The organism is Klebsiella sp. BDA134-6, assembly GCF_015601345.1.
Classification (GTDB): domain Bacteria; phylum Pseudomonadota; class Gammaproteobacteria; order Enterobacterales; family Enterobacteriaceae; genus Klebsiella; species Klebsiella grimontii.
Genome location: NZ_CP064784.1, coordinates 976800 through 1034470 on the forward strand (window position 1 = coordinate 976800; position 57671 = coordinate 1034470).

53 protein-coding genes (2 of these 53 cut by a window edge) are annotated in these 57671 nt (G+C 56.4%); 17 read left to right on the forward strand and 36 right to left on the reverse strand.

Going from position 1 to position 57671, the window contains the following annotated elements:
* Nucleotides 1-351 carry the 5' portion of a prepilin peptidase-dependent pilin gene (ppdD, locus tag IYV58_RS04525; protein WP_195729451.1) on the reverse strand. It extends 81 nt beyond the left edge of the window, so the window shows 351 of its 432 coding nt (coding positions 1-351); the start codon lies at nucleotides 349-351; its stop codon lies off the left edge, out of view.
* A gap of 183 nt (nucleotides 352-534) precedes the next feature.
* Nucleotides 535-1428: a carboxylating nicotinate-nucleotide diphosphorylase gene (gene nadC, locus IYV58_RS04530; RefSeq protein ID WP_004128984.1), complete on the reverse strand. Its 894-nt coding sequence runs from the start codon at nucleotides 1426-1428 to the stop codon at nucleotides 535-537.
* Between the two features lie 193 nt (nucleotides 1429-1621).
* On the opposite strand from nadC, the gene ampD reads away from it, so the two are divergent.
* Nucleotides 1622-2173 (forward strand): 1,6-anhydro-N-acetylmuramyl-L-alanine amidase AmpD, encoded by a 552-nt coding sequence (gene ampD / locus IYV58_RS04535; protein ID WP_004128986.1) that lies wholly within the window; start codon nucleotides 1622-1624, stop codon nucleotides 2171-2173.
* Between the two features lie 9 nt (nucleotides 2174-2182).
* Entirely contained in the window at nucleotides 2183-3037 is an 855-nt protein-coding gene (gene ampE, locus IYV58_RS04540; protein ID WP_049113902.1) for a beta-lactamase regulator AmpE, read from the forward strand.
* A gap of 31 nt (nucleotides 3038-3068) precedes the next feature.
* On the opposite strand, the gene IYV58_RS04545 is transcribed toward ampE, so the two are convergent.
* The 3 genes from IYV58_RS04545 to aroP all read right to left on the reverse strand — a co-directional run bounded on the left by IYV58_RS04545 (nucleotide 3069) and on the right by aroP (nucleotide 6972).
* Nucleotides 3069-4019: a glycoside hydrolase family 43 protein gene (locus IYV58_RS04545; protein WP_087828458.1), complete on the reverse strand. Its 951-nt coding sequence runs from the start codon at nucleotides 4017-4019 to the stop codon at nucleotides 3069-3071.
* Nucleotides 4019-5425, reverse strand: a complete 1407-nt coding sequence (locus IYV58_RS04550) for a glycoside-pentoside-hexuronide (GPH):cation symporter (protein WP_087828457.1) — start codon at nucleotides 5423-5425, stop codon at nucleotides 4019-4021. Before IYV58_RS04550 ends, IYV58_RS04545 begins: the two co-directional genes overlap by 1 nt.
* A gap of 176 nt (nucleotides 5426-5601) precedes the next feature.
* A complete protein-coding gene (gene aroP, locus IYV58_RS04555) occupies nucleotides 5602-6972 on the reverse strand; it encodes an aromatic amino acid transporter AroP (protein ID WP_087828456.1) in 1371 nt (456 codons plus the stop codon).
* Nucleotides 6973-7624: 652 nt separating this feature from the next.
* Here aroP and pdhR point away from each other — a divergent pair.
* The 5 genes from pdhR (at nucleotide 7625) to IYV58_RS04580 (ending at nucleotide 15295) form a co-directional block, all read left to right on the forward strand.
* Nucleotides 7625-8404, forward strand: a complete 780-nt coding sequence (gene pdhR / locus IYV58_RS04560) for a pyruvate dehydrogenase complex transcriptional repressor PdhR (RefSeq protein ID WP_004098632.1) — start codon at nucleotides 7625-7627, stop codon at nucleotides 8402-8404.
* A gap of 241 nt (nucleotides 8405-8645) precedes the next feature.
* The gene (gene aceE / locus IYV58_RS04565; RefSeq protein WP_004129009.1) at nucleotides 8646-11309 is read left to right on the forward strand and encodes a pyruvate dehydrogenase (acetyl-transferring), homodimeric type; all 2664 of its coding nucleotides are present in this window, start codon (nucleotides 8646-8648) and stop codon (nucleotides 11307-11309) included.
* Nucleotides 11310-11323: 14 nt separating this feature from the next.
* Nucleotides 11324-13216, forward strand: coding sequence for a pyruvate dehydrogenase complex dihydrolipoyllysine-residue acetyltransferase (gene aceF, locus IYV58_RS04570; protein ID WP_195729452.1), 1893 nt, complete (start codon nucleotides 11324-11326; stop codon nucleotides 13214-13216).
* 207 nt (nucleotides 13217-13423) lie between these two features.
* Nucleotides 13424-14848, forward strand: a complete 1425-nt coding sequence (gene lpdA / locus IYV58_RS04575; protein ID WP_004098637.1) for a dihydrolipoyl dehydrogenase — start codon at nucleotides 13424-13426, stop codon at nucleotides 14846-14848.
* A gap of 162 nt (nucleotides 14849-15010) precedes the next feature.
* The gene (locus IYV58_RS04580) at nucleotides 15011-15295 is read left to right on the forward strand and encodes a hypothetical protein (protein ID WP_195729453.1); all 285 of its coding nucleotides are present in this window, start codon (nucleotides 15011-15013) and stop codon (nucleotides 15293-15295) included.
* A gap of 50 nt (nucleotides 15296-15345) precedes the next feature.
* On the opposite strand, the gene IYV58_RS04585 is transcribed toward IYV58_RS04580, so the two are convergent.
* A complete protein-coding gene (locus tag IYV58_RS04585) occupies nucleotides 15346-16146 on the reverse strand; it encodes a DUF2950 family protein (RefSeq protein WP_004129015.1) in 801 nt (266 codons plus the stop codon).
* A 10-nt stretch (nucleotides 16147-16156) separates the two neighbouring features.
* Nucleotides 16157-17749, reverse strand: coding sequence for a DUF3300 domain-containing protein (locus tag IYV58_RS04590; protein WP_195729454.1), 1593 nt, complete (start codon nucleotides 17747-17749; stop codon nucleotides 16157-16159).
* 355 nt (nucleotides 17750-18104) lie between these two features.
* Between IYV58_RS04590 and acnB the strand changes: the two genes are divergently transcribed.
* Nucleotides 18105-20702, forward strand: a complete 2598-nt coding sequence (gene acnB, locus IYV58_RS04595; RefSeq protein WP_004129020.1) for a bifunctional aconitate hydratase 2/2-methylisocitrate dehydratase — start codon at nucleotides 18105-18107, stop codon at nucleotides 20700-20702.
* A gap of 175 nt (nucleotides 20703-20877) precedes the next feature.
* Entirely contained in the window at nucleotides 20878-21240 is a 363-nt protein-coding gene (gene yacL, locus IYV58_RS04600) for a protein YacL (RefSeq protein WP_004129024.1), read from the forward strand.
* 31 nt (nucleotides 21241-21271) lie between these two features.
* On the opposite strand, the gene speD is transcribed toward yacL, so the two are convergent.
* From speD to IYV58_RS04625, 5 genes are all read right to left on the reverse strand, one after another.
* Nucleotides 21272-22066 (reverse strand): adenosylmethionine decarboxylase, encoded by a 795-nt coding sequence (gene speD / locus IYV58_RS04605; protein WP_004108061.1) that lies wholly within the window; start codon nucleotides 22064-22066, stop codon nucleotides 21272-21274.
* A 14-nt stretch (nucleotides 22067-22080) separates the two neighbouring features.
* A complete protein-coding gene (gene speE, locus IYV58_RS04610; protein WP_004129027.1) occupies nucleotides 22081-22944 on the reverse strand; it encodes a polyamine aminopropyltransferase in 864 nt (287 codons plus the stop codon).
* A gap of 151 nt (nucleotides 22945-23095) precedes the next feature.
* The gene (locus tag IYV58_RS04615; protein ID WP_195729455.1) at nucleotides 23096-24805 is read right to left on the reverse strand and encodes an FKBP-type peptidyl-prolyl cis-trans isomerase N-terminal domain-containing protein; all 1710 of its coding nucleotides are present in this window, start codon (nucleotides 24803-24805) and stop codon (nucleotides 23096-23098) included.
* Nucleotides 24802-25221 (reverse strand): hypothetical protein, encoded by a 420-nt coding sequence (locus tag IYV58_RS04620; RefSeq protein WP_032742041.1) that lies wholly within the window; start codon nucleotides 25219-25221, stop codon nucleotides 24802-24804. Before IYV58_RS04620 ends, IYV58_RS04615 begins: the two co-directional genes overlap by 4 nt.
* Before the next feature lie 267 nt (nucleotides 25222-25488).
* Nucleotides 25489-25836: a YacC family pilotin-like protein gene (locus tag IYV58_RS04625; protein WP_004872121.1), complete on the reverse strand. Its 348-nt coding sequence runs from the start codon at nucleotides 25834-25836 to the stop codon at nucleotides 25489-25491.
* A 146-nt stretch (nucleotides 25837-25982) separates the two neighbouring features.
* Here IYV58_RS04625 and cueO point away from each other — a divergent pair, with 146 nt between their 5' ends.
* The gene (gene cueO / locus IYV58_RS04630) at nucleotides 25983-27566 is read left to right on the forward strand and encodes a multicopper oxidase CueO (RefSeq protein ID WP_004129032.1); all 1584 of its coding nucleotides are present in this window, start codon (nucleotides 25983-25985) and stop codon (nucleotides 27564-27566) included.
* Nucleotides 27567-27646: 80 nt separating this feature from the next.
* Here the strand turns inward: cueO and IYV58_RS04635 are convergent, their stop codons facing one another.
* Complete coding sequence (locus tag IYV58_RS04635; RefSeq protein WP_004129034.1) at nucleotides 27647-30037, reverse strand: glucose/quinate/shikimate family membrane-bound PQQ-dependent dehydrogenase; 2391 nt, start codon at nucleotides 30035-30037, stop codon at nucleotides 27647-27649.
* A gap of 203 nt (nucleotides 30038-30240) precedes the next feature.
* Here IYV58_RS04635 and hpt point away from each other — a divergent pair, with 203 nt between their 5' ends.
* Nucleotides 30241-30777: a hypoxanthine phosphoribosyltransferase gene (gene hpt / locus IYV58_RS04640; protein ID WP_014227950.1), complete on the forward strand. Its 537-nt coding sequence runs from the start codon at nucleotides 30241-30243 to the stop codon at nucleotides 30775-30777.
* Nucleotides 30778-30827: 50 nt separating this feature from the next.
* Here the strand turns inward: hpt and can are convergent, their stop codons facing one another.
* Nucleotides 30828-31490 (reverse strand): carbonate dehydratase, encoded by a 663-nt coding sequence (can, locus tag IYV58_RS04645; protein WP_004129036.1) that lies wholly within the window; start codon nucleotides 31488-31490, stop codon nucleotides 30828-30830.
* Between the two features lie 107 nt (nucleotides 31491-31597).
* Between can and IYV58_RS04650 the strand changes: the two genes are divergently transcribed.
* The 4 genes from IYV58_RS04650 (at nucleotide 31598) to IYV58_RS04665 (ending at nucleotide 35164) form a co-directional block, all read left to right on the forward strand.
* Nucleotides 31598-32524, forward strand: coding sequence for an ABC transporter ATP-binding protein (locus tag IYV58_RS04650; protein ID WP_004872112.1), 927 nt, complete (start codon nucleotides 31598-31600; stop codon nucleotides 32522-32524).
* Nucleotides 32521-33291, forward strand: coding sequence for an ABC transporter permease (locus tag IYV58_RS04655; RefSeq protein WP_004129040.1), 771 nt, complete (start codon nucleotides 32521-32523; stop codon nucleotides 33289-33291). The genes IYV58_RS04650 and IYV58_RS04655 overlap by 4 nt, the downstream gene beginning before the upstream one ends.
* Nucleotides 33292-33412: 121 nt before the next feature.
* Nucleotides 33413-33853: a PTS sugar transporter subunit IIA gene (locus IYV58_RS04660; protein WP_049114769.1), complete on the forward strand. Its 441-nt coding sequence runs from the start codon at nucleotides 33413-33415 to the stop codon at nucleotides 33851-33853.
* A gap of 57 nt (nucleotides 33854-33910) precedes the next feature.
* Complete coding sequence (locus tag IYV58_RS04665) at nucleotides 33911-35164, forward strand: polysaccharide deacetylase family protein (protein WP_004129044.1); 1254 nt, start codon at nucleotides 33911-33913, stop codon at nucleotides 35162-35164.
* Between the two features lies 1 nt (nucleotide 35165).
* Here the strand turns inward: IYV58_RS04665 and panD are convergent, their stop codons facing one another.
* The 9 genes from panD to thpR all read right to left on the reverse strand — a co-directional run bounded on the left by panD (nucleotide 35166) and on the right by thpR (nucleotide 42156).
* The gene (gene panD, locus IYV58_RS04670; RefSeq protein WP_087828451.1) at nucleotides 35166-35546 is read right to left on the reverse strand and encodes an aspartate 1-decarboxylase; all 381 of its coding nucleotides are present in this window, start codon (nucleotides 35544-35546) and stop codon (nucleotides 35166-35168) included.
* A gap of 93 nt (nucleotides 35547-35639) precedes the next feature.
* Entirely contained in the window at nucleotides 35640-36494 is an 855-nt protein-coding gene (gene panC, locus IYV58_RS04675; protein ID WP_087828450.1) for a pantoate--beta-alanine ligase, read from the reverse strand.
* 11 nt (nucleotides 36495-36505) lie between these two features.
* Nucleotides 36506-37297: a 3-methyl-2-oxobutanoate hydroxymethyltransferase gene (gene panB / locus IYV58_RS04680; RefSeq protein WP_004098680.1), complete on the reverse strand. Its 792-nt coding sequence runs from the start codon at nucleotides 37295-37297 to the stop codon at nucleotides 36506-36508.
* 118 nt (nucleotides 37298-37415) lie between these two features.
* Complete coding sequence (folK, locus tag IYV58_RS04685; RefSeq protein WP_004129049.1) at nucleotides 37416-37895, reverse strand: 2-amino-4-hydroxy-6-hydroxymethyldihydropteridine diphosphokinase; 480 nt, start codon at nucleotides 37893-37895, stop codon at nucleotides 37416-37418.
* A complete protein-coding gene (pcnB, locus tag IYV58_RS04690) occupies nucleotides 37892-39289 on the reverse strand; it encodes a polynucleotide adenylyltransferase PcnB (RefSeq protein ID WP_071830632.1) in 1398 nt (465 codons plus the stop codon). Before pcnB ends, folK begins: the two co-directional genes overlap by 4 nt.
* A gap of 51 nt (nucleotides 39290-39340) precedes the next feature.
* Complete coding sequence (gene gluQRS / locus IYV58_RS04695) at nucleotides 39341-40222, reverse strand: tRNA glutamyl-Q(34) synthetase GluQRS (RefSeq protein WP_195729456.1); 882 nt, start codon at nucleotides 40220-40222, stop codon at nucleotides 39341-39343.
* Nucleotides 40223-40283: 61 nt separating this feature from the next.
* Nucleotides 40284-40739: an RNA polymerase-binding protein DksA gene (gene dksA, locus IYV58_RS04700; protein WP_004098689.1), complete on the reverse strand. Its 456-nt coding sequence runs from the start codon at nucleotides 40737-40739 to the stop codon at nucleotides 40284-40286.
* Between the two features lie 164 nt (nucleotides 40740-40903).
* Complete coding sequence (gene sfsA, locus IYV58_RS04705; protein WP_004129055.1) at nucleotides 40904-41620, reverse strand: DNA/RNA nuclease SfsA; 717 nt, start codon at nucleotides 41618-41620, stop codon at nucleotides 40904-40906.
* Entirely contained in the window at nucleotides 41620-42156 is a 537-nt protein-coding gene (gene thpR / locus IYV58_RS04710) for an RNA 2',3'-cyclic phosphodiesterase (RefSeq protein ID WP_004129056.1), read from the reverse strand. The genes sfsA and thpR overlap by 1 nt, the downstream gene beginning before the upstream one ends.
* 72 nt (nucleotides 42157-42228) lie before the next feature.
* Between thpR and hrpB the strand changes: the two genes are divergently transcribed.
* On the forward strand, nucleotides 42229-44658 hold the full coding sequence (gene hrpB, locus IYV58_RS04715) for an ATP-dependent helicase HrpB (RefSeq protein WP_123828459.1): 2430 nt from the start codon (nucleotides 42229-42231) through the stop codon (nucleotides 44656-44658).
* 97 nt (nucleotides 44659-44755) lie between these two features.
* Here hrpB and IYV58_RS04720 read toward each other — a convergent pair whose 3' ends face one another.
* Genes IYV58_RS04720 through gspC form a run of 13 tightly spaced genes read right to left on the reverse strand, consistent with a single transcriptional unit; the run spans nucleotide 44756 to nucleotide 56377 of the window.
* A complete protein-coding gene (locus IYV58_RS04720; protein ID WP_004129059.1) occupies nucleotides 44756-45556 on the reverse strand; it encodes a prepilin peptidase in 801 nt (266 codons plus the stop codon).
* Nucleotides 45556-46314, reverse strand: a complete 759-nt coding sequence (locus IYV58_RS04725) for a type II secretion system protein N (protein WP_049114765.1) — start codon at nucleotides 46312-46314, stop codon at nucleotides 45556-45558. The genes IYV58_RS04720 and IYV58_RS04725 overlap by 1 nt, the downstream gene beginning before the upstream one ends.
* Entirely contained in the window at nucleotides 46304-46789 is a 486-nt protein-coding gene (gene gspM, locus IYV58_RS04730) for a type II secretion system protein GspM (RefSeq protein ID WP_049123297.1), read from the reverse strand. Before gspM ends, IYV58_RS04725 begins: the two co-directional genes overlap by 11 nt.
* On the reverse strand, nucleotides 46782-47978 hold the full coding sequence (gspL, locus tag IYV58_RS04735) for a type II secretion system protein GspL (RefSeq protein ID WP_087828444.1): 1197 nt from the start codon (nucleotides 47976-47978) through the stop codon (nucleotides 46782-46784). Before gspL ends, gspM begins: the two co-directional genes overlap by 8 nt.
* On the reverse strand, nucleotides 47971-48951 hold the full coding sequence (gene gspK / locus IYV58_RS04740) for a type II secretion system minor pseudopilin GspK (RefSeq protein WP_087828443.1): 981 nt from the start codon (nucleotides 48949-48951) through the stop codon (nucleotides 47971-47973). Before gspK ends, gspL begins: the two co-directional genes overlap by 8 nt.
* The gene (gspJ, locus tag IYV58_RS04745; RefSeq protein WP_049115513.1) at nucleotides 48948-49544 is read right to left on the reverse strand and encodes a type II secretion system minor pseudopilin GspJ; all 597 of its coding nucleotides are present in this window, start codon (nucleotides 49542-49544) and stop codon (nucleotides 48948-48950) included. The genes gspK and gspJ overlap by 4 nt, the downstream gene beginning before the upstream one ends.
* Nucleotides 49541-49906, reverse strand: coding sequence for a type II secretion system minor pseudopilin GspI (gspI, locus tag IYV58_RS04750; protein WP_049115511.1), 366 nt, complete (start codon nucleotides 49904-49906; stop codon nucleotides 49541-49543). Before gspI ends, gspJ begins: the two co-directional genes overlap by 4 nt.
* Nucleotides 49903-50415 (reverse strand): type II secretion system minor pseudopilin GspH, encoded by a 513-nt coding sequence (gene gspH / locus IYV58_RS04755; RefSeq protein WP_004129078.1) that lies wholly within the window; start codon nucleotides 50413-50415, stop codon nucleotides 49903-49905. The genes gspI and gspH overlap by 4 nt, the downstream gene beginning before the upstream one ends.
* On the reverse strand, nucleotides 50415-50837 hold the full coding sequence (gene gspG / locus IYV58_RS04760; protein ID WP_004098709.1) for a type II secretion system major pseudopilin GspG: 423 nt from the start codon (nucleotides 50835-50837) through the stop codon (nucleotides 50415-50417). The genes gspH and gspG overlap by 1 nt, the downstream gene beginning before the upstream one ends.
* Nucleotides 50838-50857: 20 nt before the next feature.
* Complete coding sequence (gene gspF, locus IYV58_RS04765; protein ID WP_004129079.1) at nucleotides 50858-52063, reverse strand: type II secretion system inner membrane protein GspF; 1206 nt, start codon at nucleotides 52061-52063, stop codon at nucleotides 50858-50860.
* A 1-nt stretch (nucleotide 52064) separates the two neighbouring features.
* Entirely contained in the window at nucleotides 52065-53558 is a 1494-nt protein-coding gene (gene gspE, locus IYV58_RS04770; protein WP_195729457.1) for a type II secretion system ATPase GspE, read from the reverse strand.
* A complete protein-coding gene (gene pulD / locus IYV58_RS04775) occupies nucleotides 53555-55537 on the reverse strand; it encodes a GspD family T2SS secretin variant PulD (RefSeq protein WP_087828440.1) in 1983 nt (660 codons plus the stop codon). Before pulD ends, gspE begins: the two co-directional genes overlap by 4 nt.
* Nucleotides 55538-56377 carry a type II secretion system protein GspC gene (gene gspC, locus IYV58_RS04780; RefSeq protein ID WP_195729692.1) on the reverse strand — a complete coding sequence of 280 codons (840 nt, stop codon included), beginning with the start codon at nucleotides 56375-56377 and terminating at the stop codon, nucleotides 55538-55540.
* Nucleotides 56378-56851: 474 nt separating this feature from the next.
* Between gspC and pulA the strand changes: the two genes are divergently transcribed.
* On the forward strand, nucleotides 56852-57671 hold the 5' portion of the coding sequence (gene pulA / locus IYV58_RS04785) for a pullulanase-type alpha-1,6-glucosidase (protein WP_195729458.1). 2453 nt of this gene lie beyond the right edge of the window; only the first 820 of its 3273 coding nucleotides appear in the window; it begins with the start codon at nucleotides 56852-56854; its stop codon lies off the right edge, out of view.

The following is a 57671-nucleotide window of genomic DNA, read 5'->3' on the forward strand; positions in this document are numbered from 1 at the left end:
GATACCGTTAGCGTTATCCCAGGACGGCGTCATGGTGACGCTCAGGCCATTGAGGCTTTCCTGGCCGGTGAGCGTGACAACGCCCGTCGCTACGGTCATAGCGGAGACGTAGCGGGTGGTTGCGGGGGAGGGGATCCCGTTGTTGCCGCCATCGCAGGGGGTTAATCCGCCGTGCTCCAGCGCGCATAGCTCAATGGCGGTACGGAAAGGGACGAAGGTTTGTAGCATGTCGGTAAGCGCCGCTTTTCGCAGGTAATTCTGATACGCCGGAATGCCGATTGCGCTGAGAATGGCGATGATCCCGATGACCACCATGAGTTCGATGAGGGTAAAACCACGTTGTTTGTCCATAAGTTGCTCCTTGTTATCTTCAGGAGCACTTTGCCGGGATTTTTTCAGCGATACGATCCGCAGATTTCGCCTAAGGAAGAAGGGTTCCAGGCTTTTTGGGCCGCTTGCATGGAGGGATTATTGGCATGCGAGTCAGTTCGCAAAAGTGAGCCCCGGCATAAAGTGAAAACCGGGGCAAGGCAATCAACGGAAACGCATAGAGAGGTCGAGGGCGCGCACGTGTTTCGTCAACGCGCCAACGGAGATGTAGTCGACGCCGGTTTCGGCAAATTCACGAATGGTATCGAATGTGACGTTGCCGGAGACTTCCAGCGCCGCCTGACCCTGGGTAAGTTTGACCGCTTCGCGCATCAGGTCGGTAGTGAAGTTGTCGAGCATAATGATGTCGGCGCCGGCTTTTAGCGCTTCGTCCAGTTCTTCAAGAGTTTCGACTTCCACTTCTACCGGCACATCAGGATGAAGCCAGAACGCTTTTTCAACCGCCTGCCGTACCGAGCCGGAAGCGATAATATGATTCTCTTTAATCAGAAAGGCATCGGAGAGGCCCAGACGATGGTTGGCCCCACCGCCGCATAAGACCGCGTACTTCAGCGCCGTGCGCAGACCCGGCAGCGTTTTGCGCGTATCGAGCAGCTGAGTTTTGGTACCCACCAGCAGATCAACGTAGCGGCGGACTTCACTCGCTACCCCGGACAACGTTTGCACGAAATTGAGTGCGGTGCGCTCGCCGGTGAGCAGAATACGCGAAGGGCCTTCCAGCTCGAACAACGGCTGGTTTGCTTTTACTGCATCGCCATCGGCAACATGCCAGGTGAAGTTAACGTCATCGCCCGCAAGCTGAATAAAGACTTCTTCTACCCAGCGTTTACCACAAAATACGCCATCTTCGCGGGTGATCACGACCGCATGCGAGTGCGCGTCCTGAGGCAATAATTGTGCGCTAATGTCGTTATTCGCATCCACTTCGCCGCCTAAATCTTCCCGCAGGGATTGAGCGACGGCATCGGTAATATCAAGATTAATACGCTCCAGCAGCGCGTCACGGCGGCGGTCGGGATTGTAGCGACGAGGCGTCATGATAAAGCTCCAGATAGATAAGATTCAGAAGTGGGAAACATGCTAACCTGAACAACGTTTTTGTACCACATCCGCTTCATTTTGCCGGCGGTTTCAGCTTTTGGCGTTAGTCCGCTGAGCGAGAGGGCGTATGATGCAGGGGATTCGTTGGGCGCGGTGCCGCCATGCATAAGCTAGTAAAAGGAGACTCAACATGCAGTTGAACGGGGGATGGCTGGTCGAGGCGCGTCGGGTACCTTCGCCGCATCAAGATAGCCGTCCGGATAATGAAACTCCCTCTTTGCTGGTGGTGCACAATATAAGCCTACCGCCCGGCGAATTTGGCGGCCCGTGGATTGATGCCCTGTTCAGCGGTACGCTCGATCCCCATGCCCATCCTTTCTTTGCCGAGATTGCCCATCTTCGCGTTTCGGCGCATTGTCTGATTCGCCGCGATGGCGAAATCGTGCAGTATGTGCCTTTCGACAAGCGCGCGTGGCACGCGGGTGTTTCAAGCTATCACGGGCGCGAGCGCTGCAACGATTTTTCGATAGGCATTGAGCTGGAAGGGACCGACGAGCTGGCTTATACCGACGCGCAGTATCAGCAGCTGGCAGCCGTTACCCGTCAGCTTATCCCGCTCTATCCGGCGATAGCTGACAATATCACCGGCCATAGCGATATTGCGCCAGTGCGTAAAACGGATCCCGGCCCGGCTTTTGACTGGGTAAAATTTCGCGCTCTGTTAACCCCGTCGTCAGAATAAGGAGATGCCATGACGTTGTTTACTACGCTGTTAGTCCTCATTGCCGAGCGCTTGTTTAAGCTGGGTGAGCACTGGCAGCTCGATCATCGGCTGGAAGTGCTGTTTCGCCGGTTAAAGCATTATTCCCTGCTGACAACCATACTGATGACGGTAGCGGCTGCGGCGGTTGTGTTTATTATTCAGCGCCTGCTGCAGGGGCAACTGTTTAACGTTCCGCTGCTGGTGTTCTGGATCCTGCTTGGCCTGCTGTGCATAGGCGCAGGTAAAGTCCGCTTGCACTATCACGCCTACCTGAAGGCCGCGGCGCGCGATGATAGCCGCGCCTGCGACGCCATGGCCAGCGAACTTACCCTGATCCACGGCGTACCGCCCGGCTGCGACCAGCGTGAGTATCTGAGCGAGCTGCAAAATGCGCTGCTGTGGATTAACTACCGCTATTATCTTGCTCCGCTGTTCTGGTTTGTGGTCGGCGGGCCGTGGGGGCCGTTAACCCTGATCGCCTACTGTACGCTGCGGGCCTGGCAAACGTGGCTGGCGCGTTATCAGACGCCGCGCCATCGCTTACAGTCGGGTATCGACGGCATTCTGCACGTGGTTGACTGGGTTCCGGTACGCCTGGTCGGCGTGGTGTACGCTTTGGTTGGACACGGGGAAAAAGCCTTACCGGCGTGGTTTGCCTCGCTGGGCGACCGCCACTCTTCTCAGTATCAGGTATTGACGCGTCTGGCGCAGTATTCGCTGGCGCGTGAGCCGCACGTGGATAAAGTGGCTACGCCGAAGGCGGCGGTCTCCATGGCGAAGAAAACCTCGTTGGTGGTCGTGGTGATTATGGCGCTGCTGACCATTTACGGTACGCTGATTTAAGCGCCTGCCCGTTGGCGGGCAGGCAGGACTTTTAATACGTGTCTGCTGCCGGGATGCCGAAATCAGGCATCCCGTTTTCTTGCCAGCGAATGAGCTTCAGGCGCGTATGACGATTTGGATCGTACAGCGGGTCGCCTTCTATTTCGGTGTAGTTACGCGCGTGGTACACCAGCACATCTTCTCTTTCCGGCGTCTGCGTAAAGCTATTGTGCCCGGGCCCATACTGACGATTCTCATAGCTGGTGCGGAATACCGGCTGCGGCGCTTTATGCCAGTTTTCTGGCCGGAGCGGGTCGGCGTTAATGTCTATCCACAGTAAGCCCATGCAGTAGTTTTCATCGGTAGCGCTGGCGGAATAGCTAACGAACAGCTTGTCGCCGTGGAAAAGCACCGCCGGGCCTTCGTTCACCATGAAACCGCGACACTCCCAGTCGAACTCGGGTTTGCTCAACATCACCGGCTTGCCTTTTAGCGTCCACGGGTTTTCCAGCTCAGCCAGATAGAGGTTGGTGTTGCCTTTAATGTCAGGGTCTTTTTGCGCCCACAGGTACCACTGTTTGCCCTGATGACGGAAAGTGGTGGCATCCAGGGCAAAGGTGTCAAACGGCGTTTTTACCTGGCCTTTTACCTGCCATTTACCGGTTAACGGATCGCTGTCCGCGCATTCAAGCGCAAACATACGGTGCTGGAACATCCCCAGTTCATCCAGGTCGTGCGTGTGGGTCGCCGCAAAGTAGATGTACCATTTTTCGTCAATCTCATGCAGCTCCGGCGCCCATATGAGCTGACTCATCGGGCCGCTGTCCGGTTTACGCCAGACGACCACCGGCTGCACGTCGCGCAGGCCTTCAAGAGTTGCGGAGCGGCGGATTTCCAGACGGTCGTACTCCGGCACCGAAGCAATAAAGTAGTAGCTATCCTGATGGCGCAGAATATACGGGTCCGCGCGTTGTTCAATAAATGGGTTTGGCCAGTTTTTCATTACGCTTTCCTTACATGTTCGCCGGTTTTCAGTTCCTGATAGTCATTGAGCTCGCTATAGTTGACCCGGCGCTTCTCGAGGTCAGACTGAATTTGCCTCATAAATTCACGGTTAACCTTCAGCATACGCACCACTCCCGCGGTAATCAGATAGCCGACGCCGGGGATAACGCTGAATAGCAGTACGATACCGTTAATCGCGGATGCGCTTTGCTGTTTCGCGCCGGCATCGTAACCGTACCAGGAGAGGAGAAAGCCAACCATCGCCCCGGCGATAGCCAGACCGACCTTCAGGAAGAACAGGTTGCCGGAGAAGCTGATGCCGGTGATGCGTTTGCCGGTCTTCCATTCACCGTAGTCGTCAACGTCGGCCATTAGCGACCAGTGCAGCGGTGAGGGGATCTGATGCAGAACATTCAGCAGGAAGTAGAGCGCCATGATCATCATGGTGGCGTGCGGGTCGAAGAAATAGAACGCGCAGGAGAAAACGGCCAGTACGATATTGGTCCAGAAAAACACCTGCAGTTTACACCAGCGGTCGGTCAGAACTTTTGCCAGCATACTACCGATCATCATCCCGACCACGCCAAGGCTGATAAACAGCGTCGCGAAGTGGGTGCTTTGTTGCATAACCCAGGTGACGTAGTACATGGTGGCGGCCATGCGAATAAAGCCCGGACAGACGTTGCAAAGCGTTAACAGCAGGATGCGAACCCACTGGTCGTTTTTCCAGACGTCTTTTAGATCTTTTTTCAGCTCGTCGTTGGTCTGGACAGCGGGTTTTACGCGTTCACGGACGGTGGCAAAGCAGAAAAGGAACATGCACATACCGATAAACGCCAGCACGGTCATCGCCATCTGGTAGCCTTTGGCTTTATTCTCACCACCGAACCAGTCCGCCATCGGCAGTAGCGTAAGGGAGAGCAGGAGTGTGGCAATACCGACCATCACGAAGCGATAGGACTGGCAGGCCACGCGTTCCTGCGGGTCATTCGTAATCACGCTACCTAATGAGCAGTAGGGGATGTTAATCGCGGTATAGGTCAGCGAGAGCAGGAAGTAGGTGACGAAAGCATAGATAACCTTGCTATTGTACGTCCACTCCGGCGTGGTAAACATCAGCACGCTGAACAGCGCATACGGGAAAGCAATCCACAGCAGCCATGGACGAAAGCGCCCGTATTTACTGCGGGTACGGTCGGCCATAGCCCCCATAATCGGATCGGTAACTGCATCAATAACGCGTACGGAGAGCAGCAATACGCCTACCAGCGCCGGCGCGAGACCAAAAATATCCGTATAAAAATAGTTAACAAACAACATGATGGCGCCGAATATGATGTTGCATCCGGCGTCACCCATCCCGTAGCCTATTTTTTCTTTAACTGAAAGCTTATTGCCATTCATCGCAGCGATCTCCCCGTGGCGGTATGGAGAGAATTATTAGCCGGGTAATGGACTAATGCGTTGCAGGATAGGGTTAACGATATGGATAAATCGGTTGTCAGGGATAAAATGTGAAGCAGGTAACAATGCACTGTGTCCGCCAACGGCGGGCGGACACAGGTTGTAGAGATGCAGGATTACGCTTTAATGGCGCTGGCGGTTTTCTGTTTAAACAGGTAGCCGACGCCGAGAACGGCAATCCACACCGGGATAAGGTAGACAGAAATCGCCATGCCAGGGGTCATCAGCATGATCACCAGTACTCCCGCCATGAACAGCAGGCAAATCCAGTTACCCAGCGGATACAGCAGCGCCGGGAAGCGGGTAACCACGCCCTGCTGCTGCTTAGCGCGACGGAATTTGATGTGCGCCAGGCTGATCATCGCCCAGTTGATCACCAGGGCGGAAACTACCAGCGCCATCAGCAGACCAAACGCGGATTCCGGCGCGAAGTAGTTTATCAGGACGCACAGCGCGGTGACCACAGCGGAGACGAGGATAGTGTTAACCGGTACGCCGCGTTTATCAACGCTCATTAGCGCTTTTGGCGCGTTACCCTGCTGGGCCAGGCCGAACAGCATCCGGCTGTTGCAGTAAACGCAGCTGTTATACACCGACAGCGCCGCGGTCAGGACCACGATATTCAGGGCGTTAGCGACAAAGGTATCGCCCAGCTCATGGAAAATCAGGACAAACGGACTGGTATCGGCGGTCACGCGGCTCCACGGCAGCAGAGAGAGCAGAACGGCCAGCGAGCCCACATAGAAAATCAGAATACGGTAGATAACCTGGTTAGTGGCTTTTGGAATGCTTTGCTCCGGGTTATCCGCTTCTGCGGCGGTAATACCCACCAGCTCCAGACCGCCGAACGAGAACATAATAATCGCCATCATCATCACCAGCCCGGTGAAGCCGTGCGGCAGGAATCCGCCTTGCTCCCACAGGTTGCGTACGGTGGCCTGCGGGCCGCCGTTGCCGCTAAACAGCAGCCAGCCGCCGAACAGGATCATCGCCACGACGGCGACGACTTTGATGATCGCGAACCAGAACTCCATCTCGCCAAACACTTTGACGTTAGTCAGGTTGATCGCGTTGATGGCGATAAAGAAAATGGCCGCAGAAACCCAGGTGGGAATTTCCGGCCACCAGAACTGGACGTATTTCCCGACCGCGGTCAGCTCGGCCATCGCGACCAGCACGTAAAGCACCCAGTAGTTCCAGCCGGAAGCGAAACCTGCAAAGCCGCCCCAGTATTTGTAGGCAAAATGACTAAATGAACCGGCCACCGGTTCTTCAACGACCATCTCGCCCAGCTGACGCATAATCAGGAAGGCAATAAAACCGGCAATTGCGTAGCCCAGAATGATACCGGGACCCGCGTTTTGGATGACGGATGCGCTACCGAGAAACAAACCGGTACCGATAGCGCCTCCCAGCGCAATAAGCTGAATATGGCGGTTTTTAAGGCCGCGCTTTAGCCGATCGCCATGCTGTTGACCTTCCATCATGAAACCTCGTGTGTGGTTATGGTTATTATGTTTGTCCGCGTCATCCTTCAGGTGACTTCTTCGCTGTCCGTCCCTGCCTGATAGCATAGTCAGCGAAATTTCACTGAGCCTGCGCTCCGTTCTGCCCCGAATGATGCAACGCACATATTGTTGTGTTTGTGTAATTATCAAATTCCGTTGATGTACTTATTTCTTTACGCAAGGCGGAGGGGGAATTCATGAAAAGGCCTTTCGTATCATGGAGAATAGTGATAAGCGCCGCTGAATGCACCTGCTTTATGAAGGGATGATGACGATGCGAGCAAAAAGAAACCATTTGTAAATCACACCTCAATATTCCGCACCTGTCTATTATTTGCTACTTATTCGCTTTCATTGAATTAATATTCACCAATTGGTGAGTTGAATCGGTTCAGATAGCGTAATTTTTCGTTTCTATTACGTTAACGCTACCTCTTTGTGAGTAAACACAACATTTGTGCAAGGTTACATTTTTGAAATGTTATTTCTGTAAGGTTGTTAAAACGTGCCGGGTTTAATGATTTCAATCAAAACCTGTATGGACAGAAGGTGAATACTTTGTTACTTTAGCGATACGAACTATGAATTGGTAAGACCAATTGACTCCGGGCTAATGGCAGAGACAGGGAATATGGCCTACAGCAAGATCCGCCAACCAAAACTATCCGATGTGATAGAGCAGCAGCTGGAGTTTTTAATCCTTGAGGGGACGTTGCGCCCCGGTGAAAAACTCCCGCCAGAACGTGAACTGGCAAAACAGTTCGACGTTTCCCGTCCCTCGCTCCGTGAGGCTATTCAACGCCTCGAAGCTAAGGGCTTGTTGCTTCGTCGCCAGGGGGGCGGAACGTTTGTGCAAAGCCGCCTGTGGCAGAGCTTCAGCGACCCGCTGGTAGAGCTACTGTCCGACCACCCTGAATCCCAATTCGATCTGCTGGAAACCCGTCACGCGCTTGAAGGCATCGCGGCTTATTACGCGGCGCTGCGCAGCAACGATGAAGATCGCGAACGTATTCGCGAGTTGCATCAGGCCATTGAGCGGGCTCAGCAGTCCGGCGATCTTGACGCCGAATCCGATGCCGTCGTCCAGTATCAAATTGCCGTCACCGAAGCGGCGCACAATGTGGTGTTGCTCCATCTACTACGCTGTATGGAGCCGATGCTGGCCCAGAACGTTCGCCAGAATTTTGAATTGTTGTACGCCCGTCGGGAGATGCTCCCGCAGGTCAGCAATCATCGTACTCGCATTTTTGAGGCGATAATCGCCGGGGAACCGGAGCAGGCGCGTGAAGCGTCGCATCGTCACCTGGCGTTCATTGAGGAAATTTTGCTGGATCGTAGCCGTGAGCAGAGCCGTCGTGAACGCTCACTGCGTCGTTTACAGCAACGAAAAGATGAGAACTCCGGTTCTTAAGCGCCATTTTTAGAGCGCGGCAACTAAACGCAGAACCTGTCTTATTGCACTTTTAGTTGTTCAAAATAATTTTGGGTGTATCGCGGCGGCAAGCGCGCGAATCCCCGGGAGCATAGTGAACTATGTGACTGGGATGAGGAAGCGAAGCCAACAAAGAGACAGCCAGAAGTATGAAGAACAAAGAGCGCAATGGGACAGGTTCCAGATTAATCAACGATTAGATAGATAAGGAATACCCCCCATGTCAGAACGTTTACCAAATGACGTGGATCCGATCGAAACTCGCGACTGGCTACAGGCGATCGAATCGGTCATCCGTGAAGAAGGTGTTGAGCGCGCTCAGTATCTTATTGACCAACTCCTTTCTGAAGCCCGCAAAGGCGGGGTGAAAGTGGCTGCTGGCGCATCGACCGGCGGTTACGTAAACACTATTGCCGTTGAAGATGAGCCGGAATACCCGGGGAATCTGGATCTGGAACGTCGTATCCGTTCTGCGATCCGCTGGAACGCGATTATGACCGTTCTGCGCGCATCGAAAAAAGATCTCGAACTGGGCGGCCACATGGCTTCCTTCCAGTCTTCCGCAACCTTCTACGAAGTGTGCTTTAACCACTTCTTCCGCGCACGCAACGAGCAGGACGGCGGCGACCTGGTTTACTTCCAGGGCCACATCTCTCCGGGCGTCTACGCGCGTGCTTTCCTGGAAGGTCGTCTGACTGAAGAGCAGATGAACAACTTCCGTCAGGAAGTTCACGGTAAAGGTCTGTCCTCTTACCCGCACCCGAAACTGATGCCGGAATTCTGGCAGTTCCCGACCGTTTCTATGGGCCTGGGCCCAATCGGCGCGATTTATCAGGCTAAGTTCCTGAAATATCTGGAACACCGTGGTCTGAAAGATACCTCCAAACAAACCGTTTACGCCTTCCTGGGCGACGGTGAGATGGACGAGCCGGAATCCAAAGGCGCGATCACCATCGCGACTCGTGAGAAGCTGGACAACCTGGTCTTCGTTATCAACTGTAACCTGCAGCGTCTTGACGGCCCGGTTACCGGTAATGGCAAGATCATTAACGAACTGGAAGGCATCTTCGGTGGTGCTGGCTGGAACGTCATTAAGGTTATCTGGGGCGGTCGCTGGGATGAGCTGCTGCGTAAAGATACCAGCGGTAAACTGATCCAGCTGATGGAAGAGACCGTTGACGGTGACTACCAGACCTTCAAATCCAAAGACGGCGCCTACGTGCGTGAGCACTTCTTCGGTAAATATCCGGAAACCGCAGCGCTGGTCGCCGACTGGACTGACGAGCAGATCTGGGCCCTGAACCGCGGCGGCCACGATCCGAAGAAAGTCTATGCTGCACTGAAAAAAGCGCAGGAAACCAAAGGCAAAGCTACCGTCATTCTCGCCCATACCATTAAAGGTTACGGCATGGGTGACACTGCTGAAGGTAAAAACATCGCCCACCAGGTTAAGAAGATGAACATGGACGGCGTTCGCTACGTCCGCGATCGTTTCAATGTGCCGGTTGCCGATGCGGATATCGAAAAACTGCCGTACGTGACCTTCCCGGAAGGTTCCGAAGAGCACACCTATCTGCACGCCCAGCGTCAGAAACTGCACGGCTATCTGCCGAGCCGTCAGCCGAACTTCGATGAGAAGCTGGAGCTGCCGACTCTGGAAGATTTCGGGCCGCTGCTGGAAGAGCAGAATAAAGAGATCTCTACCACTATCGCGTTCGTTCGTGCCCTGAACGTGATGCTGAAGAACAAATCCATCAAAGACCGCCTCGTGCCGATCATCGCCGATGAAGCGCGTACCTTTGGTATGGAAGGTCTGTTCCGTCAGATTGGTATCTACAGCCCGAACGGCCAGCAGTACACCCCGCAGGACCGTGAGCAGGTTGCATACTACAAAGAAGACGAGAAAGGCCAGATTCTGCAGGAAGGTATCAACGAACTGGGTGCTGGCGCATCCTGGCTGGCTGCTGCGACCTCCTACAGCACCAACAACCTGCCGATGATCCCGTTCTACATCTACTACTCTATGTTCGGGTTCCAGCGTATCGGCGATCTGTGCTGGCAGGCTGGTGACCAGCAGGCTCGCGGCTTCCTGATCGGTGGTACTTCCGGTCGTACGACGCTGAACGGCGAAGGTCTGCAGCACGAAGATGGCCACAGCCATATTCAGTCTCTGACTATCCCGAACTGTATCTCTTACGATCCGTCTTATGCATACGAAGTTGCGGTCATCATGCACGATGGTCTGGAGCGTATGTACGGTGAGAAACAAGAGAACGTTTACTACTACATCACCACGCTGAACGAAAACTACCACATGCCGGCCATGCCAGCAGGTGCCGAGGAAGGTATCCGTAAAGGTATCTACAAACTCGAAACCGTTGAAGGTAGCAAAGGTAAAGTTCAGCTGCTGGGCTCCGGTTCTATCCTGCGTCACGTTCGTGAAGCAGCGCAGATCCTGGCCAACGACTACGGCGTAGGTTCTGACGTTTATAGCGTCACCTCCTTCACCGAACTGGCGCGCGATGGCCAGGATTGTGAACGCTGGAACATGCTGCATCCGCTGGAAACGCCGCGCGTTCCGTACATCGCTCAGGTGATGAATGATGCTCCGGCAGTCGCATCGACTGACTATATGAAACTGTTCGCTGAGCAGGTTCGTACTTACGTACCGGCCGATGATTACCGCGTACTGGGTACCGACGGCTTCGGTCGCTCTGACAGCCGTGAAAACCTGCGTCACCACTTCGAAGTTGACGCTTCCTACGTGGTGGTAGCAGCGCTGGGCGAACTGGCTAAACGTGGCGAAATCGATAAGAAAGTGGTTGCGGAAGCCATCACTAAATTCAACATCGATGCAGATAAAGTTAACCCGCGTCTGGCGTAAGAGGTAAAAGAATAATGGCTATCGAAATCAAAGTACCGGACATCGGGGCTGATGAAGTTGAAATCACCGAGATTCTGGTCAAAGTGGGCGACAAAGTTGAAGCTGAACAGTCGCTGATCACCGTAGAAGGCGACAAAGCCTCTATGGAAGTCCCGTCTCCGCAGGCTGGCGTCGTTAAAGAGATCAAAGTCTCTGTCGGCGACAAAACCGAGACCGGTAAACTGATCATGATTTTCGATTCCGCCGATGGTGCAGCAGCCGCTGCACCTGCGCAGGAAGAGAAGAAAGAAGCCGCTCCGGCCGCCGCAGCACCGGCAGCCGCCAGCGCGAAAGAAGTTCATGTACCGGATATCGGCGGTGATGAAGTTGAAGTCACGGAAATCATGGTGAAAGTAGGCGACACCATCGCCGCTGAACAATCCCTGATCACCGTAGAAGGCGACAAGGCTTCTATGGAAGTTCCGGCGCCGTTCGCCGGCACCGTGAAAGAGATCAAGATCAACACCGGTGACAAAGTGTCCACTGGATCCCTGATCATGATCTTTGAAGTGGCAGGCGCTGCGCCTGCCGCGGCACCGGCAAAAGCGGAAGCCGCTCCGGCTGCTGCTGCACCGGCAGCTTCAGGCGCTAAAGAAGTTCACGTACCGGATATTGGCGGCGATGAAGTTGAAGTGACTGAAGTGATGGTGAAAGTGGGCGATAAAATCGCCGCTGAACAGTCACTGATCACCGTTGAAGGCGACAAAGCTTCCATGGAAGTGCCTGCGCCATTCGCGGGTACTGTGAAAGAGATCAAAATCAGCACCGGCGACAAAGTCTCCACTGGCTCCCTGATTATGGTCTTCGAAGTGGAAGGCGCTGCGCCTGCCGCAGCTCCGGCTGCCGCGGCTGCTCCGGCACCTGCTGCTGCACCGGCTCAGGCGTCTAAACCTGCTGCGGCTCCTGCTGCAAAAGCGGAAGGCAAATCTGAGTTCGCTGAAAACGACGCTTACGTTCACGCAACGCCGCTGATTCGTCGTCTGGCGCGCGAGTTCGGCGTCAACCTGGCGAAAGTGAAAGGTTCCGGTCGTAAAGGCCGTATCCTGCGCGAAGACGTTCAGGCCTACGTGAAAGAAGCGGTTAAACGCGCTGAAGCCGCGCCTGCTGCTACCGGTGGCGGTATCCCGGGCATGCTGCCGTGGCCGAAAGTGGACTTCAGCAAGTTTGGTGAAGTGGAAGAAGTTGAACTGGGCCGCATCCAGAAGATCTCTGGCGCTAACCTGAGCCGTAACTGGGTGATGATCCCGCACGTTACGCACTTCGACAAAACCGATATCACCGATCTGGAAGCGTTCCGTAAACAGCAGAACGCCGAAGCTGAGAAGCGTAAGCTGGACGTGAAATTCACTCCGGTGGTCTTCATCATGAAAGCCGTTGCCGCGGCGCTTGAGCAGATGCCGCGCTTCAACAGCTCCCTGTCTGAAGATGCACAGCGTCTGACGCTGAAGAAATACATCAATATCGGCGTGGCGGTTGATACCCCGAATGGTCTGGTTGTTCCGGTCTTTAAAGACGTGAACAAGAAGAGCATTACCGAGCTGTCTCGTGAACTGACCGTGATTTCCAAAAAAGCGCGTGATGGTAAGCTGACCGCTGGCGAAATGCAGGGTGGTTGCTTCACTATCTCCAGCATCGGCGGCCTGGGTACCACCCACTTCGCACCGATTGTGAACGCGCCGGAAGTGGCTATCCTCGGCGTGTCCAAGTCCGCGATGGAGCCAGTATGGAATGGCAAAGAGTTCGTGCCGCGTCTGATGATGCCGATCTCTCTGTCCTTCGACCACCGCGTGATCGACGGTGCTGATGGTGCGCGCTTTATCACCATCATCAACAATATGCTGAGCGACATTCGCCGCCTGGTGATGTAAGCAAAAAGCCGGCCTGACGGCCGGCTTTTTTCTGGTAATCTCTTCTGCGTTTTGAAGTTACCAGCAATAAAGGACAAAATCGTTTGCCGTTTGTTGTTTCAAAATTGTTAACAATTTTGTAAAATGCTTGCGGATAGAACGTCCCGGTGGACATGGGCGTAAAAACAATAGCGTCAGACCCGCCGGATACAAATAACAGAGGTCATGATGAGTACTGAAATCAAAACTCAGGTCGTGGTACTTGGGGCAGGCCCCGCAGGTTATTCTGCTGCCTTCCGTTGCGCTGATTTAGGTCTGGAAACCGTCATCGTAGAACGTTACAGCACCCTCGGCGGTGTTTGCCTGAACGTCGGCTGTATCCCTTCTAAAGCACTGCTGCACGTTGCTAAAGTTATCGAAGAAGCGAAAGCGCTGGCCGAACACGGCATCGTTTTCGGTGAGCCGAAAACCGACATTGACAAGATTCGCACCTGGAAAGAAAAAGTCATCACTCAGCTGACCGGTGGTCTGGCTGGCATGGCCAAAGGGCGTAAAGTGAAGGTGGTTAACGGTCTGGGTAAATTTACCGGCGCTAACACCCTGGAAGTGGAAGGCGAAAACGGCAAAACCGTGATCAACTTCGACAACGCTATCATCGCGGCGGGCTCCCGTCCGATCGAACTGCCGTTCATTCCGCATGAAGATCCGCGCGTATGGGACTCCACCGATGCGCTGGAGCTGAAAACCGTACCAAAACGCCTGCTGGTTATGGGCGGCGGGATCATCGGTCTGGAAATGGGTACCGTATACCATGCGCTGGGTTCAGAGATTGACGTGGTTGAAATGTTCGACCAGGTTATCCCGGCAGCAGATAAAGACGTGGTGAAAGTCTTCACCAAGCGCATCAGTAAGAAATTTAACCTGATGCTGGAAACCAAAGTGACCGCCGTTGAAGCGAAAGAAGACGGTATCTACGTTTCCATGGAAGGCAAAAAAGCCCCGGCTGAAGCGCAGCGCTATGACGCCGTGCTGGTGGCTATCGGTCGCGTGCCGAACGGTAAAAACCTTGATGCTGGTAAAGCAGGCGTTGAAGTTGACGAGCGTGGTTTTATCCGCGTTGACAAACAACTGCGTACCAACGTGCCGCACATCTTTGCTATCGGCGATATCGTCGGTCAGCCGATGCTGGCGCACAAAGGCGTTCACGAAGGCCACGTTGCAGCCGAAGTTATCGCCGGCATGAAGCACTACTTCGACCCGAAAGTTATCCCGTCCATCGCCTATACCGAGCCGGAAGTTGCATGGGTTGGCCTGACGGAGAAAGAAGCGAAAGAGAAAGGCATCAGCTACGAAACCGCCACCTTCCCGTGGGCTGCTTCTGGCCGTGCTATCGCTTCCGACTGCGCTGACGGTATGACCAAACTGATTTTCGACAAAGAATCTCACCGCGTTATCGGCGGAGCGATTGTTGGCACCAACGGCGGCGAGCTGCTGGGCGAAATCGGTCTGGCGATCGAAATGGGCTGTGACGCTGAAGATATCGCGCTGACCATCCACGCTCACCCGACTCTGCACGAGTCCGTTGGCCTGGCGGCAGAAGTCTTCGAAGGTAGCATCACCGACCTGCCGAACGCGAAAGCGAAGAAAAAGTAAGTTTTTCTTTCAGGCAAAATCAAAAAGCGGCTCAGTGAGCCGCTTTTTTTATAGTTGATGTTTAGAACTGTGTCGCCGTTAATAAAAGTGCATACCTTATTAATTCTCAAAAAATAATAACTATATAAACTTATAGGTAGTTAACTATGCGTGAGGTATGCGATGAAAAGACTTTTAACCACCACTCTGCTGGCGGCAACGTTGGCCTCTGGTATGGCCTGCGCGGCGGATGCCGCGATTCCCTGGGCTGATAACAGCGGCGGTACCGAAAGCACCCATATTGCCGCTATGGGCCAGGATTTGAATAGGCAACATCAGCAAATAAAGAAGACCAGCGAAGGCGTATGGGCGGCGAACTCCGGTAGCATCAGCGCTGATGAAGCGGCGTTGACCAGCACTAAACCGGCTTTTGCCGGCTACCCGTCTCTGATGCCCCATCAGGGCTAAGCCAATGTAGTGATATTGCCCGGCAGCGCCATCGCGCGCCGGGCATTTTACTATTGATGGATGGCCTGCCAGCCGGAATCAGGCGAAAATTGAGAAATCGCCAGCGCCTTGCTCTGCGTTTCATCACCTAAATTAGCCTGAAAAACCTCATCATTTTGGTCAACCATAAAGCTCATGATACCGGTTTTTCCCCATTCAACCGGCCATGCCAGCAGGGCGACCCCCTGATTCTCGCCGTCTTTAATTATGCGGAAACGGTAGCCGTGATAGCCCTCGCCGGGTTCTATGGGACTAAATGCCGGTCCTAACGGGCTGGGCGCTTCACCGGGAGCGGTTGGCCAGTAGAGGCCATCTTTCTTGCCATCACTGCTGATAATCTTCTGCGCCCAGGTGTGGTTTAACCGATAGAAATCTTGCTGGGCATCAACGTAAGCATGCATTGCCTGAATGGCTGACAGCTCATTGCGGCCAATGGCGCGAGTCAGGATCTCATCTTCAGCAGCGGCCATGTCAAAACGCCAGCCGCTCTTATCCTGAATTATGGGGATCGGTAGCCGCCATGCTTCCTGACCCACCTCCAGCCAGGCGCTATCCTGTTGCTGAACGATACGATGGCTCACTTTCCAGTCACGTTGAAAGCGATCGACGGCGTCAGGGGCAATGCCATCCGGCGGTAAAAACTGCTGCCAGCTATCGCCGAGCAGCCCGTTGAGCGCTGATTCATCATGCTTGCCGATCGCCTCGACCAGCGCGCTGGCGGCCAGTTCCGGAGAGGTAAACTGCTGTTGAGCCAACGATATAGCGGGTGCCAGGGTCAGGGCCAGCAGAGTCATTGTTAATAATTTTTTCATCTGATTATCCTCAGCGGCGGCGCAGTTCATGATGTTCCGAAAGATGTTCTCTGGCCGCGCTGCGCTGCTCGCTGCTTAAACCTGAGATATGACGGCTCTGCAGGCCACGCTCCTGCTGCGACTGCCAGGAAGGCGAACGGATATCGTTACCGCTCAGGGCATTGGCGTGCAGGTTATTCAACTTCTGCTGACGTTGTTCGGGCGTTGCGGCCCGGACCTGTTCACGGCGCTGTTGCTGCTGCGCTGTTGGATGCTGAATTTGCGATTTTACCGCTTCCCGATGCTGCTGTTGTACGGCGTTATGTGTCACCGCCGGCGTGGCGTCATAGCCGCGATAGTTATTGCGCTGGGTTACCTGATGCAGCTGCTGCGATGCGGCCTGGCGCTGGGCATCTCGGGACGGCGCGCGAGCAAGCGAGTTATCCGCCTTAGCCGCAGGCCCGGTATGCTGCTGTAGCTGAGTCATGGCTGCCTGACGCTGCGCGTTACGATCGACGGGTTGATGTTGGGTAGTGCTAAGCCCGCCGGGAACATTGGTCTGATGGTAATGCTGCGCAATGTTGTTGTTCGGGTACGGAATATTGCCGCGATAGGCCGGATTATGTTGCCAGTTAACGTGATTTCCCGGCAGATTCTGCCCGGTAATATGGTTGAAATTATTGACGTTGATATTGATATTATCGCCGTTGTGCGAGTAGCCGCCGTGATGATCATCATCGTGGTGGTAATCGTCATCGTCATGATGGTGATCGTCATCATCCCAGTCGATGCTGCTGAACAGGGCGTAGGTGGTGGCGACGCCTAGGCTATAGCCAAAACCTTTTACGAAGCTATTGGTGAACTGTTCACCCGGGGGCGGCGGCAGGTAGACCGGCGGGTAGGCCGTGTTAGGCCAGGCGCCGTAAACAACAGAAGGGTTATAGGCCGGCACGTACACCACGTTCGGATCGGTGGATTCGATTTTAATCACCTGGGCGGGGGCGGAGGATGTCACGGCGCTGCTGCTGCGGGAGGTACTGGTCGTCGACGTTGCCGGGGCCGCAGCGTTTGTGGCGGTGATGACTTTCTGCTGCGGCGTGGATTTCAGCGTTCCGGTCTGCTGGGCGATGGCGCGTAAGCGCTGCACCGAATCCATGACGTCCTGCGGCTGGGCGAGAAATGCGTTACCCAGGTTTTCTACCCACGGCGCATTTTCTCCCATTAACGCGAGCAGGGAAGGGAAGGCGACCAGCGATTTTACGCTGGGATCCCAGGGCTGGCTTGCCACCGCTTGTACCGCCGCATCCCCCTTCATTGCAGGATTATCCTGCGACCACTGCACCGCCTGAACGACGTTACTCGGATAGGTCGCAGCCATCAGCACCTGTGACAACAGGTTGTCCGGATAGAGCGCGATTGGCGCGACCCACTGGTCTATCTGCGCGGGGGTATAGGTTGCGGTAACCGGCTGAGCGGCGGCGGTTGCCTGCGCCGTCTGCGCAACGGCGGGGGGCTCTGGAACCGTTTGCGGCTCCCGGCTTTTGACATAGAGCGTACCCGCGGCGGCTAATAGCCCGGCGCTACAGAGCAGCGCGAGAAGATGGGGTTTGAAAGGCAGCGTCATAAGGACTCCCGGCACATAGATTGGCCCGTTTTGACAGAGTATTGTCGAAAAGCGGGGGATTGCCTGAGTATAAAGAGCGCGAATTTGCGTTTTTGATTTTAGTTGGGTTTTTGGACAATTATGTGTAACAGAATTAATTTTATATACCGCTAAATTGACAGAAAACCTGCAATATTCTGCCCTTAACGATTCAGCTAATTTTTAATGTTGCTTTTTTGTAAACAGATTAACACCCCGCCAAAATCCTGCTATGCTGCCGACGCGGTATCGGGCATTTACCCTACAAACTGCTGTCTCACAGGAGCGTGAAGAGAATCGCCTACCGCATTTTACAATGAGAGCGAGGAGAACCGTCGTGCTAGAAGAATACCGTAAGCACGTAGCTGAGCGTGCCGCCGAGGGGATTGTACCGAAACCCTTAGATGCAACCCAAATGGCCGCGCTGGTAGAACTGCTGAAAAACCCGCCAGCGGGTGAAGAAGAATTCCTGTTAGACCTGTTAATTAACCGCGTACCGCCGGGCGTCGACGAAGCCGCCTATGTTAAAGCCGGATTCCTTGCCGCGATCGCCAAAGGCGAAGCAACTTCTCCACTGGTTACCCGTGAAAAAGCTGTCGAACTGCTGGGCACCATGCAGGGCGGTTACAACATTCATCCCCTGATTGACGCGCTGGACGACGCAAAACTGGCGCCGATTGCCGCGAAAGCGCTGTCCCACACTTTGCTGATGTTCGACAACTTCTACGATGTAGAAGAAAAAGCCAAAGCGGGCAATGAATATGCCAAACAGGTGATGCAATCCTGGGCTGATGCTGAGTGGTTCCTGAGCCGTCCTCAGTTGGCTGACAAAATCACCGTGACCGTTTTTAAAGTCACCGGCGAAACCAACACCGATGACCTGTCTCCGGCTCCTGACGCCTGGTCCCGCCCGGACATTCCGCTGCACGCGCTGGCAATGCTGAAAAACGCCCGTGAAGGCATCGACCCGGATCAGCCTGGCGCCGTCGGCCCGATTAAACAAATTGAAGCACTGCAGCAAAAAGGTTTCCCGCTGGCGTACGTCGGCGATGTCGTGGGTACCGGTTCATCGCGTAAATCCGCCACTAACTCGGTGCTGTGGTTTATGGGCGACGATATTCCGAACGTGCCGAACAAACGCGGCGGCGGTCTGGTTCTCGGCGGCAAAATTGCGCCTATCTTCTTTAATACCATGGAAGATGCCGGCGCGCTGCCGATTGAAGTGGACGTAAACAACCTGAACATGGGCGACGTGATCGACGTTTATCCCTTTAAAGGTGAAGTACGTAACCACGAAACCGGCGAACTGCTCGCGACCTTCGAGCTGAAAACCGACGTACTGATCGACGAAGTGCGCGCCGGTGGCCGTATCCCGCTAATCATCGGTCGTGGCCTGACCACCAAAGCGCGTGAAGCGCTTGGCCTGCCGCACAGCGACGTATTCCGTCAGGCGAAAGACGTGGCGGAAAGCAGCCGCGGATACTCTCTGGCGCAGAAAATGGTGGGTCGCGCCTGCGGCGTGGCCGGAGTTCGTCCGGGCGCTTATTGCGAACCGAAGATGACCTCCGTAGGCTCTCAGGACACCACCGGTCCGATGACCCGTGACGAGCTGAAAGACCTGGCGTGCCTGGGCTTCTCTTCCGACCTCGTGATGCAGTCCTTCTGCCATACCGCCGCTTATCCTAAGCCGGTGGACGTCACCACGCACCACACGCTGCCGGACTTTATTATGAACCGCGGCGGCGTATCGCTGCGTCCTGGCGATGGTGTTATCCACTCCTGGCTGAACCGTATGCTGCTGCCGGATACCGTCGGTACCGGTGGTGATTCGCATACCCGTTTCCCTATTGGCATCTCTTTCCCGGCAGGTTCTGGCCTGGTGGCGTTTGCCGCCGCGACCGGCGTCATGCCGCTGGATATGCCGGAGTCGGTGCTGGTGCGTTTTAAAGGCAAAATGCAGCCAGGCATCACCCTGCGCGATCTGGTGCACGCCATCCCGCTGTATGCGATCAAACAGGGCCTGCTGACCGTTGAGAAGAAAGGTAAGAAAAACATCTTCTCTGGCCGCATTCTGGAGATCGAAGGTCTGCCGGATCTGAAAGTTGAGCAGGCGTTTGAATTGACCGATGCCTCCGCAGAGCGCTCGGCTGCAGGCTGCACGATCAAGCTGAACAAAGAGCCGATCGTTGAGTATCTGACCTCCAACATCGTCCTGCTGAAGTGGATGATCGCGGAAGGTTACGGCGACCGCCGTACGCTGGAACGTCGCGTTCAGGGCATGGAAAAATGGTTGGCGGATCCGCAGCTGCTGGAAGGTGATGCGGATGCAGAATATGCGGCGGTGATCGATATCGATCTGGCCGATATCAAAGAGCCAATCCTCTGCGCGCCGAACGATCCGGACGATGCGCGTCTGCTGTCCGACGTGCAGGGTGAGAAGATCGATGAAGTGTTTATCGGTTCCTGCATGACCAACATCGGCCACTTCCGCGCGGCTGGTAAGCTGCTGGACAACCACAAAGGCCAGCTGCCGACCCGTCTGTGGGTGGCGCCGCCAACCCGCATGGATGCCGCGCAGCTGACTGAAGAGGGTTACTACAGCGTGTTTGGTAAGAGCGGCGCGCGTATTGAAATCCCTGGCTGCTCCCTGTGCATGGGTAACCAGGCTCGTGTTGCTGACGGTGCGACGGTGGTTTCTACCTCAACCCGTAACTTCCCGAACCGTTTGGGTACCGGCGCTAACGTCTTCCTGGCCTCTGCGGAGCTGGCGGCAGTCGCCGCGCTTATTGGTAAGCTGCCGACGCCGGAAGAGTACCAGACCTACGTTGCTCAGGTGGATAAAACTGCGGCGGATACCTACCGCTATCTGAACTTCGACCAGCTGGGTCAGTATACTGAGAAGGCTGATGGGGTGATTTTCCAGACCGCGGTATAACGCAATAAGTCAGCGTTGTATATAATCCCTTCAATGCCCGGTGAACATTGCATCACCGGGCATTTTTATTTCCAATCCCTCCGTCCGCGACGCTTTTTTTCTCCCTTACTGCTGCGATAATGACGCTATGGGTACAGTGCAGCGGTGACGCACTGCCCTTGCAGAGGAAAAGACTATGGATTACGAATTTCTGCGCGATATTACCGGAGTGGTCAAGGTGCGAATGTCGATGGATCATGAGGCTATTGGCCACTGGTTCAACGAAGAGGTTAAAGATAACCTTACCCTGCTTGATGAAGTTGAGCAGGCCGCGCGCACCGTCAAAGGTAGCGAACGTTCCTGGCAGCGTGCCGGTCATGAATACACATTATGGCTGGATGGGGAAGAAGTGATGATCCGCGCCAATCAGCTGGATTTTTCCGGCGATGAGATAGAAGAAGGAATGAGCTACTACGACGAAGAAAGCCTCTCGCTGTGCGGTATTGAAGATTTTTTACAGGTCGTTGCCGCCTATCGTGAGTTTATGCAGCAGCGCTAAGTCTGGCGGAGCCTCCGTGCTCCGCCGGGCGTTACACCGCCGGTATATTTCTTGCGTAGTAAATTTCACGCATCTCTTTCCACAGCCGGTCGGTGATGACCCTGCGCTCTTCTTCGGTTAAATCTTCCGGCCTGGTGTGAAACATGTAGTGCTTGAGGTCGAATTCCTTAAGCAGCATCTTGGTATGGAAAATATTCTCCTGGTAAACGTTCACGTCCACCATGTCATACAAAGACTTAATATCCTCGGACATGAAGTTCTGAATGGAGTTAATTTCATGATCGATGAAGTGCTTCATGCCGTTCACATCACGGGTAAAACCGCGAACGCGATAATCAATGGTGACAATATCGGATTCTAGCTGGTGAATCAGATAATTCAGGGCTTTCAGCGGTGAAATGACCCCGCAGGTTGAGACTTCAATATCGGCGCGGAAGGTGCACAGCCCGCCTTCAGGATGGCTTTCAGGATAGGTATGAACGCAGATATGGCTTTTATCGAGATGCGCCACAACGGTTTCCGGTAACGGGCCCGGGTGTTCTGTCTGATCGATAAGCTGCGGATCGATAGGCTCTTCGCTGACCAGGATCGTCACGCTGGCCCCTTGTGGCTCATAATCCTGACGCGCAATGTTGAGAATATTAGCGCCGATAATTGAACAGGTCTCGGACAAAATTTCTGTCAGGCGGTTGGCGTTATAGAGCTCGTCAATATAGGCGATGTAGCCATCGCGCTCCTCTGCCGTTTTCGCGTAGCAGATATCATAGATGCAAAAACTCAGGCTTTTGGTCAGATTGTTAAAGCCGTGCAGCTTCAATTTTTTCAATTTAGATCACCCCCTTACTTAACAGTGGATAGCGCATCCAGTAAATATTGCGGTAAAGCAAATGCCGCCGCGTGAATTGCCGGATTGTAATAACGGCACTTCAGGTTCGATTTATGAAAGCGGGCCTGGATGATTTCGCTGGAAAGGTGGCGAAGGGCTTCGTTGTCCGTGGCCCATGCGAAGGTCATGATGCCGCCGTAATAGGTTGGAATCGCCGCCTGATAGAAGCTCACATCGCTAAAGTAGTGACTGAGTTTACGATGGCTATCGACGGCCTCATCCTGCTGCAGGAAGCTGACGCCGTTCTGAGCGACGAAAATCCCACCAGGATTGAGGCAGCGTTTACAGCCTTCATAAAATGCGGAAGTGAACAGGCTCTCGCCGGGACCGATAGGATCGGTGCAATCGGAGATAATGACGTCAAACGTTTGCGCCGTTTGGTTAACAAAATTGACGCCATCGTCAATGACCAACGTAAAACGCGGGTCGTCGTACGCGCCAGCGTTATGATTAGGCAGATATTGACGACAGAACGAAACCACGCCAGCGTCAATTTCTACCATGGTGATGCTTTCGACATTACCGTGGCGAGAGACTTCGCGCAGCATGGCACCATCGCCGCCGCCGATAATTAACACATGTTTCGCCTGACCGTGGGCCATTAGCGGAACATGGGTCATCATTTCATGGTAGATAAACTCATCACGCTCGGTGGTTTGTACCACCCCGTCCAGCGCCATCACGCGACCAAACGCCGCATTTTCGAAAATGATTAAATCCTGGTGATCGGTTTTCTCATGATACAGAACGTTATCAACGCTGAAATACTGACCAAAATGGTCGTGCAGCGTTTCATGCCACAGATTGCTATCGGCCACGGGCAGATCCTCCTTTGTTAACATCTGTTACACCCATTAAAATGAGCGCAACATCATAGCCAACTATAGAAGATGATGCACGGCGGATATTTCAGCAAATGAGGCGTGGTAAGAAAATTGGGAACGCCTCCCCCGGCGGAAGGCGCAAGGATCAGGGTTTTTTAGCCTGCGGTTCTGCTGCTGTGGCGTCAACGATTCTGAGCGAATATACCATGGTCGCTCCCGGCGGGATTTTAGGCGGCTTGCCCTTGCTGCCGTAGGCCAGTTCGGGAGGGATCACGACCGTAATAGCCCCGTGATTTCCCAGCCGTTTTATGGGGCCAAGGAACAGGGGAGGATAAGATTTCAGGGATTGAGACCACACTTTACCCTCCGCTTCCATATCGTTAATGACTGTTCCGTCGATAAGCGTTTCTTTGATGGTGACGGTAACGATATCGCTATCGAGAATCTTGCCCTTACCGGCATAATCTATGCGGCTGTAAACGCCATCTTTCAATACCACCCCTTTTTGCTTCGCGAACTTTTGCTGATATTTCTTTCCTTCGCTAAGCGTTTGCTGTTCGATCTTCTTCAGGTTCTGAAAGACTTCTTTAGACACATCGAACAAAGCTTTATTGCGCGCTTTCTCATCAAGGGCGATATTTCCGGAAAAAGAATCCTGGATACCCTGCAGTACGGTATCTTTGCTCATTTTTACACCCTGGGAATCCCGGGTGGATAAGAGCTGTAGCACTTCATCACCCATCGATACGCCGATAGCGTAAGCCTGCTGCAGGGACTCTTTGGCAAGGTCGATAGCCGCTGGTTTTTTAGCTTCGGCATCAGCAAGCATGGTCTTTAGCCGGATAATTTCATCTGCGCTGGCCTGCAGTAGGGCTTTGTCTTTATCGGCGGCATCCCCCTGAAGGGATGACTGCTGCTTGCTGATGATAAAGGAATCGAGTTTAGCGGTGAGCGCCTGTTTTTCTACCCCCGCAGCCGCCAGTTTTGCCGTTAAATCCTTTTGTTCCGTTTCATAGGCGGCGAGCTTCTCTATCACGGCTTTATGATCTGTTTCAGACGCCTCTAGCTTCGTTTGTAGCGTCTGCCTGACGGCGTCAGCCGCAGTGAATTTTGCGAGCACTTGCTGTTGAGATAACTCAGCAGCAGCGAGCTTGCTCATGAGCGCTTGTTTGTCTGATGCCGCAGCCGTGAGCTTAGAGGCCGTATCTTGCTTTTCCGCTTCCGCTGCGGCGAGTTTCTTAATCAGCGCCTGCTTTTCAGCGGTTGCCTCAGTCAGCTGCAGCTCAACTTTTTGTTTTGCGGATTCTACTAATACCAGCTTTTTTTCTTGCTGCAGAATTTTATCTTCGGAGGCATTACGTTGGCCCACCTCCTGTTTTATTTCAGCTGCGGTCGTTAGCTCTTCTTCTATTAATCGTTGTTTTTCGGCTACAGCAGTTGCTAATTTTTTCTCAAGCAGCTGAATTTTATCCGTCAGCTCTTTTTGGCTATCTGCTGCGGCATTAATCGTTGCGGGTTTAGCTTCCAGCTGCTGTCGAAGCTGGCGGATAAGTTTATCTTTTTGAGAAATTATTGCAGCCTGACGGGAAATATCATTAGTATTCTGAACGCTTTTTTTATTGGAGGTTTTTGTATTATTGTTTTTTTCCTCAACGGGCTTTACTGGCTCGCGACTTTCTTGCGCCTGCTGCTCTTTAGCGTAATTTAAAAATGCAGGGCCTGAAGCGTCACTGCTTGAACTCGCTGTGACGCTTATCAGCGCATCTTTTTCCGCATAGGCGTTCGGCGATAGCGCCAGCACAAACACTGCTGCCAGCGATACCGAATTGAAGTTTTTAGCTATTTTTCCGTTCATAGCTGAACATTTTCACCACGTTTAACAAGACTATCTATCAGTGCCTTTTCAATATCAGCGCATAGCTTGATTGATTTGAACTGGTACATCGAATCGATCCCCTGTTTTGTCGGTTCAGCCACTTTACTGCGAACAGAATTATATTGGGTTGCAGCACTCAGGAGGGCGGTGAACTCATTACCGAGTTTGTCTGCCTGCTTTGGATTCACTTCTTTCAGAGATTCAAGAGCCTTGCGGCAGGAGTCCAGACGCGCTTGCTCATCGGCGACTCTCTGCTGTTCCGTTTGTTGTTGGCTTAATGTCGTATCAGATAATGGTTTCATTAATCTGGCGGATTGCCTGGACTGTATTGAATTACAGCCGACTAATAAAATGACAGCCACAGGCGCTATGCGTGTAAATAAGGATATGTTCAAGGTTTCATTCCATTGATAAAAAAGGAGTGTTATCGGGCGATAATAGTGTGCAAAAAAGAAGATTGCAATATTAGAGTTTTGTTTTTGGAAATCTATTTTTTATATTTGTTTTATTAATGAATCAAGTGCTTAATGAATTAAGTTTGAATTATCATTGAATTCTATGAATTGAGATATAAATTAAAGCGCGCAGTTAATTGAACCACTATTATTACGGCGCATCATAGCCGTATTCTCACGGCTACCGATTTGTTGAAATCAGGGGGATTATTTCACGTAAGCAAGCAGGCTTAGTGAGTCACGCGCCAGCGCTTTACATTTTTTGGTGGTGGGGATTTTGATTCCGCTGAGGTCCCGGTAGCTATCTTCACCCAGCGCTTTCATATTGAAGCTGTCGTAATTGCTTAAATCCCACTGGTTCTGCTGAGCAAAAAAGACCAGGGCGCGGCGAATCTGCGTGTTAGGCAGATTTTGATAACCGCAGTCGTTCTTCAGGAAGACGAATACTGCCGTTAAATCAGCCATATCCTCCGCTTCGGACTCGCTTAATGCATAGCTATTGGCGGAGAGAGTGAGCAGGCTGCCAAGCACTATTGTTCTGAAAAGCGTCTTCATTTTTTCTACCATTGAATCACGGACGAACAACGTTAGCATACTTCGTTACACTGCGCCGAGCTTTATTCTTACTCTTCTGCTTGACCTTCCTGTTAGGGGAGGGTTTAAGCTCAATTATTCACCAGCAGAATAAAAAGGATGTGAAAATGCAACGTCGTGAGTTTCTTAAACTAACCGCTGCGGTCAGCGTAGCCAGCGCATTGCCGCTATGGAGCCGCTCGGTTTTCGCCGCCAGTCGTCCATCTTTGCCTGTACCGGAGCTACTTACCGCCGACGCGCGCAATCGCATCTCGTTAATCATCCAGGCCGGAAAAACGCAGTTCGGCTCTCATCTTGCGACCACCTGGGGCTATAACGGTAATCTGCTGGGCCCGGCCCTACAGCTTAAGCAGGGTGAGCAGGCAACCATCGATATTCATAACCGGCTGGCGGAGGAGACCACCGTACACTGGCACGGTCTCGAGGTTCCTGGCGCCGTTGACGGCGGTCCCCAGGGCGTGATTGCCGCCGGAGGCTCCCGCACGGTGAGCTTTACCCCAACGCAGCGGGCGGCGACCTGTTGGTTCCATCCTCATCAACATGGCAAAACTGGCAGGCAGGTCGCGATGGGGCTGGCGGGGCTGGTATTGATTTCTGATGCGGAAAGCGAAAAGCTGCTCTTGCCAAAGCAGTGGGGAATTGATGATGTTCCGGTGATTGTGCAGGATAAAAAGTTCACCTCAGCGGGAGAGATTGATTATCAGCTCGATATTATGAGCGCAGCCGTTGGCTGGTTTGGCGATACGCTGCTGACTAACGGGGCACTCTACCCGGAACATGCCGCGCCTCGCGGCTGGCTAAGGTTGCGTCTGCTTAACGGTTGTAATGCGCGTTCTTTGAATTTCGCCACCAGCGATAAGCGGCCCATGTATGTGGTGGCAAGCGATGGTGGTCTGCTGGCTGAGCCGGTGAAAGTCAACGAGCTGCCGGTGTTGATGGGGGAGCGTTTCGAAGTGCTGGTGGATACCACTGACGGAAAACCCTTTGATGTAATTACACTCCCGGTTAACCAGATGGGGATGGCGGTTGCTCCGTTTGATCGGCCGCAGCCGGTGTTACGCGTGCAGCCACTGACTATCCAGGCTTCGGGTAAGCTGCCGGATGTTCTGGCCGCTATGCCAGCGCTGCCCTCTCTTCAGGGGCTTACTCAACGTACTCTGCAGCTCTCTATGGATCCGATGCTCGATATGATGGGCATGCAGGCGCTGATGCAAAAATATGGCGACCAGGCGATGTCCGGTATGGACCATGGCATGATGATGAATCATGGCGATATGGGGAATATGAATCACGGAAACATGAATCATGGCGGCATGGCGCAGATGAAGCACGGTCATCAAAGTTTTGATTTCCATAATGCAAACCGGATCAACGGTAAAGCCTTTGATATGAATGTTCCCCTGTTTGCGGCGGCGAAAGGGCAATATGAGCGGTGGGTGATTTCCGGCAAAGGCGACATGATGCTGCATCCTTTCCATATTCACGGTACTCAGTTCCGTATTTTGTCCGAAAACGGTAAAGCGCCGGCACCCCACCGGAGCGGCTGGAAAGATACCGTCAGGGTGGAAGGCGATGTGAGTGAAGTGCTGGTGAAATTTGACCACGATGCGCCGAAAGAGCATGCCTATATGGCGCACTGCCATCTGCTGGAGCATGAAGATACGGGGATGATGCTTGGATTTACGGTGTAGGCCGTCTAAGCGGGCTCGCTTCGCTCGAAAAGAGAGAGATGTGCCATAGAGAAAAGGCCCGGAAACCGGGCCTTCTTTGTTTACTTCGCGTCGTCCGGTAAAGCATAAGCGACGATATAGTCGCCCATCTTCGTGCCAAATGAACCGTGACCGCCCGCAGAGATGACAACGTACTGCTTGCCATTCACTTCATAGGTCATCGGCGTCGCCTGACCGCCTGCCGGCAGACGTGCCTGCCATAACTTCTCGCCGTTGCTCATATTGTAAGCGCGCAGGTAGTTATCCGCGGTCGCGCCGATAAACAGCACATTGCCGGCCGTCGAAATTGGGCCGCCCAGCATCGGCATACCCATGGTGAACGGGAGCTTAACCGGCATCGGGAACGGCAGGCTATCCTGCGGCGTACCGATACGTTTTTTCCACACCACTTCGTTGGTTTTCAGATCCAGCGCGGAGATATAGCCCCATGCTGGCTGTTTGCAGGGCAGACCAAACGGTGACAGGAACGGGTTGAGCGTGACGCCGTAAGGGACGCCGTACTGCGGCTGAATACCGGCTTCGGTACCGGAACCTTTGGCGTCTTTTGGCTGCTCCATCGGATTACCCGGTCCGCGAGGGATCAGTTTTGATACAAACGGCAGCGCCATTGGGTTAGCAATCGCCACCTGGCGGTTCGGATCGACGGAGATACCGCCCCATTCGAACATCCCCAGGTTACCCGGGAAGACCAGCGTACCTTGTTCTGACGGTGGGGTGAAAATCCCTTCATAGCGCAGCTGATGGAAGATAACGCGGCACACCAGCTGGTCGAACATGGTGGCGCCCCACATATCCGCGCCGGTCAGGTCTTTCTTCGGTCGGAAGCTCAGGTCGGAGAACGGCTGGGTTTTCGCGACGTAGTCACCTTTCGCCGCCCCTTGCGGAACCGGTTTTTCCGGCGCCGGGACGACCAGCTCGCCGTTACGGCGATCGAGGACAAAAATATTACCGGTTTTTGCCGGAGCGTAAATCACCGGCACGGTTTTGCCGTTCACGTCAATGTCCGCCAGCGTCGGCTGAGACGGCATATCCATATCCCACAGATCGTGATGAACGGTCTGGTAGCTCCACGCCAGTTTACCGGTCGTGGCGTTTAGCGCCACGATGGAGCTGGCATAGCGCTCTTGTTCAGGCGTACGGTTGCCGCCCCAGATATCCGGGGTGGTCACGCCCATAGGCAGGTAGACCAGATCCAGCTTCGCGTCATAGGCCGCTGGTGCCCAGGAGTTTGGCGAATTCAGAGTGAAATGATGTTCATCATCAGGAATTGCGTTGGGATCTTTCGCGCCCGGATCAAAGGCCCACAGCAGTTTACCGGTGTTCACATCAAAGCCGCGAATAACGCCTGACGGCTCGCGGGTGGAGAAGTTATCGGTCACGGCGCCGGCGATGACGATTGTCTTATCGGTAATAATCGGCGGTGAAGTGGGTTCATACATGCCCGGCGTGGTGACAGGCATATTGGTTTGCAGGTTGAGAATGCCTTTATTGGCGAAGGACTCACACAGCTTACCGGTTTCGGCATTGATGGCGAACAGGCGGCCATCGTTGACCGGAAGAATAATGCGGCGCGGGCAGTCGGCAACCACTTCCGCCGGCGCGTTATCCGCTTTGGCTTCATGATATGAAACGCCGCGGCAGGTCACATGCTGGAAAGACGGGTCCGCGTTGAGCTGCGGATCGAAATGCCACTTTTCTTTACCGGTGGCCGCATCAAGCGCGAACAGGCGCTGGTGGGCGGTACACAGATAGAGCGTGTCGCCAACTTTAATCGGCGTGACTTCATTGGTGATTTCACCCGGATCGTTAGGCTGCTTGAGATCGCCCGTACGGAATACCCATGCCTCTTTCAGGTTCTTCACGTTATCGGCGTTAATCTGCTTCAGCGGCGAGTAGCGCTGGCCTTCCTGGTTGCGGCCATACGCCGACCAGTCGCCATCGGCCACCTCGGAAATTGGCGCTGCTGGCGTTGCATCAGCGCTCAGCGTACCGTTAACTTCCTGCGGGTCGTTGAAGCCAGCCCAAGTCAGGATGCCGCCGCTAATCAGCAGGGCGACAACCAGCCCGGCAACGGCGCCAGAGGAGGGAATCGGCAGGCGGCGCCAGACAAACGGTAGAATAAGCCAGATGCCGAAGAAGACCAGGATGTCGCTACGCGGAGTCAGCGCCCAGAAGTCGAAGCCAACTTCCCATACGCCCCAGATCATGGTGGCGAGCAGCAGTGCGGCGTATAGCCAAAGCGCAGAACGCTTACCGCGAAACAGCATGACGGTGACGGCCAGCATCACCAGACCTGCGACAGGGTAGTACCATGAGCCGCCAAGAGCGACCAGCCAGGCCCCGCCTGCTAAAAGATATAGGCCACAGAACGCTGCAAAAAGAGCCGTCAGCGTCACGAGTAACCGTGATTGTTGAGATTTTGTTTCTGCCATAGAAGGACACTCGTTTGTTTGTTAATTTTTTAACTGCAATTAATTATAGGATTTAACAAGTGTGATCGGAATCACAAAATGGGCTTTATTAATCACTGCATCGTATATTTCTTTTTGCTGGTATACTGCGTGGCTTGCCGGTCAACGTCGGTGCAATCGCAGCGGAGTTGATGATTTACATTAAGAATCAAATGGTTAGTTTTATGAAACATACTGTAGAAGTGATGATCCCGGAAACCGAGATCAAAGCCCGTATTGCTGAGCTCGGTCGCCAAATCAACGAGCACTACAAAGATAGCGGCAGCGAAATGGTGCTGGTGGGGCTGTTGCGTGGCTCGTTTATGTTTATGGCCGACCTGTGCCGTGAAGTTCAGGTACCGCATGAAGTCGATTTTATGACCGCCTCCAGCTACGGTAGCGGCATGTCTACCACCCGTGACGTCAAAATCCTCAAAGACCTGGATGAGGATATCCGCGGTAAAGATGTGCTGATCGTGGAAGACATCATCGACTCTGGCAACACGCTGTCAAAAGTACGCGAAATCCTCAGCCTGCGTGAACCGAAATCGCTGGCGATTTGTACACTGCTCGATAAGCCAAGCCGCCGCGAAGTGAAGGTGCCGGTTGAGTTTGTTGGTTTTGCGATCCCGGACGAGTTCGTGGTGGGATACGGCATCGACTATGCTCAGCGCTATCGCCACCTGCCATATATCGGCAAAGTGACGCTGCTGGACGAGTAACGCGGAGTTTCTATCCCGGCTTATCCGGGATATTAAGAGGGGCGCGTGAATTACTTGTGATTGACGTGCTTGCTTTTAAGGTTGGAAATTCCATGGCGATAGCGCTGTTCCAGCGTTTCGCGGCTGACGGCGGTCACGTCCAGATCGCGTAACATGCCGTCGTGAATACCGTAGGCCCAGCCGTGAATCGTCACTTTCTGTCCACGCTTCCACGCCGACTGCATAATCGTTGAATGGCCAAGGTTGTAAACCTGCTCCATCACATTCAATTCACACAGCGTATCAAGGCGGCGCTCTTCGGGCATTTCTCCCAGCAGCGAGCTGTGCTTAAACCAGATATCGCGAATATGCAGCAGCCAGTTGTCGATAAGGCCTAGCTCGGTATTTTCAATCGCCGCCTGCACGCCGCCGCAGCCGTAGTGGCCACAGATAATGATGTGTTCGACTTCCAGTACGTCGACCGCGTATTGCACCACGGAAAGACAGTTCAGATCGGTATGAATCACCAGGTTGGCGACGTTACGGTGTACAAACAGCTCGCCAGGTTCCAGGCCGGTCAAACGTTCAGCGGGAACGCGGCTATCGGAACATCCAATCCACAGAAAGCGCGGCTTTTGCGCCTGTGCCAGTTTCTCAAAGAAACCGGGGTCTTCCTCCACCAGCATTTTTGACCATAGTGCATTGTTGCTGATGAGTGTATCTATATCGTTCATGGATGTTTACGGGCCTGTAACCAAGTAAGTGCGTTGCGCTAATATAGGTTAACCTCACATTTTTTAAAACAACCCATCGCGTGTCACGACACGAGAAGAGACATTTAATGACCATTGCTCTGGAACTAAAACAGCTCAAAAAAACCTACCCCGGCGGGGTACAGGCGCTGCGCGGAATCGATCTTCAGGTAGAAGCGGGCGATTTTTACGCGCTCCTGGGGCCGAACGGCGCGGGAAAATCCACCACTATCGGCATTATCAGTTCGCTGGTGAACAAAACCTCCGGTGAGGTCAACGTGTTTGGCTATGACCTGCAAAAGGATGTGGTGAACGCCAAACGCCAGCTCGGCCTGGTGCCGCAGGAGTTCAACTTTAACCCCTTTGAAACCGTACAGCAGATTGTCATTCACCAGGCGGGCTACTACGGCGTTGAGCGCAAAGAAGCCATCGCCCGTAGCGAAAAGTACCTCAAACAGCTCGATCTTTGGGAAAAGCGCAACGAACGCGCGCGGATGCTCTCCGGCGGCATGAAGCGCCGCCTGATGATTGCCCGTGCGTTGATGCATGAACCGAAGCTGCTGATTCTCGATGAGCCAACGGCGGGAGTGGATATTGAGCTGCGTCGTTCGATGTGGGGATTCCTGAAAGATCTGAATGATAAAGGCACCACGATCATCCTGACGACCCACTATCTGGAAGAAGCCGAAATGCTGTGTCGCAATATCGGTATTATTCAGAACGGCGAGCTGGTGGAAAACACGTCGATGAAGGCGCTGCTTTCCAAGCTGAAATCAGAAACCTTTATTCTCGATCTGGCTCCCAAAAGCCCGTTACCGGTACTGGAAGGCTATCAGTATCGTCTGGTTGATACGTCGACGCTGGAGGTTGAGGTGCTGCGCGAGCAGGGGATTAACAGCGTATTTACGCAATTGAGCGCGCAGGGAATACAGGTATTAAGTATGCGTAACAAAGCTAACCGTCTGGAAGAGCTGTTTGTCACGCTGGTACACGATCGGAAAGGAGAATCGGCATGATGCAGCTTTATTGGGTCGCGCTGAAAAGCATCTGGACCAAAGAGATCCATCGCTTTATGCGTATCTGGATCCAGACGCTGGTGCCGCCGGTCATAACGATGACCCTTTACTTTGTCATTTTCGGTAACCTGATTGGCTCGCGCATCGGTGAAATGCACGGTTTTACCTATATGCAGTTTATCGTGCCGGGGCTGATTATGATGGCGGTGATCACCAACGCTTACGCCAACGTCGCTTCATCATTCTTCAGCGCGAAATTTCAGCGCAATATTGAAGAACTGCTGGTCGCGCCGGTCCCCACCCATGTGGTGATCGCCGGCTATGTGGGCGGCGGCGTTGCCCGCGGTCTGTGCGTCGGGATTCTGGTGACGGCGATTTCGCTGTTTTTCGTACCGTTCCAGGTTCACTCGTGGGTATTTGTCGCCCTGACCCTGGTGCTGACCGCCGTGTTATTTTCACTGGCCGGTCTGCTGAACGCGGTGTTTGCCAAAACCTTTGATGATATCAGCCTCATTCCGACCTTCGTGCTGACGCCGCTGACCTACCTCGGCGGGGTTTTTTATTCGCTGACCCTGCTGCCGCCGTTCTGGCAAGGCCTGTCGCATCTGAACCCGATTGTTTATATGATCAGCGGCTTCCGCTACGGTTTCCTCGGGATTAACGATGTTCCGCTGGCCACCACCTTCGGCGTGCTGGTGGTGTTTATCGTCGCATTTTATATTTTGTGTTGGTATCTAATCCAGCGCGGGCGCGGGCTGCGCAGCTAATTTAGCCGTTCATGGCGCTTCGCTGCGCAGTTAAGCGAAGCGCCAGCAAACAATTTTGATTGCCATCACCGATATTTATCGCTTCCCTTGCTAAATTGTTTGCCTGCTAAGGAGGTAGGCGATGTTAGGTTGGGTGATTACCTGTCATGACGAACTGGCGCAGGAGATGCTGGATCGTCTGGAGAAAAAGTTTGGGCCGCTGACGCAGTGTCGGGCGGTTAACTACTGGCGTAATCTCAGCAGCAATATGCTGAGCCGCATGATGTGCGACGCGCTGCACGAGACGGATGGCGGAGAAGGGGTTATTTTTCTGACCGATAAAACCGGCGCGGCGCCTTATCGCGTGGCGGCGCTGATGAGCCATAAGCACACCCACTGTGAAGTGATTTCCGGGATCGACTATTCATTACTGGAAAGTATGTATTTGCTGCGCCAGAACCTGAGCAGCGAAGCTTTCCGACACGCCATTGTCAGCGCTGGAGGCCCGGCGGTGAGCAGCCTCTGGCATCAACAGCAAAAAAATCCGCCTTTTCGACTACTGCATGAGCCGTACGGGAATTAAGCATTGGTATTGATGATGCTTTTGTTACAATGACGGCAGTTCTTGTCTACCGGTTCGATGCGCATGTTTGCCCGAATTCTTGCTTTACTCCTCCTGTTCACGACGCTCGGCGCCTCCGCCAGTCTGTTAAGCCAGCAGGGTGTCCCGGCACGTTATATGCAGACGACCGAAGATGCCGATATCTGGGCGCAGGTGGGCAATCAGGTAGTGAGCGTCGGCAACGTACGTGCAGGACAAATACTGGCGGTAGTACCGACGGCGGCGGATTACTATGAGTTTAATTTTGGCTTTGCGACCGGCTTTATTGATAAAGGCCACCTGGAGCCGGTACAGGGTAAGCAGCGAGTTGAGGACAGCCTGGGCGATCTGCATAAATCCCTGAGCAACCAAAACCTCATGACCTGGAAAGATACGCCAGTATATGATGCCCCCGCCGTTGGCAGCGCGCCATTTGGCACCCTGGCGAGTAATTTGCGTTACCCGATTATCAGCAAGCTCAAAGATCGGTTGAATCAAACCTGGTTTCAGATTCGCATCGGCAACCGGCTGGCGTGGGTGAGCAGCCTTGATGCCCAGGAAGATAACGGCATCCCCATCCTTACCTATCACCATATTCTTCGTGATGAAGAAAATACCCGCTTTCGCCATACCTCAACAACGACTTCCGTTCGCGCCTTCAGCAATCAGATGACCTGGCTACGCGACCAGGGCTATACCACGCTGAGTATGTATCAGCTTGAGGGCTATCTGCGTAATAAAGTGAACCTTCCGGCGCGCTCGGTGGTGATCACCTTTGACGACGGGCTGAAGTCGGTCAACCGCTATGCCTACCCGATTCTCAAGCAGTATGGCTTTCACGCTACGGCTTTTATTATCTCGTCGCGCATTAAGCGCCATCCGCAGAAATGGGCGCCAAAATCGCTGCAGTTTATGAGTGTTTCCGAGCTAAAACAGATTCAGGACGTTTTTGACGTGCAGTCGCATACCCATTTTCTGCATCGGGTTGATGCCGAACGTCATCCAATTCTACTCAGCCGCAGCTATCACAATATTCTGTTTGATTTTGAGCATTCGCGGCGGGCGCTGGCGCAGTTTAATCCGCACGTACAGTATCTCTCTTACCCGTTTGGCGGCTATAACGCCACGGCGGTTCAGGCGGCGAATGACGCTGGTTTTCATCTGGCAGTGACGACGGTAAGAGGAAAGGTAAAACCGGGGGATAATCCGTTCTTATTGAAGAGGCTGTATATATTAAGAACGGATTCGCTGGAAACCATGTCGCGGCTGATAAGCAACCAGCCGCAGGGGTAGATCAGGCAACCTGTACCGGAATGGCTTTTGCCTGGCGCTTCATTTCATTCTCGCCTTCAAAATAGGCCACTTTCGGCTGCCAGGCGCGGGCTTCTTCGTCAGGCAACATAACGAAGCTGGCGATAATCAGAATATCACCGACGCTGGCACAATGCGCCGCCGCGCCGTTAACGGAGATAATTCGCGAACCGCGCTCCGCGGCGATAGCGTAGGTGGAGAAACGATTACCGTTGGTCACGTTCCAGATATGAATAGCCTCGTTTTCCAGGATGCCGGACGCATCCAGGAAATCCTGATCAATAGCGCAGGAGCCTTCATAGTGCAGGTCGGCCTGCGTGACTTTAACGCGGTGGAGTTTGCCCTGCAGCATATTACGAATCATAACGTCTACCTTTAAAGCTTAACGATAACAAAGCGGGCGTGACGTCCGCCTTGAGGAAATTCCTGGCAGTATTGCCCGATTTTTAACCCGTGTCTACCGAGCGAGCGCCACTATCTGGTTGTCGATCAAACGCGCTTCGCCGAGCCACGCCGCCATCAGGATCACCGCGCGCTGGCTGCTTTCGGTCAAATCGAGCAGCGTATCGGCGTCGCGGATCTGGATATCATCGGCGCGGAAGCCTTGTTCGTTCAGCTCCTGCCCGGCAATCGCGATCAACTCATCAAGGTTGCGCTCGCCGGCCGCCAGTTTCTCCGCCGCGCGATTCATCACCTTATATAGCCCTGGAGCGATTTTGCGCTGCTCTGCGCTGAGATAGCCGTTGCGCGAACTCAGCGCCAGCCCATCTTTCGCGCGCATAATCGGTACGCCGATAATCTCGATGTCGTAGCCCATATCCGCGACCATTTTGCGGATCAGCGCCAGCTGCTGGAAGTCTTTTTCGCCGAAGCAGGCGACGTCCGGTTGGATCAGGTTGAACAGTTTGCTAACGATAGTGGAAACGCCGCGGAAGTGGCCTGGACGGCTGGCGCCCTCAAGCATCGTCGACAGCCCCGGGACATCGACGTAGGTCTGGCTTTCGGTACCCTGCGGGTAGATTTCCGCCGCGGCAGGCGCGAAGACCAAATCGACCTTCCGTTTGTTCAGCTTTTCGCAATCGTCCTGCAGGGTGCGCGGATAGCGCGCCAGATCCTCAGCGCGGTCAAACTGCATTGGGTTGACGAAGATACTGGCCACCACCACATCTGCGCTGGCTTTGGCGGTATCAACCAGCTTCATATGGCCATCGTGCAGGTTGCCCATGGTGGGAACCAGCGCAATGCGCTTGCCCTCCTGGCGTAAACGGCGGATATGCTGGCGCAGCAGCGGCAGGGTTTCAATAATCAGCACAACAACACTCCTTAATGGAAACTGTGTTCTTCGCCCGGATAGACGCCGGACTCCACTTCGGCAACATATTGCCGTACCGCGGCGCGCATGTCGCCCGCTGTGCTCAGGAAATTTTTGGCGAATTTTGGAATATGGCCGCCGGTAATACCGAAAGCGTCATGCATGACGAGGATTTGTCCGTCAGTAACGTTGCCTGCGCCGATACCAATCACCGGGATGGTTAACGCCTCGGTGACGCGTTTCGCCAGCTCAACCGGTACGCACTCCAGCACCAGCAGCTGCGCGCCCGCCGCTTCCAGCGCCAGCGCATCATCCAGCAGAACTTGCCCGGCATCGCCGCGGCCCTGAATTTTATACCCGCCGAAGACGTTCACCGACTGCGGGGTCAGACCGAGGTGCCCGCACACCGGTACCGCACGCTCGGCAAGCATTTTCACGGTATCCGCCAGCCAGGCACCGCCCTCGATTTTGACCATGTTGGCTCCCGCGCGCATGACGATGGCGGCGTTCTCAAAGGTTTGTTCCGGCGTGGCGTAAGCCATAAACGGCAGGTCAGCGAGCAGTAAACAGTTCGGCGCGCCGCGGCGTACCGCACGCGTGTGATAGGCGATGTCTTCAACGGTCACCGGCAGGGTGGAATCGTGGCCCTGCACCGTCATGCCCAGCGAATCGCCGACCAGCATCACGTTAATACCCTCATCGGCGAACAGCTTTGCAAAGCTGTAGTCGTAGGCGGTGATAGTGGCGAAGCGTTTCTTCTCCTGTTTACATTTCTGCAGCAGGGCGATTGTGGTCGGTTTCATAACGTTTCCTGATGATGAAAGTCATATTAACCGGCATTCTAACAGCAGCATTCAGGGGGGCAATGGTTTTAGGCAACCGATTACCACGATCGCCGTAATTGTTAAAAACGAAGGGTTATTACCAGAGAGCGGGTTTTTCCGCGCCGAGATTTGCCAGAACAGCCGGTAATGCCGGACCGTCGGGGAAACGCAGGTCGGGGGCGATTTCAAACAGCGGCCACAGCATAAAACCGCGGTTTTTCATATCGTAGTGCGGTACGGTCAGGCGCGGGCTAGTAATCACTTCATCGCCGAACAGCATGATGTCGAGGTCCAGCGTGCGCGGTCCCCAGCGTTCGGCTTTACGCGTGCGGCCCTGATGCAGTTCAATACGCTGGGTGTGGTTGAGCAGCTCTTCTGCGGCCAGCGCGGTTTCCAGCGCGACGGCGGCGTTGAGGTAGTCAGGTTGATCCTGCGGCCCCAGGGGCGGCGTGCGGTAGAAAGAGGAAACCCTTATTACCCGGCTTTCGGGTATGTCCGCCAGCGCGTTAACGGCAGCGTTGACCTGCTCCAGCGGAGAGGCCAGATTGCTGCCAATCGCGATATAGACGAGCGTCATGCGCTACCTTCGCGGCGCGGCGCGCGTTTGCGCGGACGACGGTGGCGGCGGCGCGGGGCCGGATCGTCGCCTAAATCATCCAGCATATCTTTCTGATCCGGCGGCGCGGCGACCTGGAACTCGCCCCACCATTTGGTCAGACGCTGCAGCTCGCTGCTGTTTTCGGCGCCGGCGCGCAGCTCCAGCAGATCGTAGGCGGCGCGGAATTTTGGATGCTCCATTAGCTTCCACGCGCGTTTACCCTGACGGCGGGACATCCGCAGCTGAAGCTGCCAGATATCGCGCACCAGAGTGGTAATACGTTTCGGGATGGCCAGCGTACGGCAGGCCTCGTCCAGCACGTCGTTCATCGCCAACGCGAAGGCATCGTAGTAGGCCAGCCCGCTCTCCTGAGCGATTTTCTGCGCCGTTTCCAGCAGCGGGTACCAGAACATTACCGCGAACAGGAACGCCGGGTTAACGCGCATATCGTTGCGAATGCGGGTATCGGTATTCTTTAGCACCTGGCTGATGATCCGTTCCATTGGACTATCGCCGCGCTCGGTGAAGTAGCGGGTAATGGTCGGGAACAGCGGCTGGAACAGATTATATTCGCGCAGCAGGATATAGGTTTCATAACCGTCGCCGGCCTGCAGCAGCTTCAGGACTTCTTCAAACAGACGCGCCGGCGGCACATCGTGCAGCAGCGTCGCCAGGCGCGGGATCGGCTCGGCGGTCTCTTCGCTGATGCTCATACTGAGCTTCGCCGCAAAACGCACCGCGCGCAGCATGCGCACCGGATCTTCGCGATAGCGGGTTTCCGGATCGCCGATCAGGCGGACGACGCCATCCTGCAGATCTTTCATGCCACCGACGTAGTCGCGGACGGTGAAATCCGCCACGCTGTAGTAGAGGCTGTTGATGGTAAAGTCGCGGCGCTGGGCATCTTCTTCAATCGAACCGAAGATGTTGTCGCGCAGCAGCATGCCGTTCTGGCCGCGCTGGGAGGTGATGCGATCGGTAGTGTGGCCTTCATGATGGCCGCGAAAGGTGGCGACTTCGATAATTTCCGGTCCGAACATCACGTGCGCCAGGCGGAAGCGGCGGCCTACCAGACGGCAGTTGCGGAACAGCTTACGGACCTGTTCCGGAGTCGCGTTGGTGGTGACGTCAAAATCTTTAGGTTTTTTGCCCAGCAGCAGATCGCGTACGCCGCCGCCGACCAGCCACGATTCGTAGCCCGCCTTATTGAGTCTGTACATGACCTTGAGGGCATTTTCACTGATATCTTTGCGGGAAATTGCATGCTGCTCGCGCGGGATAACCGTCATATGTAATTGTTCGACGGCGGCTTCTGCCTCGCGCTCTTCACGGCTTAGCACCTTACGGCAAAAATTAGCGACTCGGGTAAAAATGGTACACCTCGTAGTGTCAGACGGACTTCAGGACAAAAAAATAGCGGCTAATCATAGCTCAGCGGAACGCATTTGAGAATGCTGGATTTGCTCCGGCCGCCAGTTCGCTATCGCGTACTTGAGTAAATCCTCAATACAGAGCGTCTGCCATTCCTGAATGACATCCTGATTAAGAAACGTTAACGCCCGCACAATTTCCGGGCGCGGATCGCCTTCAGGCAGCGCCGGAGCGTGGTTTTGCTTCGACAGTTTATTGCCCTGCGCGTTGAGGGCCAGCGGCAAATGGATATAGTCCGGCGCCTGCCAGCCAAAATGCTGATAGAGCGAAATTTGCCGCACCGTCGGCTCGATAAGATCGGCGCCGCGGACGATTTCGCTGACGCCCTGAAAATGATCGTCCACCACCACCGCCAGATTATAGGCGAACAGCCCATCGCGACGGTGGATAATAAAATCTTCCCGCGCCAGCGGCTCATTGGCGACGAGCGTACCGCGCAGCCGATCGTAAAATTCAAGGACAGGACGCGTTTGCCGCAGGCGCAGAGCGGCGTTTTCCGCGCCGAGGCGTAAATCCCGGCAGTGGCCGTCGTAAATACCGCCAATAGCATGGGTACGCGCGCGGGTGCAGGTGCAGTAGTAGCAGAGGCCCTGCTCGCGCAGCCAGGCGAGGCGCTCGCGATAAGCTTCGTGGCGTTTTGACTGCCAGAGTACCTCTCCGTCCCAGAGCAGGCCGTAGTGTTCTAATTGACGAAGAATGGTGTCCGCGGCGCCTGGGACTTCTCGCGGCGGATCGATATCTTCAATGCGCACGCGCCAGATACCGTTCTGCGCCCGAGCCTGCAGATAGCTGCCAAGCGCGGCAATCAATGAACCGAAGTGGAGTTCGCCGGAAGGTGAGGGGGCAAAGCGCCCGATGTAGTGTGAATCTTTCATGATATGACTAAAACATCAGGGCGGGAGAAAGCTCCCGCCAGAGATGTGCCAGCGAAGTGAATTAGCCTGCCATCTGTTTTTCGCGAATTTCCGCCAGCGTTTTGCAATCAATGCACAGGTCGGCGGTCGGACGCGCTTCCAGACGACGGATACCAATCTCGACGCCACAGGATTCACAGAAACCGAAATCTTCGTCTTCGACTTTTTTCAGCGTTTTCTCGATCTTTTTGATCAGTTTACGTTCGCGGTCGCGGTTACGCAGCTCCAGGCTGAACTCTTCTTCCTGAGCGGCACGGTCTACCGGATCCGGGAAGTTAGCAGCTTCATCCTGCATATGCGTTACGGTGCGATCCACTTCATCCCTAAGTTGATTACGCCACGCTTCAAGAATGCGCTTGAAGTGCGCCAGCTGGGCTTCGTTCATATACTCTTCGCCCGGCTTCACTTGGTACGGCTCCACCCCAGCGATGGAGAGAATACTCAGGGACGATGTTTTACGGTTTTGCCCTTCTTGCATGTTGCTTCTCCTTAACACGCACTATCGATCCCCGTGTTGGGGGAAAAATCAGGCCGCTATAAATAGCAGATGCTTTTCCGGATAGCAATTATCTAAACGTTACACTTGACAACCCTGTGAGGAAAAGCGTATTTGCGCTCGCGACCCGAATACTATTTAGCCGTTTATTTACCGGGGGTTAACACCACGGTAATCGGCTTATTCAGAGTCATCATCTCAGTAGAAAGTTCCGCCTTGTACGCGAGAATTTCCACCCCCTTGTTTTGCGCCTCAATCAATAGCTGTGCGTATCTGGCATCAATATGATGCGCGGGAGAGAAACGGTCGATCGCCGAGTGCAGCACGGCGAACAAAATCACCGCCCGATCGCCCGCCGCCGCCACGCTCATCAGCTCCCGCAGGTGCTTCTGGCCGCGTTCGGTAACCGCATCGGGGAAGTAACCGTATTCCTTTTCCGCCAACGTAACCGATTTCACTTCAATATAGCAGTTTTGTTGGTCATCTGCTTGTAACAGAATATCAATGCGGCTGCTTTCATCACCATACTTCACTTCGCTTTTCAGCGTGTTATAGCCCAAAAGCTCGGGAATATTTCCTGCCAGAATCGCCTCTTTCGCCAACGTGTTAGCACGTAGAGTATTAACACAAATTGTCGCGCCTTCTACGGTTTCGGTTATTTCCCACGTGTGGGCATATTTGCGTTTAGGATTATCTGAAGTCGAATACCAGACGGTATCGCCCGGCGCGGCGCAGCCGGTCATGGCGCCGGTATTGGGGCAGTGAAGGGTCAGCTCGCGACCGTCGGGGGTGACCACATCCGCGAGAAACCGTTTGTAACGTTTAATGAGGGTGGCGGACCGTAGCGGGGGAGTAAATAGCATCAGCTTTCCTTGTCGAAAGGGTAACGTTCCAGCGCCTTGTAGCGGGTACGGCCGCGGCTAAAGCTGGATTCGTAGAGCACAAATTCGTTGACCGCAAACGCCCAGCGAAATCCGGGCGGCGGAATAGGCACCGCGTGGCGCGCGTCGCGCAGCAGGGTGACATGCGGATGAAACGGCTGCGGGCTCTGATAGCAGCCGCTGCGGGCGGCCTGGGCGCGCAGCATATTCGCTAATTGCAGAACCCCGCGCGGCGGCTGACGAGTGCCCAGCCATACCACTCGCGAACGCAGCCACTGCCCGGCATCGTCAAGGGTCAGGGTAAAGCCCGGCTGGCGAATTCGTTCGGCCATTGCTGATAGCGCCCGCTGTTTATCCGCGCTCACTTCGCCAAGAAACGCCAGCGTCAGATGGAGGTTTGCCGCCGTCACCGGTCGACCCGCATCTTCGGGAAAGCTGGCGGCGCGCCAGTGAACGATCTGCTGCTGAACTTCTGCGGGAAGTTCAAGGGCGAAAAACAGCCTTTTCGGCTCGGACATGATAGAGACTCGGTAATGAATTACCGGGATGCTACAATGCTTGCCCGCAAATGTTAACCTCCGGAGCGCTTCGTGTCCTCATTGCCGGTTGCCGCCGTCCTCCCTGAACTTCTTTCTGCCCTGCGGCATGCGCCGCAGGTTCTGCTTAATGCGCCAACCGGCGCCGGGAAATCCACCTGGCTGCCGCTGCAAATCCTCGCGCAGGGTGAAATTAGCGGGCGCATTATCCTGCTGGAGCCGCGGCGGCTGGCGGCGCGTAACGTGGCGCAGCGGCTGGCAGAACTGCTGGGGGAGAAGCCCGGCGAGACCGTGGGCTACCGCATGCGCGCGGAGACCTGCGTCGGGCCGAACACGCGCCTCGAAGTGGTGACGGAAGGCATTTTGACGCGGATGATCCAGCGCGATCCGGAGCTGAGCGGCGTGGGGTTGGCGATCCTCGATGAGTTTCACGAGCGCAGCCTGCAGGCGGATCTGGCGCTGGCGCTGCTGCTCGACGTACAGCAGGGGCTGCGCGACGATCTCAAGCTGCTGATTATGTCGGCGACGCTCGATAATGAGCGCCTGCAGCGTCTGCTGCCGGAGGCGCCGGTTATCGTTTCCGAAGGGCGCGCGTTTCCGGTTGAGCGGCGTTTTCTGCCGCTGCCGGCCCATCAACGGTTTGACGAAGGGGTGGCGATTGCCGCTGCGGAACTGTTGCGTAGCGAGAACGGTTCAATGCTGCTATTTCTGCCCGGCGTCGGAGAGATCCAACGGGTACAGGAGCGGCTGGCGGAGCGGGTGGCGAGCGATGTGATCCTTTGCCCCCTGTACGGCGCGCTACCGCTGAACGAGCAGCGCAAGGCGATACTGCCTGCGCCTGCCGGGATGCGCAAGGTGGTGCTGGCGACCAATATCGCCGAAACCAGTCTGACCATTGAGGGGATTCGTCTGGTGGTGGATAGCGCCCAGGAGCGCGTCGCCCGCTTTGACGCCCGCACCGGGCTCACTCGCCTGGTCACGCAGCGGATCAGCCAGGCCTCGATGACCCAGCGCGCCGGACGCGCCGGGCGTCTGGAACCGGGGATCTGCCTGCATCTACTCGCTAAAGAGCAGGCCGAGCGCGCTGCGGCGCAGAGCGACCCGGAAATCCTGCAGAGCGATCTGTCTTCGCTGCTGCTGGAGCTGTTGCAGTGGGGATGCCAGGACCCGGCCCAGCTTAGCTGGCTGGATTTGCCGCCTGCGAACAATCTGGCTGCGGCCCGACGTCTGCTCACCGACCTTTCTGCGCTGGAAGGCGAGCGGCTGTCGGCGCACGGGCGCAAAATGGCGGCGTTGGGTAACGAACCGCGCCTGGCGGCGATGCTGACCGCGGCGGAGGATGCCGATAGCGCCGCCACGGCGGCTAAACTGGCGGCGATCCTTGAAGAGCCGCCGCGCGGCGGCCATAGCGATCTTAGCGCGGCGTTTGCCCGTCAGCAGGGCAACTGGCAGCAGCGGGCGCAGCAGCTGATGAAAAGGCTGACGGTGCGCGGCGGTCAGCCCGACGCCGACAGAATCGCGGCGCTGCTGGCCTCCGCTTTTGCCGACCGTATCGCCCATCGCCGCGGCCAGGAGGGGCGCTACCAACTGGCTAACGGGATGGGGGCGATGCTCGACGCCGACGATGCGCTGGGCCGCCACGAATGGTTGATTGCGCCACTGCTGCTGCAAGGGAGCGCATCGCCGGACGCCCGGATCCTGCTGGCGCTGCCGGTCGATATTCACGCGCTGATTGAGCGGTGTCCGGCGCTGGCCCAGCGCTCCGATATCGTCGAGTGGGATGAGGCGTTAGGCACGCTGAAGGCCTGGCGGCGCACCTGTATCGGACGCCTGGTGATTAAGACCCAGCCGCTGGCGAAGCCGTCGGAAGAGGAGTTGCATCAGGCGATGCTCAACGGGATCCGCGAGAAGGGGCTGAGCGTGCTTAACTGGACGCCGGAAGCGGAGCAGCTGCGTTTGCGACTGCACTGCGCGGCGCAGTGGCTGCCGGAGGAGGCATGGCCGGCCGTTGATGAGGCATCGCTGCTGGCATCGCTTGAACAGTGGCTGCTGCCGCAGATGGCGGGCGTCCATTCGCTGCGCGCGCTGAAGGCGCTGGACGTGCGTCAGGCGCTGCAAAACTGGCTGCCGTGGCCGCTGCGCCAGAAGCTGGACAGCGAACTGCCCACGCACTATACGGTACCGACCGGTAGCCGCATCGCGATTCGTTATCACGATGATAATCCTCCGGCGCTGGCGGTGCGGATGCAGGAGATGTTTGGCGAGGCGACGACCCCGACCATCGCTCAGGGGCGGGTGCCGCTGGTGCTGGAGCTGCTGTCGCCGGCGCAGCGCCCGCTGCAGATCACCCGCGATTTAGGCGCATTCTGGCAGGGGAGCTACCGCGAAGTGCAAAAAGAGATGAAAGGGCGCTATCCGAAGCATGTCTGGCCGGACGATCCGGCCAATACCGCCCCGACCCGGCGCACCAAAAAGTATTCGTAACCGGAGAGTTTCCGGGTTGCGGCGTAAGCGCCTTACACGGGCTACCGGACCAGCACCGCCCGTAGCCCTGCTAAGCGCAGCGCGAGCAGGGGATATTTTATACCTGGCTCCACAAAAAGATGCCGCCGCCCGCCAGCGCCAGCCAGGGCCCGAAGGCCAAAGGCTGCTGGAACGACTGCCGGGTTATCAGGCGCTGCAGCAGCGTCCAGACCAGGCCGCTGGCGGAAGCCAGCAGCAGCGTCTGCGGCAGCGCCTGCCAGCCGAGCCACGCGCCGAGCGCCGCCAGCAGCTTGAAATCGCCGTAGCCCAGCGCCTCTTTACCGGTCAGCAGACGGAACACCCAGTACACCGACCACAGCGACAAATACCCGGCCATCGCGCCAATGACCGCCTCCGCCAGCGGCGCGAAGGTATCGGAAAGATTGAACAGCAGACCGGCCCACAGCAGCGGTAGCGTCAACCCGTCCGGCAGCAGCTGCGTTTGCGCGTCGATGGTAGCAAGAATCAGTAGAACCGACAGCAGAAGCAAGCCGCCCAGCAGCGGTATGCCCGGAGGTATCAGGTATCCGACCAGCATAAACAGCGCGCCGGTCGCCAGCTCCATCAGAGGATAACGAGGCGAGATGGGTTCCCCGCAGCAGCGCGAACGTCCCTTAAGAAACAGGAAGCTCAGCAGCGGGATATTGTCCCGCCAGGCGATGGGCTCACGGCACTGCGGACAGAACGACGCGGGAAAACAGAGATTGATTCCCTCTGCGTGCGCCATCATCAGCGGTAAACGATGGATAACGACGTTAAAAAAGCTGCCGAACGCCAGTCCGGACAGGAATAAAAAGCCGCCCCAGATTGACGGGTATTGCGCGGCGAACTCGGGTAATAACGCGATGTTTTCGAACATTATTTTTTCTCCTCGGATAGCCACTCTCCTTGCCACCGCCACGGTATACGTCCCTGCTCATCTTTACGGCCGTTTTGCGCGAGCAGCAGCGTCAGCAGTGCCGGAGCCGCCTGACGAGGTTGTAGCGTACCGTTAAACGTATAGCGCCCGTCGGGCGTTAGAACGCCCTGTCCGGTGAGGCTGAGCTGATGGGAGTCCTGGGTCAGGGCGACAGCCAGCGCGCCCGCCGGGGTACAGCTTAATTTGCCGTTGACCTGGGCCAGTTCGAGCGACCCGGCGGGGGAGCTGAGCGCCGCGTCCCGCCACTGCACGGTGCTGGCGGTCATCTGTCGGCAACCGCCGGCGTTAAAGCGGGCCTCGGGCAGCGTCAGCACAACCTGACCGCGGGCCTCCAGCGGTATGCCGGATGCTAACCGCTGGCTGATTAAACGGGCCGGAGCTTCGAGTCGGCCCTCGCGCACCACGAATTCGTTCAGACCGTGCAGCCAGACCTGGCCGCGCAGACCGGAGGGATCGTTAAAACGGATATGCCAGCCGGGAAGCCAGGACGAGAAGCCAAATTCCCAGCGTAAATAGGCTAATTCAACGCCGCGCCAGCTGGCCTGAAGGGCTTCTCCCTTCCACAGGGTGCCTGTTGGTTCGACGAGCCGCGCGCCTTCCGGTAGCGCCAGAGTCAGCAGACGCGCCGGCGCGCTGAACAGCAGCCAGAAGAGATAGATCGCCGCCAGCAGCAGGCCGATAGTGAGTCTATTTTTCATCGCTGCGCTCCAGCACTAGCGTATTAATCGTCACCCAACCGGGCTGCTGCGCCACGGCGGTCACCGCCAGGGTGGCGGTGGTCATCCCCGTCTGACCCAGCGCGTCCAGCCATGCCATCAGCGCCTGGAAATCGGCGGGCTGTACGGTAAGGCTCAGGCGGGAGCCCTGCGGCTGCAGGCGAACGATAGCGATGCCGTGACGGGCGGCTTCGCGCATAATCACCGTCGAGGGTTCTTCCAGCGCGGCAGAAGGTTTCCGCTGGTTAAGCTGACGGAGAAGGGGCGTCTGCTGGCGCATCCACTGCAGGCTGGCCTGCTCCCTGGCCAGCGTTTGCCGCCACTGCGTCTCGCGGTTTTGCCACGGCTGCCATAACGTGTAATAGACCAGGCCGATGAGCAGCGCTACGGCCATCCCCAGCAGCAGATGCCGTTCGCGGCGCGTACGCTGTTGCCATAAGGTGAGCAGGTTATGCATCGTCCCCCTCCAGCGTCAGGCGCCCTTCAATACCGTCGGCGCGCGGCTTCATCTCGCCGGTCTGCACGCGAAACCCCGCCCGCGCCCGCTGGCTGAACTGCTCCATGGCCTGCGAGGAAACGGCGGATATCTCCAGCTGCAGCGCGTTGCGCGCGGCATCAAAGCTCAGCGTCCGCAGGCGGATGCCCGGCGTGTCGTCGATGATTTGCTGCAGCGCGCCGAGCCGCGAGATAAGCGCTGGCCGGGCGCCCGCGTTTTTCATCTCTCGCAGATGCTGCTGCATTTGCTGGCGCGGGTTGACGACGTTCTTTTCCGTTTTGAACCACTGGCGGTAAAAATCACGGCTGGCCTGCACGGCGGCGTCGGCCTGCTGTCCCAGCATGAGATGATCGTGGAGGCGATTACCGCTCCACAGCAGCAGTAGCGCCAGCGCCCCGGCGATTGCCGGGCGCCAGCGTCGTGGCGTCGGCTGCCGGCGGCGTTTAGCAGCAAAATCGCCCTGGCGTAAGCAGATTCTGCGCGCATCGGGATTGGCCGCCGCCAGCGCCAGCAGATCCTGCGCCGGGAGAGGCTGCCACGGCGCGGCGATATCCGGCGGCGGCGAGTAGCAGGCGATGGGCGCGAGGTCTTGCCAGTGGGTCAGCAACGGGTCGAGCCATACGGTTTCCACCGCCATTCCGCCCCACGAATCACAGCGAAACAGCCATTGCTCGCCGCAGCGTACGGCGCTCCAGGCGGTGGGACTGTGTGGTAGGGTAAGGACATCCGGCGTCAGGGCCAGCACGTTCAGTCCGAGCCCCTCGCACCAGGCCTGCCAGGCGCGCATCTTTTCCCGCCCGACCACCGCCACGGCGCAGTCGGTTTTGTGCTGGTGGAGCAGGGCAAAGTGGCTCTCCTCAACCTCCGTCGCCAGCTGTTCTTCGAGTAAAAACCCCAGCGCCTGCTGCGGTCTTCTGCGCGCCCCGGCGGGCAGAGTGACGCGATGAAATGCGCAGTCGCTGGCGGGCACCAGCACCCAGGCCGGATGGCGCTGCGCCAGCAGGCTGAGCGTCCGATCGCCAGCGTCAGGATGCCACTCTCCGGCCTGCGCCGCGTCGCCTGGCGCGGCAAGCCGCCATATCGCCGTCACGGCATCAGGATTGAGGCGAACAATCAGCACGGCGGCGGAAGAGGTATGGTGGTTATTCATCGGCTACCCAATAGATTCCGTAGCGCCGTTGGACGACGCCGAAGGTACGCCCCTGCTTTTGCAAGAGGCTGCGTTGCTGATAGCGGGCGCTGCCCATCACCACGCTAAAGGTGGCGATAAAACGCTCGCTGCGCACCGCCAGCCACGGACGTGCGGCGGCGGTATCGATTTTTTGTAATGTCGGTTGCGACAGGAAGGCGGCGACGCTGCTCCAGCCGGTAGCCGCGCGAGCCTGCAGCAGCTGCCGGGCTTCAGAGACGGTGAGTTCAGCGGGGAAGATCGCCGCCAGCAGCGCGGCCTGAGCGGGCTGCAGGGTATTGACGTTCACCTGCAGCGCATCCTCCGGAAGGGCGCAGACAAATGGCAACAGGCGCTGATAGAGCGCGGCGTCCATCCCGGCCAGCAGACGCAACTCGCTGACGTCCTGCAGCGGCTGATTGCCGGTCAGATAGCCGGGGGATTGCGCCATATAGACTTCGTCTTCCGCGCCGTTCAGTAGGGCCTGGCGATCGTCATCGACCCAGTCGCGCAGGGCGGCGGTCAGCTGTAAGGCGCGCAGCGGCTCGCTGCCGAGGTTCTCCAGGAGTCGGGTAAAGATCTGTGCGGGGTAAGGTATTTCGTCGCTTTCGTCGTCGCCACGCTGGTTAATGGCGTTGAGGTTGAAGCAGGCCTGAGCGTCGGTCATTGTGGCGTAGATCTCGCCGTCATTGACCGTAAAGCGGCGTCCCTGCTGGGCCCAGTTCTGCGCCAGATGGGTCTGGTTCGGCGAGTCGATCGCGTCGCGTTGCAGCAGAGCCGCCGCGAGGGTTTCCGCCCCCAGCGCGTACCATTTGGCCTGCAGGTTATCGAGGGTGGTGGCGGTTTGCTGGTACATCCGCGCGCTGCGCTCGGTCATGGCGCTCGCCAGCACCATCATCAGGGCGAGGATCAGCAGCACCATGAGCAGGGCGACGCCGCGCTGGCGGTTGTTCATCGACTTCCTCCCGGCGTAAGCAGAAACAGTCGGCGGATCTCGCCGTACGGCTCCAGCGTCAGGGTGACTTCCAGCCCCTGCGGCAGCGTCTGCGTCTGCAGCCATTCATCCTGCCAGCGGCCGCTGGCGTAAAAACGCAGGCCAAATGCCCGCACGCCGCGCAGCACAATAGTCACCGTTGGTTGGCTACCGGGCAGCGGGTCCTGCTGCTCGTAGCTCAGACGTTCCAGCTGGCTGTCGCGCAGGCGGTAGCTGACGTTCTGAATTTCCGAACGCGGCAGGAGCCCCAAAGGATTGGGCCAGCCGTTGCGGCTAAAGGCGATCGCCCAGTCGTCGCTGCCGAGCTGAAAGCGCCCGGCAAAAAACAGGCTCGCGCTGTCGCGGCTGCGGCGGGGAATGATTTGGCTAAAGTCCGCCGCCATCTGGCTGAACGTTTGCTGTAACGCCTGCATGCGCCCGCCCTTATCGCGGGTGAGCGTATCGGCGCGCATCACGTTTTGCAGCACCGTGACCGCGGCGACGCTGAGCGCGGCGAGAATGGCCAGCGCCAGCAGCATTTCGACGAGGGTAAAGCCGCTTGAGCGCCGGATCATGGCGACGTCACGTAGGTGCGCAGCGAAGAGATCGCGGTCTTATCGCTTTTGGCGTGGCGGACCTCGACGTCCAGAGCCCGCAGCTGAGGCAGGTCGGTCTCCACCCCCTGCCAGCGAATATGCCAGCTGACGCCTGCCGCCTGCACCGTGGTTTCCGACCAGCTCAGCGCTGGCCAGCGGTTTTCCAACCGGAGCTGTACCAGCTGATTGTCCGCCAGCCAGCTAGCGAGGGTTTTCTCCTCCATGCGTCCCAACTGGCGGGTTTGCTGGAGCGTGGCCTGCATCACCGCCAGCCCGGCGAGAGCGAAGACGACCAGGGCGACCATGACTTCAATCAGCGTCATACCGGACTGCTTTTTCATTGCGCCTCCTGCGCTGCGGGCAGGCTTTCGCCGCGGGCGTTATACGCGATACCTGGCGCCTCGCCGATGGTCAGCCGGAACGGCGTCATCTCCCCGCCGGGAAAGATCAGCACATCGGGATTGTCGCCCGGCGTCCAGGCATCGCCCTGCGGAAAGGCGAGGTTCAGCTTGCCCCCGGCGCTGCTGCCCGAAGTGGCGACGCGTCCGGCGCGCAGCGGCAGCCAGCGATAGCCGCTCCAGCCGTCGTCGGCGGGTGCCGGATCGGCGCCATCGCGGGCCTCCAGAACCAGAAACTGCCAGCGGTCTGGGTGCACCGAGACGCCAAAGAACTGGCCGGTTTGCAGCCCTCGCTGCTGGACAAAGCGCAGCTGCGCTTCAAAGCGCGCCAGCGTCTGCGCCGCGCTATCGTCGCGCGAGGCGGGGAAGGCCAGCAGCACCATGCCCGCGCTGACCCCCATCAGCAGCAAAATGAGCATCATCTCCAGCAACGTAAAGCCGCGCTGTCGCACTATTTCTTCCCGATCGTCCAGTTGCCGATATCGTCATTGCTCTCCGGCACGCCGTCCGGCCCAAGGCTGAAAATATCCACCTGTCCGTGCTGGCCGGGGCTCAGTAGCTGGTAATCGCTGCCCCAGGGATCCTGCGGCAGACGGCGAATATAGCCGCCTTCGGGATAGTTGCGCGCGTGCGGCTCGGCGGATGGCGCGCTGACCAGCGCCTGCAGCCCCTGCTCGGTGGTGGGATAGCGGCTGTTGTCCAGTTTATACATGTCCAGCGCGCCCTCGAGCGCCACAAGATCGCTGACCACTTTTTGCCGGTCGGCCTTTTCCTTGTTGCCCATCAGGTTGGGCACCACGAGGCTGGCGAGCACGCCGAGGATAACAATCACCACCATGATTTCCAGTAAGGTGAATCCGCGCTGTCGTTGCATATTTTTCTCCATTAGAACAATTACATACTCATCAAAGTATTGAGCTGCAGTATCGGCTGCAGGATGGCGAGGACGATAAACAGCACCATGCCGGCCATCGCCACTACCAGCAGAGGTTCAAACAGACTGAGGGCCAACTGAATTTGCGCGCTCAGCTCCCGGTCCTGGTTATCCGCCGCGCGCTCCAGCATGCCGTTGAGCTCGCCGCTCCGTTCGCCGCTGGCGACCATGTAGCGCATCATCGGTGGGAAAAGCTGGGTCATTTCGAGCGCGCGATGGAGGCTGACGCCTTCGCGCACCGCGTCGCTGGCGGCTTCCAGCTGGCGCTTCGCCCAGGCGTTGCTTAACACTTCCGCGCTGATGCGCATCGCCAGCAGCAGCGGAACGGCGCTGGCGTTGAGAATGCTCAGGGTGCGGGCGTAGCGGGCGCTGTTAACGCTGCGCGCGACCCGGCCAATCAGCGGCAGGCGCAGCAGCAGCCGGTGCCAGGCCAGTCGCTTTGCCGGCTGCCGCAGCAGGTAGCGCAGCAGCAGAGCGATGAGCATGGCGGCCAGCAGCAGCCACGGCCCGGCGGCGCGCAGCATATCGCTCATCGCCATCAGCAGGCGGGTGGAAAACGGCAGCGCCTGCTTAAGGTGGATAAACTGATCGACAACCTTCGGCACCACCGTTGAAAGCAGAATCACAATCACGCTGACCGCCACCAGGGTCAGCACGATGGGGTAAATCATCGCCTGCAGCAGGCGGGCGCGAAGCTGCTGGCGCTGCTCAGTGTAGTCCGCCAGCCGGTTCAGCACGCCGTCGAGGTGGCCTGAAGCTTCTCCGGCGGCGACCATCGCGCAGTAGAGCGCGTCGAAGCAATTCGGGTAGCCGCGCATCGCTTCCGCCAGCGAATGGCCTTCCAGCACTTTGCCGCGTACGCCGGCGATCAGCGTTTTCAACTGCGGTTTTTCACTCTGCTGGGCCACCGCGTCGAGCGCTTTTTCCAGCGGGATGGCGGCGGCGACCAGCGTCGCCAACTGGCGGGTGACGAGGGCGAGATCGCGGGCGCCGGTGCGGCGGATAAAGCGCAATGGCCTGCCGCCGCCGGCTGCCGGGTCGATGTCAAGCGCCAGCCAGCCCTTTTCTCGCAATAGCTGGCGCGCGTGGCGGGCGGAGTCCGCCTGCTGGACGCCGCGCCGGGGTTTGCCCTGTTCGTCAAGGGCCTGGTAACGAAACAGCGTCATTTCAGGAAGCCTCCGCGATCGGCTGCTCGGTGACCCTTAGCACCTCTTGCCAACTGGTGATCCCGGCCAGCGCCTTTTCCCGCCCGGCGCGGCGTAGGGTCATATAATCCGCCCCTAGCTGTTGGATCAGCGTCACCTCATTTTCGCCGCGGTGGATAGCCATGCGTACGCGATCGTCCACCAACAGCAGTTCGTGGATGCCGGTGCGTCCGCGATAGCCGGTAAAACCGCACTCGGCGCAGCCCCGGGGCTGCCAGAGCGCCGTGCCGGGGGCGATCTCCATCTGGCGGGCGGCGTCGGCGTTTGCCGGTTCCTGCTGGCGGCAGTGCGGGCAGAGTCGGCGCACCAGCCGCTGCGACATCACCGCCAGCAGCGAGGTGGAGAGCAGAAAAGGCTCCACGCCCATGTCCTGCAGGCGCGAGATGGCCCCCAGCGCGCTGTTGGTGTGCAGCGTCGAGAGCACCAGATGGCCGGTTAACGAGGCCTGTACGGCGATTTGCGCCGTCTCGCCATCGCGGATTTCGCCCACCAGCACCACGTCAGGGTCCTGGCGCAAAATAGCGCGCAGCCCGCGGGCAAAGGTCATATCGACTTTCGCGTTAACCTGGGTCTGACCGATGCCCTCCAGCTCATATTCGATGGGGTCTTCAATGGTCATGATGTTGCGTTCCCGCGCGTCGAGGCGGCTCAACGCGGCGTAGAGGGTGGTGCTTTTTCCCGAACCGGTCGGCCCGGTCACCAGCACGATGCCGTGCGGGCGGGCGATCAGCCCATCTACCTGCTTCAGCAGGGCGGGAGTCATCCCGAGGGTCAACAGGTCGAGATTGACGCTATTTTTATCGAGCAGACGCAGCACCACGCGCTCGCCGTAGCTCGACGGCAGGGTGGAGACGCGCACGTCGACGGCGCGTCCGCCAATGCGCAGCGCCATGCGCCCATCCTGAGGAATGCGCTTTTCGGCGATATCCAGGCTCGCCATCACCTTAATGCGCGAGATCAGCAGCGCGGCGAGGCGGCGCTGGGGGCGCAGGATTTCGCGCAGGACGCCGTCGACGCGAAAGCGAATTTGCAGGTGGCGCTCATAGGTTTCGATATGAATATCCGAGGCTTTCTCTTTGATGGCCTCGGTAAGCATGGCGTTAATCAGGCGAATAATCGGCGCGTCGTCTTCGCTGTCCAGTAGGTCGTCGGTGTCCGGCAGCTCTTCGGCAAGGGTGTATAAGTCCAGCTCGTTGCCGATATCCGCCATCATGCGTCGGGCCTCGGCGGAGTCACGCTGATAGCTCAGCACCAGCAGCTTTTCGAACGCCTCTTCTTCCAGCCGCTCGAGGCGAAACGGCATCGCGGCGACCCGGCGGACTTCCAGCAGCGCCTGCGGCGCGGTAGCGGCGAGGCAGAAAACCTCGCAGCTTTCGCCGTTGCTGAGGAGAATCACGTTGTGCGCGCGGGCGTAGCCGAAGGGGAGCAGCGGGCGTCGTTCAGCGGCGGGGGTCATAGATTGCCTCCCAGATTGAACGCGTCGATAGCGGCGCTGACCTGGCGGAACACGGCGGTATCCTGGCGCGGGTAGATCTCCAGCAGATCCTGATTCAGCATCGCGTCATTGTTCTCTTTGCCGCGCTGTTTGCTCTGGGCGTCATTAAAGGCGGTGTACTGCCCGGATGAGGCCTGACGGTACTCGTCGCGGTCGCGGATCACCGTCGGGCGGATAAACAGCATCAGGTTGCGCTTGGAGACCTTTTTACTGGTGGAACGGAACAGCGCGCCAATGACCGGAATATCGCCGAGCAGCGGTACCTTGTCGGCGGTGTCGGAGACGCTTTTATCCAGCAGGCCGCCGACGACCACCGTCTCGCCGCTGCCGACCAGCACTGCGTTATTGACCGTGCGGGTATTGAAGGTCGCGCCGAGATCCGAACTGGTGCTGGAGGCGGCGTCCGCCACGCTGGAGACCTCCTGTTCAATCTCCAGCAGAACTGAATCGCCTTCGTTGATTTGCGGCTTCACTTTCAGCTTGATGCCGACGGTTTTACGCTCGACGGTATTGAAGATGTTATCGCCGGAGGTGGTTTGCGAGCCGGTGAGTACCGGGACCTCCTGGCCGACGTTAAAGGTGGCTTCCATGTTGTCGAGGGTAACGATGCTCGGCGTGGCGAGAATGTCGTTCTTGGTGCTGCTGGAGAGGGCGGTTAATAGCATCGCCCAGTTGCCCTGGTAGAAGCCGGCGGCAATGCCGTTGAAGGAGCTTAAGGCGCTGGCCAGCGAGCTGCTGACGGTGCCGTCTTTGTTGTACTGGTTGGCCCCGGCGATGGCGGTGGATATCGGCAGGCCGCTATTGGTGAACTGGGTCATTCCGGCATTTTTATTGGCCCACTGGATGCCGAGGTTCAGACCGTCAGCGTCCTGCACTTCGGCGATAATCGCTTCGACCAGCACCTGCGGGCGGCGGATATCAAGCTGGGCGATTACCCGTTCAAGGTCGTTCATCACGTCCGGGGCGGCGGTGACGATCAGGGCGTTAGTCTGGCCATGCGCTTTGATAATGATATTTTTATCCAGCGCCGCCACCGGCTTCGCGGCCTGCTTTTCGCTCTGCATCGTGCTGCTGATGCCGGTCAGCACTTCGACCAGGTCGGAGGCTTTGGCGTATTTCAGGTAGATCACTTTAGTATTGCCCTGCGTCGCCTGCTGGCGATCGAGCTGCTTAATCATGGCGATGATTCGCTGGCGGGAGTTCGGCTCGCCGCTGACCAGTACCGCGTTGGTGCGTTCATCGGCCACCACGTTGGCGACCATCGAGCCGGGCAGCGCTGATTTGCTGGTGTCCTTGTTGAGTTCGGTCACCAGCTTGACCACATCGGCGGCGGAGGCCCAGGCGAGGGGAACGGTTACTACGCTTCGGTCTCCGGCGTTATCGACGCGTTCGACGATGGTTAGCAGCCGTTTGATGACCGCCGCACGGCCGGTCATCAGCAGGACGTTGGAGGGTTCATAGTGCACCACGCTGCCTGCGCCGGCGTTGTCGTTAAGCTGGCGCAGCAGGGGCGCCAGATCGCGGGCGGCGACGTTGGTCAGGGGCACCACGCGGGTGACGACCTCATCGCCAATACCCGGCGCAGCGTCGCTCGCCACCGGCACCGCGGCGGTTTTCGCGTCCTTCGAACGCACCACTTTCAGGACGCCGTTATTCATATTAATCACCGCGAAGCCGTAGACATCGAGCACGCTGAGGAAGAATTGATAATATTGCTCTTCATTAAGCATGTCGTAGCTGCGTACGGTAATGGTGCCGCGCACGCTGGGATCGATAATGACCGTTTTATTCAGGTTTTTACTCACCGTATTGATAAATTCCTGAATGTCGGTGCCCTTGAAGCTCGCGGAAAACTCTTCCGCCGCGGCTGGCCTGAATAACAGTGCGGCGAATATCAGCAGCGTCAGGGAAAATGAGCGGATAACGTTGGCGATGATCAATTATTCATCCCTCAGGGCTAGATAAATATCGTTTTTCTGGCCGTCGCGTTCAACGGTAAGGGTTATTTCAGTTAATTCCGGCAACTGGTCTAATACCTGGCGAGCCTGCTCTTTATCGCGTAAATCCAGACCGTTGAGGGCTATCGCCAGATCGTTTTCCCGGAGACCCGCCTGGCGAAATAGCGCTGGGTCTTTGCCCGGGTTCAGGCGATATCCGCTGAGCTTGTCATTAACCATGACTGGCGAAATATTAAGGTAATGAAGAATATTTTGCGGCTGCGCGCGGAGCTCCTGCGCCAAGTGGCGGGCTGGCGGCGCGGCGCTATTTTTGCTGGCAGCGGGCGGGTCGTTAAACAGCGGGATAGCCTCGTTTCTGCCGCGGTAATTAACAATCAGGCGGTCAGGGAAAATAGCGACAATTTTCGCCTCTCCGCCCGGCGTATTATCGCCAATCACGAGGCTAACCTGTTGATTTCCTTTCATCATTATGGCGATGGCGCGGGACGGGTCGGTGCTGGCAAGCAGTCCGGTAACGCGAAGTTTGAGCGCCGAAACGGGCGCCTGGTCGAGGTTGCCGCCGGGCGCGGAGGCGGGGGTTTTCTCCGCAAGGCCAAACAGCGTAAAGCGCGGCAGCGCCGTTTCCGGGGTAGGGGCTGCGGGTGCCGTCATATCGGCAGAGCTCAATACGTTATCCATAAAGTTTACCGGGATAATTATTTTCCAGGTTAATTGCGCGAGCTGCTGGCAGATAAAAAATAATATGATGGAGGTCACAATATGAGGCGCATATTTTATTATTTTTTTATTTGGTATTGTTAATCTCATCACGGAATTATGCATTTTTATTCCTTTGCTCATTCTATTTCCCTCAACAAAAGGTACCGCCCTACCGATATGGGTGGGGCATTTTTTATTTTTGAGCGTGCTTATTGCGGGAATCTGCGTAGGTCGCGGTGAATCATAAAGAGTTTGGCTATTGTGGTCGTCATTCCCTTTTTATTTTTACTCCTCCGGCCGCCTACGCCCCCGGAGGATGAGTGAATGGATGATTGAACCTAAGAGAGCAAGAATATCTAATTATCGACGCTTTAAAGATATGCTCGTCATTTTTCATGGTGCTGTAATGCACTCTGACTAATTTCGTTCATAGAACACTTCATATAATTAATCAGCATATACCCTAAATAATTCGAGTTGCAGGAAGGCGGCAACGCAGTGAGTCTCCAGGAGCGTACTTAAGTACGTGACTGGGGTGAGCGAGGCAGCCAACGCATATGCAACTTGAAGTATGACGGGTATTAAAGGGACTATCGAATGCTCAGATATACCCGTAATGCCCTGGTTCTGGGATCGCTGGTTTTACTTAGCGGCTGCGATAACGGATCCTCTTCTTCTTCCTCTGGAAATCCCGACACCCCTGGTAATCAGGATGTCGTTGTACGTTTACCTGACGTTGCGGTGCCCGGCGAAGCGGTCACGGCAGTAGAAAACCAGGCGGTCATCCACCTGGTGGATATTGCCGGCATCACCAGCAGTAGCGCGGCGGACTACAGCAGCAAAAACCTCTACTTATGGAACAACGAAACCTGCGACGCGCTGAGCGCGCCGGTAGCGGACTGGAATGACGTCAGCACCACGCCGAGCGGCAGCGATAAATATGGCCCGTACTGGGTGATTCCGCTCAACAAAGAGAGCGGCTGTATCAACGTCATTGTCCGCGACGGCACTGATAAGCTGATCGATAGCGACCTGCGGGTGTCGTTTGGCGACTTCACCGATCGTACGGTTTCGGTGATCGCCGGTAACAGCGCGGTCTATGACTCCCGCGCCGACGCTTTCCGCGCCGCTTTTGGCGTCGCGCTGGCCGAAGCCCACTGGGTCGATAAAAATACGCTGCTGTGGCCGGGCGGACAGGACAAGCCCATCGTGCGCCTCTACTACAGCCACAGCAGTAAAGTGGCGGCGGATGGCGAAGGCAAATTTACCGACCGTTACCTGAAACTGACGCCGACTACCGTCAGCCAGCAGGTCAGCATGCGCTTCCCGCACCTTTCCAGTTATGCGGCTTTTAAGCTGCCGGACAATGCGAACGTTGACGAGCTGCTGCAGGGCGAAACGGTCGCCATTGCCGCCG

Coding starts and splice junctions, on each gene's coding strand:
- IYV58_RS04725 (WP_049114765.1), bottom strand. CDS start 46,314: ATGAAAAATAGACTCACTATCGGCCTGCTGCTGGCGGCGATCTATCTC.
- gspJ (WP_049115513.1), bottom strand. CDS start 49,544: ATGATCCGGCGCTCAAGCGGCTTTACCCTCGTCGAAATGCTGCTGGCG.
- panD (WP_087828451.1), bottom strand. CDS start 35,546: ATGATTCGTAATATGCTGCAGGGCAAACTCCACCGCGTTAAAGTCACG.
- hpt (WP_014227950.1), top strand. CDS start 30,241: ATGAAACATACTGTAGAAGTGATGATCCCGGAAACCGAGATCAAAGCC.
- IYV58_RS04615 (WP_195729455.1), bottom strand. CDS start 24,805: ATGAACGGAAAAATAGCTAAAAACTTCAATTCGGTATCGCTGGCAGCA.
- cueO (WP_004129032.1), top strand. CDS start 25,983: ATGCAACGTCGTGAGTTTCTTAAACTAACCGCTGCGGTCAGCGTAGCC.
- nadC (WP_004128984.1), bottom strand. CDS start 1,428: ATGACGCCTCGTCGCTACAATCCCGACCGCCGCCGTGACGCGCTGCTG.
- IYV58_RS04720 (WP_004129059.1), bottom strand. CDS start 45,556: ATGTTCGAAAACATCGCGTTATTACCCGAGTTCGCCGCGCAATACCCG.
- dksA (WP_004098689.1), bottom strand. CDS start 40,739: ATGCAAGAAGGGCAAAACCGTAAAACATCGTCCCTGAGTATTCTCTCC.
- IYV58_RS04580 (WP_195729453.1), top strand. CDS start 15,011: ATGAAAAGACTTTTAACCACCACTCTGCTGGCGGCAACGTTGGCCTCT.
- gspI (WP_049115511.1), bottom strand. CDS start 49,906: ATGAAAAAGCAGTCCGGTATGACGCTGATTGAAGTCATGGTCGCCCTG.
- IYV58_RS04660 (WP_049114769.1), top strand. CDS start 33,413: ATGTTAGGTTGGGTGATTACCTGTCATGACGAACTGGCGCAGGAGATG.
- thpR (WP_004129056.1), bottom strand. CDS start 42,156: ATGTCCGAGCCGAAAAGGCTGTTTTTCGCCCTTGAACTTCCCGCAGAA.
- IYV58_RS04585 (WP_004129015.1), bottom strand. CDS start 16,146: ATGAAAAAATTATTAACAATGACTCTGCTGGCCCTGACCCTGGCACCC.
- aceF (WP_195729452.1), top strand. CDS start 11,324: ATGGCTATCGAAATCAAAGTACCGGACATCGGGGCTGATGAAGTTGAA.
- IYV58_RS04665 (WP_004129044.1), top strand. CDS start 33,911: ATGCGCATGTTTGCCCGAATTCTTGCTTTACTCCTCCTGTTCACGACG.
- aceE (WP_004129009.1), top strand. CDS start 8,646: ATGTCAGAACGTTTACCAAATGACGTGGATCCGATCGAAACTCGCGAC.
- gspE (WP_195729457.1), bottom strand. CDS start 53,558: ATGACCCCCGCCGCTGAACGACGCCCGCTGCTCCCCTTCGGCTACGCC.
- IYV58_RS04650 (WP_004872112.1), top strand. CDS start 31,598: ATGACCATTGCTCTGGAACTAAAACAGCTCAAAAAAACCTACCCCGGC.
- IYV58_RS04550 (WP_087828457.1), bottom strand. CDS start 5,425: ATGAATGGCAATAAGCTTTCAGTTAAAGAAAAAATAGGCTACGGGATG.
- IYV58_RS04625 (WP_004872121.1), bottom strand. CDS start 25,836: ATGAAGACGCTTTTCAGAACAATAGTGCTTGGCAGCCTGCTCACTCTC.
- panB (WP_004098680.1), bottom strand. CDS start 37,297: ATGAAACCGACCACAATCGCCCTGCTGCAGAAATGTAAACAGGAGAAG.
- IYV58_RS04545 (WP_087828458.1), bottom strand. CDS start 4,019: ATGAAAAACTGGCCAAACCCATTTATTGAACAACGCGCGGACCCGTAT.
- IYV58_RS04590 (WP_195729454.1), bottom strand. CDS start 17,749: ATGACGCTGCCTTTCAAACCCCATCTTCTCGCGCTGCTCTGTAGCGCC.
- aroP (WP_087828456.1), bottom strand. CDS start 6,972: ATGATGGAAGGTCAACAGCATGGCGATCGGCTAAAGCGCGGCCTTAAA.
- ampE (WP_049113902.1), top strand. CDS start 2,183: ATGACGTTGTTTACTACGCTGTTAGTCCTCATTGCCGAGCGCTTGTTT.
- folK (WP_004129049.1), bottom strand. CDS start 37,895: ATGACGCTCGTCTATATCGCGATTGGCAGCAATCTGGCCTCTCCGCTG.
- can (WP_004129036.1), bottom strand. CDS start 31,490: ATGAACGATATAGATACACTCATCAGCAACAATGCACTATGGTCAAAA.
- gspG (WP_004098709.1), bottom strand. CDS start 50,837: ATGCAACGACAGCGCGGATTCACCTTACTGGAAATCATGGTGGTGATT.
- lpdA (WP_004098637.1), top strand. CDS start 13,424: ATGAGTACTGAAATCAAAACTCAGGTCGTGGTACTTGGGGCAGGCCCC.
- gspC (WP_195729692.1), bottom strand. CDS start 56,377: ATGCATAATTCCGTGATGAGATTAACAATACCAAATAAAAAAATAATA.
- gspK (WP_087828443.1), bottom strand. CDS start 48,951: ATGAACAACCGCCAGCGCGGCGTCGCCCTGCTCATGGTGCTGCTGATC.
- gspL (WP_087828444.1), bottom strand. CDS start 47,978: ATGAATAACCACCATACCTCTTCCGCCGCCGTGCTGATTGTTCGCCTC.
- gspF (WP_004129079.1), bottom strand. CDS start 52,063: ATGACGCTGTTTCGTTACCAGGCCCTTGACGAACAGGGCAAACCCCGG.
- gspM (WP_049123297.1), bottom strand. CDS start 46,789: ATGCATAACCTGCTCACCTTATGGCAACAGCGTACGCGCCGCGAACGG.
- IYV58_RS04635 (WP_004129034.1), bottom strand. CDS start 30,037: ATGGCAGAAACAAAATCTCAACAATCACGGTTACTCGTGACGCTGACG.
- sfsA (WP_004129055.1), bottom strand. CDS start 41,620: ATGCTATTTACTCCCCCGCTACGGTCCGCCACCCTCATTAAACGTTAC.
- pdhR (WP_004098632.1), top strand. CDS start 7,625: ATGGCCTACAGCAAGATCCGCCAACCAAAACTATCCGATGTGATAGAG.
- ampD (WP_004128986.1), top strand. CDS start 1,622: ATGCAGTTGAACGGGGGATGGCTGGTCGAGGCGCGTCGGGTACCTTCG.
- gluQRS (WP_195729456.1), bottom strand. CDS start 40,222: ATGAAAGATTCACACTACATCGGGCGCTTTGCCCCCTCACCTTCCGGC.
- IYV58_RS04655 (WP_004129040.1), top strand. CDS start 32,521: ATGATGCAGCTTTATTGGGTCGCGCTGAAAAGCATCTGGACCAAAGAG.
- yacL (WP_004129024.1), top strand. CDS start 20,878: ATGGATTACGAATTTCTGCGCGATATTACCGGAGTGGTCAAGGTGCGA.